The sequence below is a fragment of the Pseudomonas sp. PSB11 genome, assembly GCF_014596605.1.
Classification (GTDB): domain Bacteria; phylum Pseudomonadota; class Gammaproteobacteria; order Pseudomonadales; family Pseudomonadaceae; genus Aquipseudomonas; species Aquipseudomonas umsongensis.
Map to the genome: position 1 here is coordinate 57672 of NZ_NOIO01000010.1, position 57671 is coordinate 115342.

Annotated in this window: 50 protein-coding genes, 1 other RNA gene and 3 pseudogenes (2 of these 54 cut by a window edge); 14 read left to right on the forward strand and 40 right to left on the reverse strand. The window is 55.1% G+C overall.

Going from position 1 to position 57671, the window contains the following annotated elements; genetic code table 11:
* The 3 genes from hemN to CGA21_RS14220 all read left to right on the forward strand — a co-directional run.
* A protein-coding gene (gene hemN, locus CGA21_RS14210) for an oxygen-independent coproporphyrinogen III oxidase (RefSeq protein WP_188264477.1) crosses the window boundary here: on the forward strand, positions 1 to 47 show its end. 1336 nt of this gene lie to the left of the window's left edge; 47 of the gene's 1383 nt are visible here — the last part of the coding sequence; the start codon falls outside the window, past its left edge; its stop codon occupies positions 45 to 47.
* 92 nt (positions 48 to 139) lie between these two features.
* Positions 140 to 874, forward strand: a complete 735-nt coding sequence (gene fnr, locus CGA21_RS14215) for a fumarate/nitrate reduction transcriptional regulator Fnr (RefSeq protein WP_188264403.1) — start codon at positions 140 to 142, stop codon at positions 872 to 874.
* A 77-nt stretch (positions 875 to 951) separates the two neighbouring features.
* Complete coding sequence (locus CGA21_RS14220) at positions 952 to 1500, forward strand: adenine phosphoribosyltransferase (RefSeq protein ID WP_008057870.1); 549 nt, start codon at positions 952 to 954, stop codon at positions 1498 to 1500.
* Positions 1501 to 1620: 120 nt separating this feature from the next.
* Here CGA21_RS14220 and CGA21_RS14225 read toward each other — a convergent pair whose 3' ends face one another.
* The 5 genes from CGA21_RS14225 to dnaX form a co-directional block, all read right to left on the reverse strand.
* Complete coding sequence (locus CGA21_RS14225; RefSeq protein ID WP_188264404.1) at positions 1621 to 2769, reverse strand: acyl-CoA dehydrogenase family protein; 1149 nt, start codon at positions 2767 to 2769, stop codon at positions 1621 to 1623.
* A 182-nt stretch (positions 2770 to 2951) separates the two neighbouring features.
* A complete protein-coding gene (recR, locus tag CGA21_RS14230; protein ID WP_020800658.1) occupies positions 2952 to 3554 on the reverse strand; it encodes a recombination mediator RecR in 603 nt (200 codons plus the stop codon).
* Between the two features lie 75 nt (positions 3555 to 3629).
* Positions 3630 to 4667, reverse strand: coding sequence for an NADP-dependent oxidoreductase (locus CGA21_RS14235; RefSeq protein WP_188264405.1), 1038 nt, complete (start codon positions 4665 to 4667; stop codon positions 3630 to 3632).
* Positions 4668 to 4942: 275 nt separating this feature from the next.
* Complete coding sequence (locus CGA21_RS14240) at positions 4943 to 5281, reverse strand: YbaB/EbfC family nucleoid-associated protein (protein WP_007933349.1); 339 nt, start codon at positions 5279 to 5281, stop codon at positions 4943 to 4945.
* Positions 5282 to 5347: 66 nt separating this feature from the next.
* Entirely contained in the window at positions 5348 to 7438 is a 2091-nt protein-coding gene (gene dnaX / locus CGA21_RS14245) for a DNA polymerase III subunit gamma/tau (protein WP_188264406.1), read from the reverse strand.
* A gap of 136 nt (positions 7439 to 7574) precedes the next feature.
* Here dnaX and CGA21_RS14250 point away from each other — a divergent pair, with 136 nt between their 5' ends.
* Positions 7575 to 8327 (forward strand): substrate-binding periplasmic protein, encoded by a 753-nt coding sequence (locus tag CGA21_RS14250; protein WP_188264407.1) that lies wholly within the window; start codon positions 7575 to 7577, stop codon positions 8325 to 8327.
* On the opposite strand, the gene CGA21_RS14255 is transcribed toward CGA21_RS14250, so the two are convergent.
* On the reverse strand, positions 8294 to 10030 hold the full coding sequence (locus CGA21_RS14255; RefSeq protein WP_188264408.1) for a putative bifunctional diguanylate cyclase/phosphodiesterase: 1737 nt from the start codon (positions 10028 to 10030) through the stop codon (positions 8294 to 8296). The two genes, CGA21_RS14250 and CGA21_RS14255, sit on opposite strands and share 34 nt — an antisense overlap.
* A 280-nt stretch (positions 10031 to 10310) precedes the next feature.
* Here CGA21_RS14255 and CGA21_RS14260 point away from each other — a divergent pair, with 280 nt between their 5' ends.
* The gene (locus tag CGA21_RS14260) at positions 10311 to 10625 is read left to right on the forward strand and encodes a helix-turn-helix domain-containing protein (RefSeq protein WP_020800653.1); all 315 of its coding nucleotides are present in this window, start codon (positions 10311 to 10313) and stop codon (positions 10623 to 10625) included.
* Positions 10626 to 10797: 172 nt separating this feature from the next.
* Here the strand turns inward: CGA21_RS14260 and ffs are convergent.
* From ffs to CGA21_RS14275, 3 genes are all read right to left on the reverse strand, one after another.
* Positions 10798 to 10894, reverse strand: an RNA gene (gene ffs, locus CGA21_RS14265) — signal recognition particle sRNA small type.
* A 348-nt stretch (positions 10895 to 11242) separates the two neighbouring features.
* A complete protein-coding gene (locus CGA21_RS14270) occupies positions 11243 to 12094 on the reverse strand; it encodes an urea carboxylase-associated family protein (RefSeq protein WP_151141130.1) in 852 nt (283 codons plus the stop codon).
* A gap of 15 nt (positions 12095 to 12109) precedes the next feature.
* Positions 12110 to 12763 carry a GntR family transcriptional regulator gene (locus tag CGA21_RS14275; RefSeq protein WP_188264409.1) on the reverse strand — a complete coding sequence of 218 codons (654 nt, stop codon included), beginning with the start codon at positions 12761 to 12763 and terminating at the stop codon, positions 12110 to 12112.
* Between the two features lie 174 nt (positions 12764 to 12937).
* Between CGA21_RS14275 and CGA21_RS14280 the strand changes: the two genes are divergently transcribed.
* Entirely contained in the window at positions 12938 to 13495 is a 558-nt protein-coding gene (locus CGA21_RS14280; protein ID WP_188264410.1) for a TetR/AcrR family transcriptional regulator, read from the forward strand.
* Here CGA21_RS14280 and fabF read toward each other — a convergent pair.
* The 5 genes and pseudogenes from fabF to CGA21_RS30245 all read right to left on the reverse strand — a co-directional run bounded on the left by fabF (position 13492) and on the right by CGA21_RS30245 (position 17550).
* A complete protein-coding gene (gene fabF / locus CGA21_RS14285) occupies positions 13492 to 14766 on the reverse strand; it encodes a beta-ketoacyl-ACP synthase II (protein ID WP_188264411.1) in 1275 nt (424 codons plus the stop codon). The genes CGA21_RS14280 and fabF overlap by 4 nt on opposite strands.
* A gap of 31 nt (positions 14767 to 14797) precedes the next feature.
* On the reverse strand, positions 14798 to 15592 hold the full coding sequence (locus CGA21_RS14290) for an SDR family NAD(P)-dependent oxidoreductase (RefSeq protein WP_188264412.1): 795 nt from the start codon (positions 15590 to 15592) through the stop codon (positions 14798 to 14800).
* Between the two features lie 210 nt (positions 15593 to 15802).
* The gene (locus CGA21_RS14295; RefSeq protein WP_188264413.1) at positions 15803 to 16138 is read right to left on the reverse strand and encodes a ComEA family DNA-binding protein; all 336 of its coding nucleotides are present in this window, start codon (positions 16136 to 16138) and stop codon (positions 15803 to 15805) included.
* A gap of 140 nt (positions 16139 to 16278) precedes the next feature.
* Positions 16279 to 16701: pseudogene (locus CGA21_RS14300) on the reverse strand (IS66 family transposase); the annotation flags it as partial.
* Between the two features lie 30 nt (positions 16702 to 16731).
* Complete coding sequence (locus CGA21_RS30245; RefSeq protein ID WP_188264414.1) at positions 16732 to 17550, reverse strand: 2OG-Fe(II) oxygenase; 819 nt, start codon at positions 17548 to 17550, stop codon at positions 16732 to 16734.
* 299 nt (positions 17551 to 17849) lie between these two features.
* On the opposite strand from CGA21_RS30245, the gene CGA21_RS30135 reads away from it, so the two are divergent.
* From CGA21_RS30135 to tnpC, 6 genes and pseudogenes are all read left to right on the forward strand, one after another.
* A complete protein-coding gene (locus CGA21_RS30135) occupies positions 17850 to 18116 on the forward strand; it encodes a transposase (RefSeq protein WP_262927131.1) in 267 nt (88 codons plus the stop codon).
* A 237-nt stretch (positions 18117 to 18353) separates the two neighbouring features.
* The gene (locus tag CGA21_RS30140) at positions 18354 to 18662 is read left to right on the forward strand and encodes a transposase (RefSeq protein ID WP_262927132.1); all 309 of its coding nucleotides are present in this window, start codon (positions 18354 to 18356) and stop codon (positions 18660 to 18662) included.
* A gap of 43 nt (positions 18663 to 18705) precedes the next feature.
* Positions 18706 to 19068: an IS66 family insertion sequence element accessory protein TnpB gene (tnpB, locus tag CGA21_RS14315; protein WP_188264415.1), complete on the forward strand. Its 363-nt coding sequence runs from the start codon at positions 18706 to 18708 to the stop codon at positions 19066 to 19068.
* A gap of 18 nt (positions 19069 to 19086) precedes the next feature.
* A pseudogene (locus CGA21_RS14320) lies at positions 19087 to 19298 on the forward strand (IS66 family transposase); the annotation flags it as partial.
* A 95-nt stretch (positions 19299 to 19393) separates the two neighbouring features.
* A complete protein-coding gene (gene tnpB, locus CGA21_RS14325; RefSeq protein ID WP_223194134.1) occupies positions 19394 to 19753 on the forward strand; it encodes an IS66 family insertion sequence element accessory protein TnpB in 360 nt (119 codons plus the stop codon).
* Between the two features lie 18 nt (positions 19754 to 19771).
* Positions 19772 to 21299: pseudogene (gene tnpC, locus CGA21_RS14330) on the forward strand (IS66 family transposase).
* A gap of 596 nt (positions 21300 to 21895) precedes the next feature.
* On the opposite strand, the gene CGA21_RS14335 reads toward tnpC, so the two are convergent.
* From CGA21_RS14335 to mtnA, 26 genes are all read right to left on the reverse strand, one after another.
* Positions 21896 to 23890, reverse strand: a complete 1995-nt coding sequence (locus CGA21_RS14335; protein WP_188264416.1) for a polysaccharide biosynthesis protein — start codon at positions 23888 to 23890, stop codon at positions 21896 to 21898.
* A 103-nt stretch (positions 23891 to 23993) separates the two neighbouring features.
* Positions 23994 to 25019 carry an MraY family glycosyltransferase gene (locus tag CGA21_RS14340; protein WP_188264417.1) on the reverse strand — a complete coding sequence of 342 codons (1026 nt, stop codon included), beginning with the start codon at positions 25017 to 25019 and terminating at the stop codon, positions 23994 to 23996.
* A 64-nt stretch (positions 25020 to 25083) separates the two neighbouring features.
* Entirely contained in the window at positions 25084 to 26046 is a 963-nt protein-coding gene (locus tag CGA21_RS14345) for a UDP-glucose 4-epimerase family protein (RefSeq protein ID WP_188264418.1), read from the reverse strand.
* A gap of 20 nt (positions 26047 to 26066) precedes the next feature.
* The gene (gene wecB / locus CGA21_RS14350) at positions 26067 to 27194 is read right to left on the reverse strand and encodes a non-hydrolyzing UDP-N-acetylglucosamine 2-epimerase (RefSeq protein WP_111281840.1); all 1128 of its coding nucleotides are present in this window, start codon (positions 27192 to 27194) and stop codon (positions 26067 to 26069) included.
* Entirely contained in the window at positions 27187 to 28197 is a 1011-nt protein-coding gene (locus tag CGA21_RS14355) for a polysaccharide biosynthesis protein (protein WP_188264419.1), read from the reverse strand. Before CGA21_RS14355 ends, wecB begins: the two co-directional genes overlap by 8 nt.
* A gap of 32 nt (positions 28198 to 28229) precedes the next feature.
* Positions 28230 to 29087: a dTDP-4-dehydrorhamnose reductase family protein gene (locus CGA21_RS14360; protein WP_188264420.1), complete on the reverse strand. Its 858-nt coding sequence runs from the start codon at positions 29085 to 29087 to the stop codon at positions 28230 to 28232.
* A gap of 1 nt (position 29088) precedes the next feature.
* A complete protein-coding gene (locus CGA21_RS14365) occupies positions 29089 to 30330 on the reverse strand; it encodes a glycosyltransferase family 4 protein (protein WP_188264421.1) in 1242 nt (413 codons plus the stop codon).
* Between the two features lie 3 nt (positions 30331 to 30333).
* Positions 30334 to 31470 carry a glycosyltransferase family 4 protein gene (locus CGA21_RS14370; protein WP_188264422.1) on the reverse strand — a complete coding sequence of 379 codons (1137 nt, stop codon included), beginning with the start codon at positions 31468 to 31470 and terminating at the stop codon, positions 30334 to 30336.
* 10 nt (positions 31471 to 31480) lie between these two features.
* Positions 31481 to 33421, reverse strand: a complete 1941-nt coding sequence (gene asnB / locus CGA21_RS14375) for an asparagine synthase (glutamine-hydrolyzing) (RefSeq protein WP_188264423.1) — start codon at positions 33419 to 33421, stop codon at positions 31481 to 31483.
* Positions 33422 to 33643: 222 nt separating this feature from the next.
* Positions 33644 to 34726, reverse strand: a complete 1083-nt coding sequence (locus CGA21_RS14380; RefSeq protein ID WP_188264424.1) for a hypothetical protein — start codon at positions 34724 to 34726, stop codon at positions 33644 to 33646.
* Positions 34727 to 34917: 191 nt separating this feature from the next.
* Positions 34918 to 36189: a glycosyltransferase gene (locus CGA21_RS14385; RefSeq protein WP_188264425.1), complete on the reverse strand. Its 1272-nt coding sequence runs from the start codon at positions 36187 to 36189 to the stop codon at positions 34918 to 34920.
* Entirely contained in the window at positions 36170 to 37378 is a 1209-nt protein-coding gene (locus tag CGA21_RS14390; RefSeq protein ID WP_188264426.1) for a hypothetical protein, read from the reverse strand. Before CGA21_RS14390 ends, CGA21_RS14385 begins: the two co-directional genes overlap by 20 nt.
* Positions 37375 to 38436 carry an NAD-dependent epimerase/dehydratase family protein gene (locus tag CGA21_RS14395; protein WP_188264427.1) on the reverse strand — a complete coding sequence of 354 codons (1062 nt, stop codon included), beginning with the start codon at positions 38434 to 38436 and terminating at the stop codon, positions 37375 to 37377. The genes CGA21_RS14390 and CGA21_RS14395 overlap by 4 nt, the downstream gene beginning before the upstream one ends.
* An 80-nt stretch (positions 38437 to 38516) precedes the next feature.
* Positions 38517 to 39794, reverse strand: coding sequence for a Vi polysaccharide biosynthesis UDP-N-acetylglucosamine C-6 dehydrogenase TviB (tviB, locus tag CGA21_RS14400; RefSeq protein WP_188264428.1), 1278 nt, complete (start codon positions 39792 to 39794; stop codon positions 38517 to 38519).
* A 986-nt stretch (positions 39795 to 40780) separates the two neighbouring features.
* A complete protein-coding gene (locus CGA21_RS14405) occupies positions 40781 to 41851 on the reverse strand; it encodes an LPS O-antigen chain length determinant protein WzzB (protein WP_188264429.1) in 1071 nt (356 codons plus the stop codon).
* A 158-nt stretch (positions 41852 to 42009) separates the two neighbouring features.
* Entirely contained in the window at positions 42010 to 42264 is a 255-nt protein-coding gene (locus CGA21_RS14410; RefSeq protein ID WP_188264430.1) for a lipopolysaccharide assembly protein LapA domain-containing protein, read from the reverse strand.
* 23 nt (positions 42265 to 42287) lie between these two features.
* Positions 42288 to 42587 carry an integration host factor subunit beta gene (ihfB, locus tag CGA21_RS14415; protein WP_188264431.1) on the reverse strand — a complete coding sequence of 100 codons (300 nt, stop codon included), beginning with the start codon at positions 42585 to 42587 and terminating at the stop codon, positions 42288 to 42290.
* A 129-nt stretch (positions 42588 to 42716) separates the two neighbouring features.
* Positions 42717 to 42998 (reverse strand): hypothetical protein, encoded by a 282-nt coding sequence (locus CGA21_RS29965; RefSeq protein WP_223194135.1) that lies wholly within the window; start codon positions 42996 to 42998, stop codon positions 42717 to 42719.
* Between the two features lie 215 nt (positions 42999 to 43213).
* The gene (gene rpsA / locus CGA21_RS14420) at positions 43214 to 44908 is read right to left on the reverse strand and encodes a 30S ribosomal protein S1 (RefSeq protein ID WP_020800122.1); all 1695 of its coding nucleotides are present in this window, start codon (positions 44906 to 44908) and stop codon (positions 43214 to 43216) included.
* Positions 44909 to 45027: 119 nt separating this feature from the next.
* Positions 45028 to 45717, reverse strand: coding sequence for a (d)CMP kinase (cmk, locus tag CGA21_RS14425; protein WP_020800123.1), 690 nt, complete (start codon positions 45715 to 45717; stop codon positions 45028 to 45030).
* Positions 45714 to 47921: a bifunctional prephenate dehydrogenase/3-phosphoshikimate 1-carboxyvinyltransferase gene (locus CGA21_RS14430; protein ID WP_223194141.1), complete on the reverse strand. Its 2208-nt coding sequence runs from the start codon at positions 47919 to 47921 to the stop codon at positions 45714 to 45716. The genes cmk and CGA21_RS14430 overlap by 4 nt, the downstream gene beginning before the upstream one ends.
* A 28-nt stretch (positions 47922 to 47949) precedes the next feature.
* The gene (hisC, locus tag CGA21_RS14435) at positions 47950 to 49062 is read right to left on the reverse strand and encodes a histidinol-phosphate transaminase (protein ID WP_020800125.1); all 1113 of its coding nucleotides are present in this window, start codon (positions 49060 to 49062) and stop codon (positions 47950 to 47952) included.
* A 13-nt stretch (positions 49063 to 49075) separates the two neighbouring features.
* Entirely contained in the window at positions 49076 to 50170 is a 1095-nt protein-coding gene (pheA, locus tag CGA21_RS14440) for a prephenate dehydratase (protein WP_007939916.1), read from the reverse strand.
* Positions 50170 to 51255: a 3-phosphoserine/phosphohydroxythreonine transaminase gene (gene serC, locus CGA21_RS14445; protein WP_083348475.1), complete on the reverse strand. Its 1086-nt coding sequence runs from the start codon at positions 51253 to 51255 to the stop codon at positions 50170 to 50172. The genes pheA and serC overlap by 1 nt, the downstream gene beginning before the upstream one ends.
* Positions 51256 to 51505: 250 nt before the next feature.
* Complete coding sequence (gene gyrA, locus CGA21_RS14450; RefSeq protein WP_110746389.1) at positions 51506 to 54160, reverse strand: DNA gyrase subunit A; 2655 nt, start codon at positions 54158 to 54160, stop codon at positions 51506 to 51508.
* A gap of 426 nt (positions 54161 to 54586) precedes the next feature.
* Positions 54587 to 55663, reverse strand: a complete 1077-nt coding sequence (gene mtnA / locus CGA21_RS14455; protein WP_110746388.1) for an S-methyl-5-thioribose-1-phosphate isomerase — start codon at positions 55661 to 55663, stop codon at positions 54587 to 54589.
* A 108-nt stretch (positions 55664 to 55771) separates the two neighbouring features.
* Here mtnA and CGA21_RS14460 point away from each other — a divergent pair, with 108 nt between their 5' ends.
* Entirely contained in the window at positions 55772 to 57106 is a 1335-nt protein-coding gene (locus CGA21_RS14460; RefSeq protein ID WP_188264433.1) for a TRZ/ATZ family hydrolase, read from the forward strand.
* Positions 57107 to 57165: 59 nt separating this feature from the next.
* Positions 57166 to 57671: the 5' portion of a bifunctional 2-polyprenyl-6-hydroxyphenol methylase/3-demethylubiquinol 3-O-methyltransferase UbiG gene (gene ubiG / locus CGA21_RS14465; RefSeq protein WP_008065228.1), read on the forward strand. The gene runs 193 nt beyond the window's last position; only the first 506 of its 699 coding nucleotides appear in the window; the start codon lies at positions 57166 to 57168; the stop codon falls past the right edge of the window.

A 57671-nucleotide genomic window follows, 5' to 3' on the forward strand; every position in this document is an offset into this window, starting at 1 on the left:
CCTACCTGGAACAACACAATCGCCAACGGTTCTCCCGAGTGATCTAGACCCTGCGACAAATCCGCCGTGCGCTGGCTTCAATGTCCTGCAGTGGGTTACCCTTACGTCTTATGTGTGTTTTCCCACAAGGATTGAAGAAATGTCCGAGCCAGTAAAACTGCGCGCTCACACTCAGGCCCACTGCAAGGATTGCAGCCTGGCCCCGCTGTGTTTGCCACTTTCTCTGAATCTGGAAGATATGGATGCGCTGGACAAAATCGTCAAACGAGGCCGCCCGCTGAAAAAGGGTGAGTTTCTGTTCCGCCAGGGCGACCAGTTCGACTCGGTTTACGCCGTGCGCTCCGGCGCCCTGAAAACCTTCAACCTGAGCGATGCCGGCGAAGAACAGCTCACTGGCTTCCATTTGCCGAGCGAACTGGTCGGGCTGTCGGGCATGGACACCGAAAAACACCCTGTGTCGGCGCAAGCGCTGGAAACCACCTCGGTGTGTGAAATCCCTTTCGAACGTCTCGACGAACTGGCCCTGCAACTGCCGCAGTTGCGCCGCCAGCTGATGCGCGTGATGAGCCGCGAGATCCGTGACGACCAGCAAATGATGTTGCTGCTGTCGAAAAAGACCGCCGACGAGCGCATCGCCACCTTCCTCGTCAATCTGTCGGCACGCTTCCGTGCCCGCGGCTTCTCGGCCAATCAGTTCCGCTTGAGCATGTCGCGCAACGAAATCGGCAATTACCTGGGCCTGGCGGTGGAAACCGTGTCGCGGGTGTTCACGCGCTTCCAACAGAACGAACTGATCGCCGCCGAGGGCAAGGAAATCCGCATCCTCGACCCGATCCAGCTGTGCGCCCTGGCCGGTGGCTCCCTCGAAGGCTGATTCGGTGGATCGCGGCTTAGCGAAACGGTTCAGCCGCCTTTATACTGTGTCGTTTGCAGCCTGCCAGGACACCTTCGATGGTCTTCGACTCCTTCGACATCAAATCCCTCATCCGCCCCGTGATCGACTTTCCGAAGCCCGGTGTGATCTTTCGCGACATCACCCCGCTCTTCCAGTCGCCCACGGCCCTGCGCCTGGTGATGGACAGCTTCGCCCACCGTTATGTCGAGGCGGACTTCACCCACATTGGCGCCATGGATGCCCGGGGTTTCCTGATCGGCTCAGTGCTGGCTTATCAGTTGAACAAGCCGCTGGTGCTGTTTCGCAAGCAAGGCAAGTTGCCGGCCGACGTCCTGGCAGAAGGCTATGCGACCGAGTACGGCGAAGCGTTTCTTGAAGTGCACGCCGACAGCCTGTGCGAAGGCGATTCGGTGGTGATGTTCGATGACCTGATCGCTACCGGCGGTACCCTGATTGCGGCGGCAAACCTGATTCGCCGCATGGGCGCGCGGGTGCATGAAGCGGCGGCGATTATCGACTTGCCCGAGCTGGGTGGGTCGCAGCGTTTGGAAGACATGGGGATTCCGACGTTTTGCCTGACGCAGTTTGCCCTTTCCGATAAATAATTATCGCCTGCCAGGGCCTCTTCGCGAGCAAGCCCGCTCCCACATTGAATCTGCGGCGTGCACAAAACCAATGTGGGAGCGGGCTTGCTCGCGAAGGCGTCGGATGCGGCACAGCAAAACTCAAAGCCCCATCTGCTTGCTGATGATCTCGTTCATCACTTCCCGCGTCCCGCCGCCAATCGACAGAATCCGGTTATCCCGGTACAGCCGCTCCACCAGGCTCTCACGCATGTAACCCTGGCCGCCGAGTATCTGCACGGCATCGTGGGTAATCCGGTCCGCCGTGTCCGTGGCAAAGTTCTTGGCCATGGAAATTTCCTTGATCACGCTCTTGCCCGCCGCCATTTTCGCCGCCTGCCGGTAGGTGAACTCCCGTGAGACTTCGAGGGCTGTGGCCATCTCCGCCAGGCGATGCTTGATCACCTGGAACTTGCCGATCGGCTTGCCAAAGGCTTCACGCTCACGCGCCCACTCAAGGCTCTCCTCCAGGGCAAGCTGCGCGGTCATGTTGGCCATCAAGGCCAGCGCCAGGCGTTCGTTCTGGAAATTGCCCATGATGCAGGCGAAACCCATGTTTTCGCCGCCGATCAGATTACCTACAGGCACTGGGCAATTGTCGAAGAACAATTCGGCCGTGTCCGACGCCCACCAGCCCATTTTCTTCAATTGCCGACTCACGGTGAAACCCGGGGTGCCCTTCTCGATCAACAACAGGCTGATGCCGGCGAAGCCCGGTTCACCGGTGCGCACCGCGACGGTGTAGTAGTCCGCCCGTACGCCGCTGGTGATGAAGGTTTTACTGCCGTTGACCCGGTAGACGTCGCCCTCACGCACGGCGCGGGTTTGCAGGTTGGCGACGTCGGAACCGCCGCCGGGCTCGGTGACGGCCAGGGCGCTGATTTTCTCGCCGGACAACACCTGCGGCACCACCCGATCACGCACGCAAGGCCTGGCCCACTTGACTATCGGCGGCAGGCCGATGTCCAGGGAGCCCAGCCCCGCCACCAGGCCACCCGAGCCACAGCGCATCAGCTCTTCGGTGGCGGCGATCTTGGCGAATACATCCCCTTCGTGACTGCCGCCCAGGCTTTGCGGGTAACCAATGCCGAGAATCCCCGCCGCACCGGCCTTCAGATAAAGCTCGCGGGGAAAGCTTTCGGCTTCTTCCCATTGGTCAATGTCCGGAAGAATCTCGCGCTGGACGAAGCGCCTGACGCTGTCGCGGACCATTTGGTGGCTGGGGTCGAAGTATTCCTCAAAGGCAGGCATGGGCGAGCTCCACTGAAGGGTTCAGCGAAGTTAACCGAGCGCTTGCTTGGTTTTCAACAGGAATGAGTGAATCAGTTCGACCAAGTCGCCTGGATCGCCAGCAAGCCGGCTCCTACAGGCTCAGCGCAGCCCCTGTGGGAGCGAGCCTGCTCGCGAAGGCGTCAGTAAAACCACCACACAACTTAGAGGGAAATCGGCTTACGCCCCGCAAACGAATGCGCCAGCGTCCCGCCATCCACCAACTCCAGCTCGCCGCCCAGCGGCACGCCATGGGCGATGCGCGAAGCGATCAGGCCTTTGCTGCTGAGCAATTGGGCGATGTAGTGCGCAGTCGCCTCGCCTTCCACGGTCGGGTTGGTGGCGAGGATGACTTCGGTAAAGGTGCCCGCCTCCTCGATCCGCGCCATCAATTGCGGGATGCCGATGGCCTCCGGCCCCAGCCCGTCAAGCGGCGAAAGATGCCCCTTGAGCACGAAGTAGCGGCCACGGTAACCGGTCTGCTCAACGGCATAGACATCCATCGGCCCTTCCACAACGCACAGCAAGGTGTCGTCACGGCGGGTATCGGCGCATTGTGGGCAAAGGTCGTCTTCGGTCAGTGTGCGGCACTGACGGCAGTGACCGACCCCATCCATGGCCTGGTTCAGGGCCAGTGCCAGGCGCGAGCCGCCACTGCGATCACGCTCGAGCAACTGCAGCGCCATGCGCTGGGCGGTTTTCTGACCCACACCTGGCAAAACTCGCAGGGCGTCGATCAGTTGGCGAATCAAAGGGCTGAAGCTCATGGGGAAAAGTCCGACGAAAACAACGAGACGCGGTTTATACCCGCGCCTCTGTTGAGCGTCAATTCACAGCATCATTTACTCGTTGGGCGCGACCCGCACCACCAGCTTGCCAAAGTTGCGCCCCTCCAGCAGCCCGATGAACGCCTCGGGCGCCTGCTCCAGGCCATCGACTACGTCTTCGCGAAACTTCACCTTGCCATCACGTACCCACGGCGCCATCGCGCTGATGAACTCCGGCTGACGGTCACCGTAGTCGTCGAACACGATAAAGCCCTGGATTCGCACACGCTTGGTCAACAGCGTGCGCTGCAATAGCGGCAGGCGATCCGGGCCGCTCGGTGCTTCGCTCGCGTTGTAGGAAGCAATCAGGCCACAGAGCGGAATCCGCGCCTTGGGGTTGAGCAACGGCAACACGGCGTCGAACACCTTGCCACCGACATTCTCATAGTAGATGTCGATACCTTTGGGGCACGCCTGGGCAAGCTCGTCGACGAAATCCGGGCTCTTGTGGTCGATGCAGGCATCAAAGCCCAATTCCTCGATGACATAACGACATTTTTCCGCCCCGCCCGCCACGCCGACCACGCGCAGGCCCTTGATCTTCGCCACCTGGCCCACCACCGAACCGACGGCGCCAGAGGCCGCCGCGACCACCAGGGTCTCGCCTTCCTTGGGCTGGCCGATGTCCATCAAGCCCATGTAGGCGGTCATGCCCGGCATGCCCAGCACGCCCAGGGCCATGGAGGGGCTGGGCAGGCCCGAGGGCACTGGAATGATGCTGCGACCGTCATTGATGCTGTGGCTTTGCCATCCCGTGGCACCGACCACCAGGTCGCCTTCGTGGAACTTGGGATGCAGAGAACGCTCAACCCGGCTGACAGCACCACCGGTCATCACTTCGCCGATTTCCACCGGCGCGGCATAAGACGGCGCGTCACTCATGCGCCCGCGCATGTAGGGGTCCAGCGACAAATAGAGGGTCTTGAGCAGCACCTGGCCCTCGGCCAGGTCGGGCAGCGCGACCCGCTCCATCCGGAAGTTCTCCGGCGTCGGTGCGCCGACAGGGCGCGAGGCCAGGACGATACGTTGGTTGAGGGTCGTGGGGTCGGACATGTCAGCGTCTCCTGTGATCGATGAATTCGGGGGTATAGGGAGCAGACCGTTGTGAGGGTTTGGCGTTCGATGTTTCTGTCCCGCCCTGATCGTTCCCACGCGCACCAAAGGAATGCAGCCCGGGACGCTCCGCGTCCCTTTCTGAAGCTGGAACGCGGAGCATCCCTTTAGGCATTCCTTTGCGGCGCGTGGGAACGATCATTGTGGGGCGGAAACAAAAATGCCAGGCGCGATGCCTGGCATTTTTTGTAGCTCATCCAACGCGCAAAGGCGAATCAGAATGGCAGTTTCATGCCCGGTGGCAGTTGCATGCCAGCGGTCATGCTGCCCATTTTGTCCTGGCTGTTGGCTTCGATCTTGCGCACGGCGTCGTTGACGGCCGCGGCGAACACCGCTTCGAGCATTTCCTTGTCATCTTCGCTCAGGCCTTCGACCAGGCTTGGGTCGATGGTCACGCGCTTGACGTCGTGACGACCGGTCATCACCACGGTGACCATGTCGCCACCGGCTTTACCGGTGACTTCGGCGTTGGCCAGCTCTTCCTGCATCTTGGCCATTTTTTCCTGCATCTGCTGCGCCTGCTTCATCAGGCCGGCCATGCCACCTTTCATCATGGGAATCACCTCAAAAGTACTTGGATTAAACGACGCCCAACCCGTGCGGGCGAGCGCCTTCAGTTATTAGCCCTGACTGGCCAGGGCCTCGACAGGTTCAATAGTATCGTTACGGATCACCGCACCGAACTGCTGCATCATTTGCTGGATGAACGGATCACCGTGGATCGACTCCTCGGCCTCGCGCTGACGGTCGGCACGCCGACGGGACGCCGCCTGGGCCGGGGTTTCCTGCTCGGGCTTGATCAGCTCCATGGTCAGGGTCAGGGTCCGCCCGTGGTACTGGTTCAACGCTTCGTTGAGACGACGTTGTTGAGTGGCGTTGAACAAGGCGCTGTGGGCCGGGTCCAGGTGCAACAACCAATTGTCGCCATCGACCGCGACCAGCGTGCAGTTGGCGGCGATGCTGCCAGTCATGCCGGAAATCGGCAGGTTCGGGAACAGCTCCAGCCATTGCAGGGCCAGGCCCGTGGCCGGCGCTGCGGCGGGCTCAGGCTCTGGCTCCGCGGCAGGCTCGGCGGTGTGTTCGCTGGCCAGTTCGTCGAGGTAGCTGTAGGCCGAGTCCATGTCTGGCTCGATATAGTCTTCGTCCAGCGGCGGCTCGTCATCCAGGTCCATGCCCGGGGTAGCGGCATCGACTTGCGCCACCGTCGGTTCCGGAATGGGCGCGGCGGCCCACTCCGGCGCGTCCGGTACCACGCTGTCCGGGGTCGGCAACGGCATGGGCGGCAACTCAGGCTGCTCGCTGGCGGTTTCCAGCACCGGCTCGACAGCTGGCTGTTGAACGGCTTCTGGCTCGACCGGGTCGTTCCATGGCAGGTCGACCACTTCCTCGACCACGACCGCCTCGACCACCGGCTGAGGCTGAGGCTGAGGCTGAGGCTGAGGCTGAGGCTGAGGCTCAGGTACGGCAACGACCGGCGCAGGAGTCGCAGGCACCGCCGCGACAGGTGCAACGGGTGCAGCGACGACCTTTGCTACGACCGGCGTGGCAGCCACTGATTTGGCGGAATCAACCGTGGCCTGGCTGATCCCCACTGGCTTTAGCGGTTGCCTCGGCGCGTCCGTGGTGTCGGCGGGCCGGAATGCCAGCATGCGCAACAGCACCATTTCAAAGCCGCCGCGGGGATCCGGCGCCAGCGGCAGGTCGCGGCGGCCGATCAGGCCCATCTGGTAATAGAACTGCACGTCTTCGGCCGGCAACGCATGGGCCAGGGCCAGCACCCGGTCTCGGTCGCCATGACCGTTGTCGACGCCTTCCGGCAAGGCCTGGGCAATGGCAACCCGGTGCAGCACATTGAGGATTTCCGAGAGCACGCCGTTCCAGTCCGGGCCTTGTTCAGCCAGGTGGCGGACCGCTTCGAGCAGGGCCTTGGCGTCGCCCTCGATCAGCGCATGCAGGACGTCATACACCTGGCCGTGATCAAGGGTGCCGAGCATCGCCCGAACGTCCGCGGCCATGACCTTGCCTTCACCGAAGGCAATCGCCTGGTCGGTGAGGCTCATGGCATCGCGCATCGAACCGTCGGCGGCGCGACCGAGCAACCACAGTGCGTCGTCTTCGAACGGCACGTTCTCGACACTCAGCACGTGGCTCAAATGCTCGACGACCCGTTCCGGGGTCATGTTCTTCAAGGAGAACTGCAGGCAACGCGAAAGAATCGTTGCAGGAAGTTTCTGCGGATCAGTGGTGGCCAGGATGAACTTGACGTAGGGTGGCGGCTCTTCGAGGGTTTTCAGCAGCGCATTGAAAGAATGGCTGGAGAGCATGTGCACTTCGTCGATCAGGTAGACCTTGAAACGCCCGCGGCTGGGGGCGTACTGCACGTTGTCGAGCAACTCGCGGGTGTCTTCGACCTTGGTGCGGCTGGCGGCGTCGATCTCGATCAGGTCGACGAAGCGGCCTTCATCGATCTCGCGGCATACCGAACACTCGCCACAGGGCGTTGAAGTGATACCCGTTTCACAGTTCAGGCATTTGGCTATGATCCGCGCGATAGTGGTCTTGCCGACCCCTCGCGTACCGGTAAACAGGTAGGCGTGGTGCAGCCGCTGGCTGTCCAAGGCATTGATCAGAGCCTTGAGCACATGGGTCTGGCCGACCATTTCGCGGAACGAGCGCGGACGCCATTTACGTGCAAGAACCTGATAACTCATCGAAAACCGTCGCAGCGAAGGAAGCAGAAGCGGCTAATGCTAGCGGAGCAAGGCACAAATTGCATCCGGTGCGCTCGTCTAATCTGGCTAAGCTGCATTTTGCGGGCTTTTTGCGTCAAAAGTTAGCGGAGCGTTTATGCGGTTAGCCTGGGGGGCACTGCTGTTGTTAAGCCTGGACGGGGCGGCCGCTGATGCGCCGTTGCGCTTCGTGGTGCCTGACAGCTGGGCGATGCCGATGGTGCAACTTGAACGTGGCCGGCCGACCCCGGGCATCCTGTATGACGTGATGCTCAGCCTCGCGACCCAGGTCGGCGTGCCGGCGCAGTTCCACGTATTGCCCCGCGGCCGGGTGCAAAACGCCATGGAAACGGGCGAGGTCGACATACGCTGCTACGCCGCGCAGTCCTGGACGCCAAACCAGTCCGGCGACTATATCTGGAGCATTCCGCTCTGGACTCAACCCGACTTGCTGGTCAGCCGTCCCGATGCGATCACCTCCGTCACGCCGACACACTTGCCCCATCAATCGATCGGGACGGTCCTGGGCTACAGCTACCCAACCCTGCAACCCCTGTTCGACGCCAACCGGCTGTATCGCGACGATGCCCGCAACCAGGAACAGGTGCTGGAGAAGCTGCATGCCGGGCGCAACCGCTATGCGGTCAGCAACCAATGGACCCTTGACTGGTTCAACCAGCGTCTGTTGCCGCAGCAGCAACTGCAAAGCGTGGCGCTCCTGCAGGAGCAACGCGTCGGCTGCTACGTGCGCAACGACCCCAAGGTGCCGGTGCAGCGCATTCTACGCACCCTGCTGCGCATGAAGATGTCTGGCGAGATCGATGACATCATTGCCCTTTATGTCGGAGGCAAGACTGAACCCAGGCCATGACCTTGTGCGGTGGGATCTGCCGCCTGCCATTGCGCCGGTGCGACAAAACCCGCGACCCAGCCCGGCACGTCGTCGGCAGGCATCGGCTGCGCAATGAAATCGCCCTGGGCCACCTCGCACCCCAGGCGCAACAGCAACTCACCGTGCTCGATACTTTCCAGCCCCTCGGCGATCACCTGGCGGCCAAATGCCCGGGCCAGGCCGATCACGGCCGTGGTCAATGCCAGGTCATCGCCATCATGAAGAATGTCGCGCACAAAGGACTTGTCGATCTTGATGGTCTGGGTGCGCAGACGTTTGAGGTGACTCAGGGATGAGTAGCCGGTGCCGAAATCCCCCAGCGAAAACTGCACCCCCAACGCCTGGCAAGCCCGTAAACAGGCACTGACATGCTGGATGTTCTCGACCGCGACCGACTCGACGATTTCCAGGTCAAGCCGCTGCGGGGCGACTCGCTCGTGCCGCGCCAACAGGTTTTTGAGGCGCTCGACGAAATCCGCCCGCTGAAAATGCCGCGCCGCGATATTGATGCTCACCGGCCAGTCATGCCCGGCCTGGCGCCATTGATCCAGCTGCGCCAACACCCGGTCCAGCACCCACTCACCGATATCGATGATCAGGTCCGTCTCCTCCACCTGAGGCAAAAAATCCCGGGCAGGCACCAAGCCGATTTGCGGGTGCTCCCAGCGTAACACTGCCGCGAAGCCAACGACTTGGCCACGGCGCATGTTGACCTTGGGCTGGAACTGCAGGCGCAGCTCCCCGGCATCCAGCGCCTGACGCACCCGCTCGACCGTCTCGTGAGTGGCCTTGACTTCGCGGTCGCGGCTCACGTCGAATAAATGAAAGCGCTTGCGACCGCTCTGCTTGGCCACGTACATGGCCTGATCGGCATGACGCAGCAAGGTCCCGGCATCTTCGTTATCGTAAGGGAACAGCGTGACGCCAATGCTGGCAAACACATTGATGTCCTTGCCGTGCAGTGAGTACGGTGCCGATATCGCCCCCAGTATCCGGTTCAGCGCGGCCCGCAATTTCGGCAAGTCATGGACGTAGCGCAACACCAGGACGAACTCGTCGCCGGCCAGCCGCGCGACCACATCCTCGCCACGCACGACGTTGCGCAGGCGCTTGGCCACCTCCACCAGCAACAGATCGCCGGTGGCGTGCCCGTAGCCGTCATTGATCGCCTTGAAGCCGTCGAGATCGAGCATGCACACCGCCAACGGAATGCTCTCCTGCCGGGAGAACTCCAACGCCTGATCGAGCAGATCCGAGAGAAATGCACGATTGGGCAGCCCGGTCAGCACGTCATGACCGACCCGCCATTGCAGGGAATGCAGGAGCTGGCGTTTTTCGCTGATGTCAAAGCGAATCGACAGATACCGCTCTACCCGCCCGGTGGCAGTCTCGATCACCGGCACCATGGTGCTTTCGACCCAATACAGGCTGCCATCCTTGGCACGATTGCAGATCTCGCCCTTCCAGATTTGACCCCGGGAGATGGTGCGCCACATGTCGACGAAGAAGTCAGTGGCGTGCATGCCAGAGTTGAGCATGCGATGATTTTGCCCAAGCAACTCTTCGCGGCTGTAGCCGGACACTGCGCAAAACTGATCATTGACGTGGGTGATCCGGCCGCCCAGGTCGGTCTCGGAAAAAATCGCGGCGGCATCCACCGCCCTGCGGTATTTCTCATCCATGAGTCAGGCTCGTTGTCGCCGGCGGTGGAACCCGTTCAAGGCAGCAACACCGATGCTGGTAATATTCGGCAAGGCTTCAAATGGCTCTCGGCGCCTTGCGTGAACGCGCAATAGTGGCTTTTTCACATCGTTCCATAATCTGAAACAAGCTCACTCAATACCGCTTTTGGGCGGCGATTCTACGAAATGCATCACATTTTGCAAAGCAAGGTGATGGATCATGCAGTTGTCTAATGCAAAATCTATCGTTAAGTTCTTGATTCTAAATGGGAATTGAGCGATGCACATTTCAAGTTTGGGTCCAGCCATCCGGCGGTACCGCAAGGTCGCGGGGCTTACTCAGGCTGAACTTGGCGAAAGAACCGGTTTTGACCCCAAAACCATCAGCCGCTTCGAAACCGGTACCTATACCCCCAGCGTGGACGCACTGTTCATGTTTGCCAATGTGCTGGGGGTGAAGCTGAAAGCCTTTTTCGCCGACCCTGGTGACGAGGACGAACAACGGGCGTACCTGTTCGATGTCATACATAAAGCCCCCCCAAAGGATCTGGGAAAGCTGATTGCAGCGGTTGACCAGGCCTTGTCCAAGCCTTAGAGCCAGCAAGAACGGTGATCGACGTGTCGCGCCCGACAGGTCGAGCTCCTTTTCCATGTCGCCACCAAATCGCAGACGACAAAAATACGCAATGGACAGGCGCCATGGCAGTACAGGAAACAGGTTTGATTGATTACGCGAGAGAGGGTCTCGCGGTTCGTTAAGGTGGTAACCCCACCAGCCACACCCCGGCACACAATGTCACCGCTGCGGCTGCTCCCTTCCAGGCCTGACCGGGTTCACGGCTGATCGTTGCGGGGGGACCGATGGGGTCACCATAACGACGCTCACCTGACGGCGAGCCGCGCCATTGTACCTATCTGGGACGAAGTTACAACCGTTCGAGTGGATTAAAAAAAATGAGCTGGGTCAAGGACATGCAAGGGGCTTGAAAAGCTTGACGGCGTACATATCCATTCCTGCGGTAACAGCCACATAGGGTTTCGCTTTTACAGCGAGACACCGAAAGAGCCTGTAGGAGCGAGCATGCTCGCGATGGAGGTCAACGATGACGCGGGGAGTCTGGCACCCCGCGGTGCTCTCAGGTTTTTCGTCGGAATGCCGCCCGGAGCATGCTCGCTCCTACAGGGCGCGGTACTCTTGCGTGATTCGCCTATCTACAATTCCCAATCGGCCTTGGCAATCTGCAACCCATGCAACCCCTGGTACGCCGCACGCTCCGGCTGACTCCAACCCTCAAGCAACGCATCATCCAGTCGATACACCTCCACCCCTAACGGCCGGCACACGCTGAGCGGGTCCTGCGCATCCGGTCCCCACATGGCCAGCGACAAATCACCTCCGGGGCAGGTCGACAGCGCGCAGAGCAGATCGATTTCGGCAAAGAACTCCAGGTAATCGCCCTTCTGCGCCGGACAGGCCTTCATGAAATACATATCGTCGTGGTTCAGCCCCGTGCACTGGAAAATATTCAGCACGTCATGCACGTCGAATTCGGTCAGGCCGTGAGGCAGTACCGCACGGGTCAGGTTGGAATGACAGTGATGGTGAAAGTCCTCGCCGGTGAGCATCTTGTTCACGTACGGATCGCAGCGGGTACCCAGCAAGTCGTGCAGGCGCCCGCCGTGTTCGTCGATACCGTACGCGGCGAGGCTGTCATCGGTGATGGTCACCAGCGGCCGCAGGAATGGCAGGTTCGACCAGAGCCTGTCGTGGGTGCTGACGTGCGCGCCCTGCAACTGCCGGGTCCGCGCCGCCCATAAGCGCTCGCGTGGATCGTTGGCGTTCCAGACATTGAAATCCCCCACCTGCGGCCCGACCGGCGTGGTCACGCGAAACACGTGCCCGGCCGGCACCGTCCAGGCACGGCCGGTGCGGATCGGCACTTCGAATGACTCAATCAGGGTACGTCCGTCCTTCGCGTCGCGAACCCGCTCGTAGAAAGCCTTGTCCACCTGTAAGGCCGAACCTTTGCTGACTTGATAAGCCGCCGGATAGTCTTTGTACATGGCACACACCCTCGATCATTGATGGGAAGCAGTGGCAAACAATTGCGACAGCAGATGTTCGGAATCATCGAGATACAGGCACATGGCGTCTTCGGCGCCACGCTTGTCGCCCTCGGCGAGCAACTCATGGATTTGCCGATCGCGAGCCAGCCAGGGCGCCTGGAAACGTGCTTCATCGGGGGCGCTGCAGAACACCAGGCGCAATTGCGCGACGACGTTGGTGAAGAACGCGTCAAACAAAGGACTGCGCATCAACCCGACAATGTGTTGGTGAAAGGCCAGGCCATGGGTGCCGACGGCGCGCCAATCCTCGCGCTCCCGGGCCAACTCGGCGGCTTCCAGGGCCTCGAGCATGCGGTCGGACTCATACTCGCGCAGGGGCCGGCTGGCACTGATGGCCTGCAACTCGAGCGTGCGGCGAACCCGGAACAGGTCCCGCACATCCTCAATCCCCAGCCGGCGCACCATGACTCCCTTGTTGCGCACATAGCGGGTCAAGCCCTCCTGCCCCAAGCGGTGCAAGGCTTCCCGAATGGTGTTGCGTGAAGCGTTATAGGCGCACACCAGGTCGCTTTCCACCAGGGACATGCCCGGTAGCAATCGCCCACCAATGATGTCGCCGCGTAACTCCAGTGTGATCTGATCGGCCAATGACAGCCCGCTGTTCATCCTCACTACCCCCGGATTGTTCAACAATCGTTGGTGAATGAGTAATCACTATTCGTGCCATATTTCATTGGGGTTCGATCAAGTTCGACGCATCTGCATGCTTTTTAGAAATAGAAGTACAGTCACCATCCAATTTTCATTGGTTAATATGGCGCATTGATGTGGAGAGATCAGATGCGTTATTCGCAGGACCATAAAGCCCAGACACACCAACGCATCATCAAGGAAGCTTCCGTGCGCTTTCGCCGTGACGGCATCGGCGCGACCGGCCTGCAACCACTGATGAAGGCGCTGGGCTTGACCCACGGGGGCTTTTATTCACACTTCAAGTCCAAGGACGAACTGGTGGAAAAAGCGCTGCAGGCCGCCGGGGAGCAAGTGGACGTCATCTGCGCCGAGCTGTTTTCCCAGGACCGCCCGCTGGAGGCATTCATCAACGCCTACCTGTCTGAATGGCACCAGACCTCGCCCCACGAAGGCTGCCCACTGCCAACCATATCCTCGGAACTCGGCATGCGCGGCCAGCCAAGCCCTACATCAGACGCGGTGCTTCATGCGCGACTTCGCCAGATCCAGGGCACCCTCGAGGGCGAAAACATTGAGCGACGCAGCATTGTCATCATGTCCACTCTGATCGGCGCGCTGCTGCTATCGCGCAGCGTCGAGAACCCCGAGCTGGCTGCCGAGATCCTCGAGGTGACACGCACCCACCTTATTCAGCCTGACAACTAGCCAACCCAGCGCTTGAATAGCACGCTGGCATTCACCCCGCCAAACCCGAACCCGTTGGACAGCGCGTACTCGATCGCCATGGGTCGCGCCTGGCCGCGGACAATGTCCACGCCCTCGCTGGCCGGGTCCGGATTGTCGAGATTAAGGGTCGCCGGCACGATCTGGTCCCGGATCGCCAGCAAAGTGAAAATGGCTTCGATCCCGCCAGCAGCACCGAGCAAGTGCCCGGTGGCCGATTTGGTCGAGGTCACTGCAATGCCGTTTTGCGAACCGAACAGCGCCTTGATGGCTGCCAACTCCCCCAGGTCGCCCACGGGTGTCGAAGTGGCGTGCGCATTCAGATGCTGGACCTGCTCCGGTAAAACCCCGGCCTGAGCCAATGCCAATGACATGGCCCGGCGTGCGCCGCTGCCATCCTCAGGTCCCGCGGTCAGGTGATAGGCGTCGGCAGTCGTGCCATAACCGACCACCTCTGCCAGGGGTTGAGCACCACGGGCCAAGGCATGCTCCAGGGATTCGACCACCAGCAGGCCGGCCCCTTCCCCCATGACAAAGCCGTCGCGGTCGCGATCGAACGGACGCGAAGCGCGCTCCGGGGTGTCGTTGAAAGCGCTGGACAAGGCACGCGCCGCCGCAAAGCCGGCAAGACTGACCCGATCGATCGCCGCCTCCGCACCTCCACACACTGCAATATCCGCCTCGCCGCTACGAATCAATCGCACCGCATCGCCAATCGCCTGGACGCCGGCCGCACAGGCCGTGACCGGCGCGCCCAGCGGGCCCTTGAAGCCATGCTCGATCGACACATGCCCCGCCGCCAGATTGACCAGGAACGAAGGAATGGTGAACGGCGACAAACGTCGCGGCCCACGGCTGTCCGTGGTACGCACCGCATCGGCAATCGCCCCGAAACCACCCACGCCGGACCCAATGATGGTTGCCGTACGCTCCTGGGCCTGCGCTGTTTGTGCCTGCCACCCCGCCTGCTCGATCGCCTGACGCGCCGCCTCCATGGCAAACAGGATGAACCGATCCATCTTCTTCTGTTCTTTGGGCGCCGTTGCCCGATCCGGATCAAAACCCGCCTCCGGGTCCTGCGCAACGGTTTGCACCGCCCCGCCGACCTTGGCCGGCAGATCCGCCACCACCTCATCCGGCAAATTGCGCAACCCGGAACGTCCAGCCAACAAGCGCGCCCAGACCGCCTCCACGCCGCTACCCAGCGGAGACACCAGCCCCATGCCTGTCACTACCACTCGACGATCACTCATACCGCCACCACCTCACACCGGTTCGCCCGCGTCATTTGTAACGCGCAGCCGCCTTGCTTTTGGAAAGATTAGGCGCCATGACCAGACGCGCCGCCACAAATGCATCCCAGTCGCCAGCATCCGGCAACGAAGGAATGGTCACCAACTCACCCTGATCCAGCCCCGCCAGCGCCGCATCGACCATCTCCCCCGCCTCCATCACCATATCCTCCGGAATCTGCGAAGCATCGATACCCGAACGCTCCCAGATCTCCGTGCGAGTAACCCCTGGCAACACAGCCTGGACCTTGACACCGGTGCCGTCGAGTTCGGCGTTCAACGACTGGGTCAAACTCAACACATAAGCCTTGCTCGCGCTGTACGTCGCATTAAACCGCTCGGGAAACAACGCCACCACCGATGCAATATTGATAATCGTGCCCCGACCCGACTTGGCAAAACTCGCCGCCGCTGCCGACGCCAAACGCGTGACCGCCGTGATATTCAACTGAATCATGCGCTCCAGCTGGTCCAGATCGGCATTGGCCAACAACCCATCCGCCGCTATCCCCGCATTGTTCAGCAACAGACTGATACTCGAATCACTGCGCAGACGCTGCTCAAGCTTTAGCACGTCATCCTTCTGCGTCAAATCCGCCTTCAACACCTCAACCTGAACACCATGGGCATCACGCAACGCACTCGCCGCCGCTTCAAGCCGACCTTGATCACGGGCGACCAACAACAAATCAAAACCACGCGCAGCCAAACGCTGCGCGTAGACCGCACCGATGCCGGAGGAAGCGCCGGTGACGAGGGCTGTGCCTTGGGACTGGATGGAAGTCATGATGAATGCTCCTGGGAGATGCCAGAGGAAAAGATACGCGCCAAGGTTGTCAGCGCGCCGACATGGAAATCGTATTTATTATAGCCATAATTTAAGCATCATATGATAGTCGTAATTTTTTGCTCGGCGACGAAAGGCAAAACCGCTCACCCTCCGCCAGATGGCAAAAAGGCCGGTCAATGACCGGCCTTCAAACGCAGATTTACAAGCTTAGTTCACCTGAAGCTTCTCGCGATTCTTATCCAGGAGCGCCTTGCCGAACCCCTTCACCTCGAGCAACTCCTCGGTGGAGGCAAACGGCCCATTAGCTTCACGATACGCAACAATCGCCTTGGCCTTGGCCTCCCCCACACCGGACAACTCACGCTGCAAGGTCGGCGCATCAGCCTTATTGAGATTCACCTTGCCTGATTGCACACCCGCCGAAGCCTCCATAGCCACCGGAGCCTTGGATGCCTCCGGCTTGCCCGCAGGCGCTGCATTGGCGGTGATAGAAGCACTGGTGAGCAGGGCAAAAACCAGGGAGTAGAAATAGCCTGTACGCATAAGTGACGCTCCATGACATCGGTTGGGGAAGCAGCTTTTCCGCAGCTGCTTCCTCAAGTTAGGCGATGTGGGGAGGGTGTCAAAAATGTGTCTGTTGCGGGATGTTAAACAATTGTATGCGGATCAATGAACCCCATATTTTAAAAGTGGGCGTATAGCTGTCTTGGTATTCGCGGTGTGCAGTTCCACGACAGCAAGGCTTCGAAGTCTTCTATTGCGGCGGTTTGTGGCAACGGTTCAAGTGCGTGGCGCAGCCACGCATAGGGCTCTTGGCCGTTGGCTTTAGCCGTCTAGACCAAACTGTAAAGTTGAGCGCTGGCCGTCGCACCTTCGGGCGTGTCGCTGAACAGCCAGTTCTTGCGCCCGATCACGAAGTGCCTGATCGCAAGCTCTGCCGCATTGTTGTCGATCGGCAAAAAGCCAGCTTCGGTGTAGCGCACAAGTTTGTCCCAGTTGCTGGCCAGATAACTGATGGCTTTTCCCAGCGCGTTTTGCGCCGTCACTTGAGGCTGCGTTTTCTCCAACCAGGCGTGTAACTGCGCCAGCAGAGGCAGACTGTTTTGACATGTACATCGTAGCAGCGAAAGCGGCGATCAATCTTTCTCATTCCCATCTAGGGCTTTGCCGCGGCGGACTTGCAGCACCTTCGATATGGTGTTGCGAAAGTGATTATCGACTACTCCCAATAGCCGTTTGCCTGGCTCCTCAGGCCTGCCACTGAATGACGTCACATGGAAGTAGTCGTCATCGTCCGGAGAAATCTTCGAGAAGTAGTAGTTAGATACGCAGCAGCGCGGAGTTTCGACAACAACTTTGCTCACGGAATGCCACGAATCGCGGTTGGTTTCCATTACCACCAAACGGTTGAATTTTGAGACGATGGTTTTCTGCTTTTTTACCTTGCTGTCCCACAGCTCAAAGTTACCTCCATTCTCCAGTTTCCAGTCCGGGGTGACGTAATAAAGAAGGTTCAGCCGCCGGTATAGGCCGCGACCGCCGTCGTGGCTGTTATCGATATGCGGGTTTAGGAAGTTCTCCTTGAACATCATCGATAGACCGCCGGCATAGAGAGACGGATCCGGAACGATGCTAGCCACGCCTAACAGTTCAGCCACTTTGCCAACAACCTCGGTGCTCTGCATGGCGTAAGTAATTTCACGTAGGATTTGCGGGCGGTCTGCTAAATTCGCTAGAGTTTTCTTCTTCTCGCGGAACGACTGCTGATCCAGGAAGCCGTCGGCGTTTCGCGGGTAGGCGGCATAGATGGCTCGGGCTATTTCTTCAGGCAGAAGACCGTCGATAACGAAATGACGAGTATGGGTTCCTTGTGGGTTGTTCCATTGGTCCAAGATATCTTCCCGATAGTCCTCAAGGCGATCGACAATGAGGGCTGTTATTTCTTTGACGTTCACTTCGACTCCTAACTGACGGACTTGTTATCAGCCTGGCCAGTATTTGGGATGTGTGTAGGGCCTACTATTCGCGATGAATGATGGCAATCCTCATCAAAAATTGTCAAATATAAATAGCGAGAAGCTTCGTTTTAGCAACGGGGCGTGTACTTTTGCGTGGCTTTTGCTCATTAATCGCGCTCAAACGTGCTCAACGTGGTCCTGTCGCGAGCGGATGTCTGCCCTTGGGAGCTCTGAGAAAACTCCCTGATTTTGGCAAAATACCCAGACTCCACCCGCCGGGTTTTCCGATGACGCAAATGACTTACGCCGATGCCGAGTACGCTGGCAAACGCAAGCAGACCCGTAAAGAGTTATTCCTGATCGAGATGGATCGGGCGGTGCCATGGAAGGGTTTGATTACTTTGATCGAGCGGCACTACCCAAAGGGTGATGGTGATCGTCCGGCGTATCCACTGATGGCTATGCTACGTGTCCATCTGATGCAAAACTGGTTCGGCTACAGCGATCCAATGAGGAAGAGGCACTGTACGAGACGACTATTCTGCGTCAGTTTACTGGGCTGAGCCTGGGCGCGTTCCCGACGAAACCACCATCCTCAACTTCCGTCGCCTGCTGAAAAAACACGAGTTGGCGGCGGGGGTTCTGGGCGTGATCAATGGTTATCTGGGTGATCGCGGCTTGTCGTTGCACCAGAATCGTAGATGCCACGCTGATTCATGCGCCGAGTTCGACCAAGAACCAGGACGGCAGCGCGCCCCGGAAATGCACCAGGCCTAGAAAGGCAATCAATGGTATTCGGCATGAAGGCCCCTATCGGTGTAGATGACGAGTCGGGGGTGGTGCATAGCGTGGTGGGCACAGCGGCCAATGTGGCCGATGTCACGCAGGTAGATAAGCTGTTGCACTGCGACGAAAACGTGGTTTGTGCCGACGCCGGCTATACCGGCGTGGAGAAGCGTCCCGAGCATGAAGGTCGCGAGGTCATCTGGCAGATCGCGGCACGGCGCAGCACCTACCAGAAACCGGGCAAGCGCAGCGTCCTGTACAAAGCCAAACGCAAGATCGAAAGTAACTGCTCCACAAACCCCACATTCAAAGCCGCAATTTGATGCCTGATGCTGTGCTCCCGATTTCTTTCAGAAGCCAGCGGCCATGATGCGCCCAGATACAAAAGTCGAAAAAATCTACCTCTACCCTAAACCCGTAGACTTTCGAAAATCCATCGACGGCCTAGCCGCCCACTGGTGGAGCTGGATATCAAAGTGGCGGTGTTCGGTCCGGTGCTTTTCGTCTTTTTCAACAAACCCCCGCAATGGAGTGATAATTTTGTATTGGGAACGCAACGGCTTTTGCCTTTGGCTCAAACGCCTTGAATCCGAACGCTTCAAAACATCGCCCGATCACACCGACGAAGCCATCGTGCTGACTGTCCAGGAGCTGAACTGGCAGCTCGATGGTTTTGATCTTTGGCGCAACCGTCCTCGTCAAGTTTTGACGCCGCGATTCGTAGCCTGATTCGGTATAATCCAGAGCATGAATTCCTTGCCCGAAAATCTTCCAGATGATCCCGTTCTGCTCAAGCAAATGCTTGGGCAGATGCTGGACGAGCGTCAGTTGGATAAGGAAAGATTGTTCGGCTAGAAGAACAGAATGCCCTCCTGCTTCAGCGTCTGTTCGGACGTAAGTCCGAGCAAACAGCTGATGCGGCAACGCAGCAACTGGCCCTCTTCAATGAAGTAGAAAGCGTCGTAGAGCCGTAAGCGTTCCATGAACCCCACATTCAAAGCGCTTAGCTGATGCCGGATGCTGTGCTCCCGATTACCTCAGGAGCCAGCTCGCCATGATGCGTCCCGACGCCAAAGTCGAAAAAGTCTATCTCTACCCCAAGCCCGTGGACTTCAGAAAGTCCATTGATGGCCTCGCTGCGCTGGTCGAGCTGGACATAAAAGTGGCGGTGTTCGATCCCGTGCTCTTCGTCTTTCTCAACAAGCCCCGCAACCGCGTGAAGATTTTGTATTGGGAGCGCAACGGCTTCTGCCTTTGGCTTAAGCGCTTGGAGTCCGAGCGATTCAAAACTTCGCCTGATCTCAGCGATGAAGTGATCGTTCTGACCGTCCAGGAATTGAATTGGCTGCTCGACGGTTTTGACCTGTGGCGCAACCGCCCTCACCAGGTTTTGACCCTGCGCTACGTAGCCTGATCCGGTATAATCCGGGCCATGATTTCCCTGCCCGATGATCTTCCTGATGACCCCGTTTTGCTCAAGCAGATGCTGCTTGAGGCACTCAATCGCCAGGAAGAAGTTGCCCAGGCTTATCAGGCTCACATCGTTGACCTGAAAGGACAGATCAAGCTGTTGCGCGACCGCTTGTTCGGGCGTAAGTCTGAGCAGACAGCGGAGCCCAATACGCCGCAACTTGCACTGTTCAATGAGCCCGAAAGCGAGCCGATGCCATTGATCGGCGACGCTGAAGAAGAAGTCGTTTCCCCGCTGCCGCGCCGAGGCAAGCGTAAGGCATTGTCGGCTGAGCTGCCGCGTGTCGAGGTCATCCACGAACTGCCCGAGCACGAACTGACCTGTGCCTGCGGTTGCCGCAAGCACGTGATCAGCGAACAGCTGGATATCGTGCCGATGCAGATCCGTGTCATCAAACATATCCGCAAGGTTTACGGTTGCCGTGGCTGCGAAACGGCACCGGTCACCGCCGACAAACCGGCTCAACTGATCGAAAAGAGCATGGCCAGCCCAAGCGTTCTGGCCATGTTGCTGACAGTACGTCGATGGCTTGCCGCTGCATCGTTTCGAGACGGTGTTAAGTCGACACGGTATCGATATACCAAGGCAAACACTGGCGCGCTGGGTGATGCAGTGCAGCGAACACTTTCAGCCACTGCTGAACTTAATGCGCGACCGATTACTGGAAAGCCCGGTGATCCACTGCGATGAAACCCGTGTTCAAGTATTGAAAGAGCCAGGTCGAGACCCGACCAGCCAATCCTGGATGTGGGTACAAGCCAGCGGCCCGCCAGATCGCAAAGTCGTGTTGTTCGAGTACACGTCCAGCCGTGCGCAGGAGGTTCCGTTGCGTCTGCTGGAAAGTTATCGCGGCTATGTGATGACCGATGATTACGCGGGCTATAACGCCTTGGCGTTGCAACCGGGGGTTGAACGGCTGGCCTGCATGGCCCATGCGCGCCGCAAGTTTGTCGAGGCTCAGAAAGTGCAGCCGAAGGGCAAGACGGGACGTGCCGATATCGCCCTAACAATGATCAACAAGCTGTATGGCATCGAGCGCGAGCTCAAGGACGGCGATGATGAACAGCGTTTAATCGGCCGTCAGCAAAAGAGCGTACCGATCCTGGCTCAGTTGAAAAGCTGGTTGGAGAAAACGCAGCCCCAAGTCACGCCACAAAGTGTGCTGGGTAAGGCCATTAATTATCTGGCCAGCAACTGGAGCCGGCTGGAGCGTTATGTAGAAGCCGGTTTTTTACCTATCGACAACAATGCGGCCGAAAGGGCGATAAAACCGTTCGTTATCGGTCGTAAGGCGTGGCTGTTTAGCGACACGCCCAAAGGCGCTACCGCCAGTGCTCAGATCTACAGCTTGGTGGAGACCGCCAAGGTCAACGGCCAAGAGCCTTATACGTGGCTACGCCACGTACTGGAGCAGTTACCACATGCGCAGTCGGTGGCGGACTATGAAGCACTGCTGCCGTGGAACTGTTCGCCAGAGATACGACGTTAAGCCTGACCCTATCGTGGGTGGTTGGATCGTACGCTATCGAGACCTTTCGATATCCTTTGCTGTACCGCCAAATCCACCCAACACGTAATAGATTCGGGACGTTTTTTGGGCGTCCAAAGCCCTGTAAAAACAGAAAATCCTACCCCCGGTACAAAAATAGTCCTACCCCCGGTACAGGTCCAAAATGGCTCACATGAGCACAGAAAGGGCGTACTTCTGCATTTCCGTGGCATTTGTAGGGCATTTAAATACCACAGAAATAGGGCCCATCTTTTGTGCCACCTGAAATACCTGGCCTTGGCATTTTTGTGCCACTGAAATAACCAAACTTTGGCATTTTTGTGCCACTAAAATAGCTAAACATTGGCATTATTATGCCAGCAAAATGTTGGGTGAGCTATTTATGTGCCACAGGTAGAGAAATATGGGACACCGCGTCTGGGATCAGGTGGTGACTTTGAATGTGGGGTTCATGGAGCGCTTACAGTGAAGCTCCATGCCGTCGTTTGAGAAAGCAGCTTTTCCGACGCTGCTCTCCAAACTTAGGCTATGGAATCGGACTGTCAAAAACGCGTACGTTACCGGATATGAAACAATCAGGGTTCAAGGCGGCGCTGCTGGTAAATCCAGTCGACAATCTCACCGTCGGGGGTATAGCCGCTGACAGTGTCGCGCAACAACTGACGGACGCGGACATAGTCGTCCTGATCCACAGCGGCCAGCAACTCGGCCAGCTTGACCTTCAGTACATCCCAGGATAGATGATCCTCGTTGGCCGTCATGATCATCGGATGCTGAGTGGCCGCCACGTTGTCACCAATCAGCAGCTCTTCGTAAAGCTTCTCACCCGGACGCAGCCCGGTGAACTCGATAGCTATGTCTCCATGCAAGTTCTTTTCCGAGCGCACGCTCAGGCCGGACAAATGGATCATCTTCTCGGCCAGTTCGACTATCCTCACGGGTTCGCCCATGTCAAGAACGAAAACATCACCACCCTGCCCCAAGGAGCCCGCCTGAATTACCAACTGCGCCGCTTCGGGGATGGTCATGAAGTATCGAGTGATCTTCGGGTGCGTAACGGTCAGCGGCCCCCCCGACTTGATCTGTTTGTGAAACAAAGGAATCACCGAACCCGACGATCCCAGGACGTTACCAAAACGCACCATCGTGAAACGCGTTTTGTTCACACGCGAAACATTGCTCGTATCGCCGAACAATACCGGAGCCAACTCACGACTCAGCGCTTGCAACGTCAGCTCGGCAAGGCGCTTGGTGCTACCCATGACATTGGTAGGTCGCACGGCCTTGTCCGTCGAAATCAAGACGAAGTTGGCCGCTCCAGCCTGAAGTGCGGCCTGGGCCGTATTAAGCGTGCCTATCACATTATTGAGCACACCTTCGGCAATGTTGTGTTCGACCATAGGGACATGCTTGTAGGCGGCGGCGTGATACACCGTGTCTACTCGCCAGCTTTTCATGACATCCAGCAACTTGTCCGGGTTACGAACCGACCCAAGAATCGGCAAAAGACGGATGGATAGCGACTCTCGAGCGACCCGCTGCTCCAATTCGGACAAGATGGAGTAAAGATTGAACTCACTGTGCTCGAACAGTAGAAGCGTTGTCGGGCGTAGCGCGAGAATTTGCCGACAAAGCTCGGAGCCAATGGAGCCCCCCGCGCCTGTGACCAACACCGATTGCCCCGTGATGCAATGTTCGAGCAAATCAGCCTGGGCCGGGACCGCGTCACGGCCGAGCAGGTCGGCAATATCTACTTCCTGGATATCGTCGACCTTGACCCGGCCACTGGCCAGGTCCATGAAACCGGGGACGCTTCGAACGTGCAACGGAAAGCCTTCGAGAAACCCGAGAATCTCGCGACGTCGTCCACGGTTGGACGACGGAATGGCAAGGAGAATTTCCTGAGCACCCGTGTTGTCGATCATCTGATGGATGTCCTTGGGCTTGTACACCTGCAATCCGGAGATCACCCGGTCGGCGATGCCGCAGTCGTCATCGATAAAGGCCACTGGCCGCATGACACGCCCCATCCGCAAGGCGGCAACGAGTTGATTGCCCGCCGCCCCCGCGCCGTAAATAGCCACTTTCGGCAGGCCGTCATCCCGACTGGTGAACGGGACGTGCTGGGCAGCGCTGAACCAGTCCCCCATAAAGTACTGACGCATGGCCAGGCGCAGCCCGCCGATCATGATCAGGCTCAACCACCAATAGTTGAAAATGATCGAACGAGGAACGACGTTTTGATGATTGCTGGACCAGTACACCACAATGCCGAGTATCAAGGACGACAGTGTCACCGCCTTGATAATGGCAATGAGCGCGTCATTTCCAAAGTAGCGCATGACCGCACGGTACATGCCAAAGCGGACGAAAAGAGGAATGGCGATGACAGGTGTACTGACAAAAAGCCAGAAATGCTGAGTGAACGGGTTGACTAACTCGTCCAGCCCAAGTCGCACCACAAACGCCATCCACAGGGCAAACCAGACTAACGAAATATCAGTCAGGACCTGCAGAATGCGTTTATGTCGCCTTGGCAGACTTAACAACTTTGCCCGAATCTTATCCATAACCCCTCTTAATACCTCTCGAAGCTTCTAGCATTGATACAGCAACTACAGCTTTCGGTAACTCACTTACCGACAAAGCAATACTCAAAAACCAATGCACCCATCACGCCTTGCCTGCGATTTCCAACTCGCCTGCGTGAAACTTGAAGGCCAGCAACACCAGAGGTACATAGGCCAGGACTAATCCTGCCACGCCATCGAGATATTGCATGACGACCAATATAGCCACTGGTACTAACCACAACAAATTGATCGCAGCTACTGCCAGCGTGACCGCCCGATGGCTGCCATATTTTCGTGAAGCATACTGGTATCCGTGGCTGCGATGGGCCTCATAAACCTTATCCCCTCTCAACAGCCGACGAATGAGGGTAAAGGTGGCATCAACAATAAAGACGCCCAACAAGACGAGCCAAGCCCAGAGAAACAGTGGATTCGACCATGCGGCATGAAGCGACATCACTGCCAACACTATGCCCAGGAAACCACTGCCCGCATCGCCCATGAAAATCTTCGCTGGCGGGAAATTCCAGACAAGGAAACCCGATACGGCCATCGCTAGCACAAGCGGAGCAATGGCAAGGCTGGTCTTGCCTGCAATCCAGTAGACCAGGCAAGCACCGGCACAGGCGCAAATCGCCTCGACGCTGGCCAAGCCATCAATACCATCCATGAAGTTGTAGAGGTTGAGCATCCAGACCAGATAGAACGCTCCGATGACATAACCGAACCAGCCGAGACTGAACTCGTGACCGAACAGATTGATCGGCGCCATCCCCCCAATCCAGATCAATGCCCAGATGGCACCACCGAAATGCGCTAGCAGGCGCCAACGCGCGGCAATGTGCCCATGGTCGTCGAGAAAACCTATGATCGCGATCCAGCCGCCGGCTCCCAGCAGAGCCAGCGCCATCGGCCAGACGACAGCATCTGTCCAGGCCAGTACAGGCAGTGTAATCAGAAAGTTCAGGACAATGGCCACACCACCGCCCCGAGGGGTCGGGACCGAGTGTGAACTACGCGCATTAGGAATATCTATCAAGCTGCGTGCCAACGCGTATTTGCGCAATGCACCTGTGCCCAAGAATGAAACACCCACCACCAACGCCAACAACCATATTGTGTTCAAAGGTCAACTTCCTGAAACAGCCAAAATCAATTCTGCAATTGAACCGGCACTGTCATTAGCCAGCTTATCGCTGCCTTTCCTTGTAGTAGTTGGCAGCCGACACAAGCGCCTCATCGACGCTGACCGGCGGAGTCCAGCCTAGCAATTCCCGAGTTTTGCTTATATCGACTTGCAACGAGCCGCACAGTCGTTGCGACAAAGCCTGCTTGCCCAGAAGCTGCGCACCCCGCTCAAGCAACACGCTCGGCACAGGCAACAAGCGCGCAGGTTTACCCAATGCCTTTGCCATCCGCGTCAACAATTGTGTCGTGGACAAATCCTCCCCATCACTGACAAGGAAGGTCTGATTGGCGGCGGCCGGATGACGGATGCAGGTCACGATCAAATCAGAAAGATTTTCGAGCGCGACCAGGCTGCGCCGGTTATGGATAGCCCCGAATGGCAAGGGTATTCCCTTGTCCAGCCAACGCATCATGTTCAGAAAGTTGGCTCCCACGCCCGGGCCGTAAACCAACACCGGACGGATGATCACCACTTCCATCCCGGAGACGCTAGCAATTTCGCGCAGCCCCTGCTCGGCCTCCATTTTCGAAATGCCATACGGATCGCCAGGCGCGGGTGTCGCGTCGGCAAAGTAAGGCTGATTGAGCGGCGTACCTTCGCCATTCACCTTGATCGAACTGATGAACACGAAGCGACGAACACCCGACGCGGCTGCTTGCCGAGCGAGGCTTAGCGTACCCTCGACGTTTACCTTGCGAAACGCCTCCAGCGGATCGGACTCAGTGTCATTCATGACGTGAACGCGAGCCGCGCCATGAATGACAACCTCCACTTGATCCAGCGCCTGCGACCAATCGGTATCAGCATTGAGCCCGGCGGTTCGAACGGTAGTAACGCGCGACGGACAGTCAGACAAGGCGTGTCCACGAATGGCAGCCACCGGTTCCAGGTCTTCAGAGGCCGCCAAACGACCCAATACTGCACGACCAATGAAACCAGTAGCACCTGTCAATAAAACACGCATTTTTCAAACCTCGACGACGCTCAGGATTTCGACCAGACAGTACGATTGATGTAGTCGGTGTAACTCAAGACGACCCGAACTACCTGCTTCGACACAGGACCTGCCTGGTAATCCCTTACGACCGGGATAACACGCTGCGCACGATCATGCTGGCTGGTTACCACACGTACGGCATCCAGTACGCCCTCCACTTTCAGGCCGCTCATGATGAGGGTGCCCTCATCCATCCCTTCCGGACGTTCGTGGGCATTACGAATAGTAATGGCAGGCAGGTTCAGCAGAGAGGCTTCCTCAGTGATGGTGCCGCTGTCGGACAGCACGCAAAACGCCGACATTTGCAACTTGATGTAGTCGAGCAGCCCGAATGGCTTCGAGAAACGAATCAGAGGGTGATCCAGCGACTCACCAATCGCTTCCAGACGTTTGCGGGTACGTGGATGCGTGGAAACGATAATGGGGTACTGGTACTTGTCGGCCAGGGCTCGCAGCGTTTTAAGCAAGTCGCGAAGGTTCTCCGGCGTATCGACGTTTTCCTCACGGTGCGCGCTGATGATGAAGAACTTGTCCTGCTCCAGGCCTTCTCGCGCCAGTACGTCGGAAGTGAGGATTTTCGGCATGTAATAGTCGAGTACCTCCTCCATGTGCGATCCGGTCTTGATGATGGTTTCAGGACGAATCCCTTCAGCGATCAGGTAACGCCGTGCATGCTCGGTCAGGACCATATTGATATCACTGAGGTGGTCGAGCACCTTGCGATTCAATTCTTCAGGGACGCGTTGATCAAAACAGCGGTTGCCGGCTTCCATGTGGAACACCGGAATCTTGCGGCGCTTGGCGGCAATGACGGCCAGACAGGTATTGGTATCGCCGTAAAGCAGAAGCGCGTCGGGCTTTTCAGCCTCAAATACTTCATCCGCCTTTGAGATGACCTCTGCGATGGTTTTCGCGGCGGTATCGCCAGCGGCACCCAGGAAGTAATCAGGTTTACGAATTTCCAGGTCATCAAAAAAGACCTGATTCAATTCGAAGTCATAGTTTTGGCCCGAGTGAACCAACACATGATTAACCTGCTTATCAAGCTCGGCAATGACGCGGCTCATCTTGATAAGTTCTGGTCGCGTACCAACCAGTGTCATGACCTTAAGCATCAAGTTGCTCCTGAATGTAATCCAGATTCAAAAGAACTTTCTTCACGCCTTCCACATCAAGGCGCTCTGTATTGTGGGAGGTGTAGTCGTCGAGATCGGAAATTTCTTGTTCGCCTTCAACAAAAAACTTCTTGTAGTTAAGGTCGCGATTGTCCGAAGGAATACGGTAGTAGCGCCCCATGTCTTCGGCCTTGGCCATTTCTTCACGGGAGATGAGCGACTCGTAAAGTTTTTCGCCGTGGCGAGTACCAATGACCTTGACGGCATTGTCGCGAGCAAACAGCTCCTTGAGCGCTTGCGCCAGATCCGCCACTGTCGAGGCAGGTGCTTTCTGGACGAAAATATCACCTTGCTCGGCATGCTCGAACGCGTGTAGAACCAGGTCAACAGAATCCTCGAGCGACATCAGGAACCGTGTCATGTGTGGGTCGGTGACAGTCAGCGCTTCGCCGCTCTGCAACTGATTGATGAACAACGGGATCACCGAACCGCGCGACGCCATGACGTTTCCGTAGCGGGTTGCGCAGATCACCGGGCCTTTCGCCGGAATCATCCGCGACTTGGCAACCATCAGCTTCTCAGCCATGGCTTTGGAAATACCCATCGCATTGATCGGATAAACAGCCTTGTCGGTACTGAGCACAACAACCCGTTGCACACCCGAAGCGATGGCCGCATTGAGTACGTTTTCGGTACCCATGACGTTGGTACGCACGGCTTCCATCGGGTAAAACTCGCAGGAAGGCACCTGCTTCAGGGCTGCGGCGTGGAAAATATAATCCACCCCTACCATAGCCTGATCAAGGCTGTCGCGATCACGTACGTCGCCGATATAGAACTTTACTTTGTCGTTCGACAAGGCAATGCGCATATCTTCCTGTTTTTTCTCGTCACGGCTGAATACGCGAATTTCTTTTACATCGGTATCCAGGAAACGCTTCAATACAGTGTGGCCGAACGAGCCAGTCCCACCGGTAATCATCAAAATTTTATTATCAAACATAGCTACCTCCCGAACCTTACTAAATTTAGCAATCAGCGCTGCGCATGCATTGACTTGATTAATTCCAACCACGACGGCGGGACATAGCCCGTCGCCGCCTGAAATTTTGAAGAGTCCAGTGAACGATCTATAGAAAGATTGTCATCTGCAATGATTTCTATCTCCTTATTATAAACCTTGGCTACCAATTGAAGCAGCGACAGCTTATCAATTGGATCGACTGAAACATGGTATAATCCTTTAAGCTCTGAGTTTGGAATTACAAAATCGCGAATAACGCGTGCAAGTTCCACAGTTGGGAGCCCGGAAAAAATAGCCTTCTCATAACCCTTGACTGTACCGGTCTGCGAAAGAAACCAATCAACAAGTGAATATTGGCTACCCAGTTCATGGCCAATAATTGAAGTTCGGAGAGTTACCGCGTTGGCAGCGGAATGCAGCTCGCCAATATATTTCGACTTTCCGTAAAGATCTTCGGCATCGGAGATATCATTTTCCGTATACAAGCCTTTGCGGCCGGAAAAAACACAATCTGTACTAATGTGGATCATTCGAGCGCCAGATAGCGCGCATAACTTCGCAATGCGATGTGGCAACATCGCGTTGATTGGAAGGGCAGAAAGCGGGTCTTTTGCATCGGCCAATTGCTTGATCAACCCAACGCAGTTAATCACAACATCCGGTTTCACTTGCGTCAGAACAGCGACAAGCGAATCCTGGTCAAGTACATCCACGTTACTGATTAACGAACCTTTGGCGCCTTCAGAAAAGTGCTTTGCACCTCCCGGATTGCGTAAGGTGCCCCACACCTCGTGGTTTGGATCACCGTTGAACAGCCGAAATACTGCGCTGCCCAGCATTCCGGTAACCCCTAGAACGAGAACTTTCATTTCAAATACCCTTCAATTCGTTGATCCTTTTCCCGAGAATTTCGACCAGACGCTGGCTCTGCCGGCCCATTTCGAAATGCTCAAGGTAGTATTCCCGCCCTGATCGTCCCATGCGTTCGCGCTCATGCAAACCCATATGGAAGAGTTGTTCTATACGATTAGCCAAACCTTCAGAGTCCTGCGCGGGGCTGGTAAAACCGGCCTTGGCCTCCTCGATGATTCTGGCACCCTCGCCATCCAGGGCAGCTATGATCGGCCGCCCCGCCGCCAGGTAAGCCTGGACTTTACTGGGAATGGTATAGGAGAACGCCTCATCGTGCTTCAGCGTCACCAATAAACCTTCAGCGCGACTGAAAAAATGTGGCATTTCGCTAGCTGGAAAACGACCAGCCAGGACAAGATTGTCCAATTTTTTCGATTGCTTTTGACTTTCGATCCAGCCGTACATACTACCACTACCTACCAACACGATCCTCAGTCCTTCGAGATGCCTTAGTTTATCCGCCACCTCAACGATTGTTTCGACTGACTGGGCCACCCCTAAATTTCCTGCAAAGACGAGGCAAAAGTGCTCATCAAGTTCAGCAAGCAATTCCTGAGGGACCCGAGTTTCCTGTAGATCGGAGGATAGCTCCTGATATGAGTTCGGATAATAGATAATCTTTTCTGAACTAGCGTACTTTCCTACAGGAGCCCGAAACGCCTGCGACTGAACGAGCAGAGTGTCGACAAAGGAATAAATGCCTTTGACCATATACCCAACAAGTCGCAACGCAAACTTATTTTTGACAAACCCAGTGGCGCTTAAACTTTCAGGCCACAGGTCTTGTACCCAAACAGCCAAATGACTCTTAAGCCTCCACTTCAGATATATCGCAGGAATGACCGTTGTTATGGGTGATGGCGCAAATACAAAGATCGCATCAAAACACTTTCCTTTCACCGCCCGAGGGTAAAACTTAAGGCCATTACAAACAAAAGATAAATAGTTTAGGAACAAATTTTTTGCCCCTGAACCCCCGCGAGCGCGAAGCGGCGCACGGCATACCGTCACATTAGAAGACGCAAAGCGCTGCTCAACATACCCAGCAGCGCAATAACCATCAAAAATCACGCCCTCAGGATAATTGGGTTTGCCAGTTAAAACTTGAACAGCGTGCCCCTGAGCAGCCAAATTTTCAACTAAGTCGTTGATAATAAAAGATTCTGGCCAAAAATACTGAGAGACCACGAGTATTTTCATCTATTACTTACCCTCTCCGGAGCGTGGCTTTAGAGATAATAATTCACGCCAAGTCTTTTTGCAGGTGTCTGCCCAGTCAAATTTTTCGCTTTGCTTAATCGCCGCAACCGACAAATCACTCAGAATATCAGGGCTACATAGCGCCTTGGACATAACACTAGAGATATTCTCCGGATCAAATGGAGAGAAATAAAGAGCTGCTTCTGCACCAAATTCCGGCATAGGCATAACGTCCGAACATATCATCGGCCGACCTGAAGCAAGTGCCTCTAAAAGAATGTTCGGACAATTCTCGCAAGATGAGGCAAACAGATTAAGATAAGCGTGATGGTACAATGAAGGCAGGCCCTGGTAAGGAATGGCTCCCAATAGAATTACTTGCCCATCTAGGCCAAGATCTTTAATCAGCGTTTTCACACGCTCCGTTTCGGGCAGATTAGTCTCGCCAACAAGAATTAACGAAAAACGATCGCGTAACTCTTTCGAAAGCTTCCCATATGCACTAACAACCTCAAAATGATGCTTGTACACATCAAACCTTGAGACATACAAAATATATTCATTTGTAGAAATGTAATCAGGACGAGGAACCGCCTTACCATGAGTTCTAAACACCGAGCCAATTCCGTGAGGAATTGTAACCGCATTTTTTACTTTAGTAAGAGACTCGATTACACCCCTGGCATAATCAGAAATGAAAATCGTCAAATCAGCATTAGACATGCTCTTCAACATAGCTCTATTGAGGAGCCATACACGGAGTCTCTGAGCCCCCCATGGAATACTCTGTTGCACACGGGAGTCAAAAGGAATCATGTTCCTAAACATCGTAGCTACTTTGCACCCCTTCGGAGGAACAGTAGACACTACGCCACCAGGGCAGAATAGAACATCCGCTTTTTCCGATTTTAATACCCCAGGAAGTATCAGTTTTTCCCAAAACATTCGAAAAATAGGATTGTCGGTGGGCCAGGCAGTTTCTATACGCCGAATGCTTGGATGAGCAGGAAGATCAAGGTCCTTTGGTGCAAATACCAAAACTTCTAGCCCAGCACAATCTGGCATGTGCGCGAAAAGATTAAGCAGGTAAGTCCGCCCCCCACCCAAACGAGCAGAGAATGCATTAACAATAATTTTCATATCTATTTATTTACCCAACATGTGCTGAAGACTGTTTTTCAAGCCAGGCCTGAAACATCAGAATATTCCACAAATGAAGACTCCTATCATAAGTCTGTTCCAGATGCTGGGACCAAATTAGACGTATCTTCTTACTGTCAAAATACCCCTGAGTTTCAAGTTTACGCTCATCCAACAACTCTTCAGCCCATTCCCTTAACTCACCCCGTAGCCATTCTGCTAACGGAACGGAAAAACCCGCCTTAGGCCTCTCAAAGAATGAAGAAGGAACATACTGTTTAAGTACTTCCCTAAGTGGCCACTTGCCGACTCCATTTTTAATCAAGTGATGTGTGGGTAGAGCAAAGGCTAACTCTACTACTCGATGATCAAGAAGCGGTGCACGGGTTTCCAAACTAGCGCTCATGGCTGCCCGGTCAACTTTTACAAGTAAATCATCAGGCAAATATTGACCAAAATCCCAACGTCTCATCTCTTCTATGGAGTCGGCGCCCTCCGCCCATGGAGACATGTCTTCCATAGAGCAATCAACTCCCAGAACCAGGTTATCCACACGCTGCCACTGAGACATTAAGCCAGTATACATATCGGCTAACCGCTCAGAAGTCAACAGCTCAGACATTCTGTAAATACGCCGGCCATTAACTTTCTTACGAACTTCGGCTGGAAAAAAAGAACACACACCATCCCAGCTCTTTGAGGAAAGCGCCCTCAGTGAGTGAGCAGCCAGTCGGCGCAATGGCAAGGGCATCAACTCCATACGACGCCACAATTCAGACGTAACCTTATATCTTGGATATCCCGCAAAAAGTTCGTCACCACCATCACCGGACAATGCCACAGTGACGTGCTCTTTGGTTAACCTAGAAACAAGTACCGTCGGGATCTGTGACGAATCGGCAAACGGCTCATCATAGATCGCCGGCAAATCAGGAATTACTTTAAGTGCATCTTTTGCGCCTACATATAACTCAGTGTGATCCGTTCCAAGGTGATTTGAGATAGCCCTTGCATAAGGGGCTTCGTCGAAACTCTTTTCCTCAAATCCGATGGTATACGTCTTTATTTTATTAATGCTTTGAGCCTGCATCAATGAGACGACCAAACTGGAGTCGACCCCCCCCGAAAGAAAAGCTCCAATAGGTACATCAGACACCATTTGGCACTTAATTGCCCCCAACAATGTCTCGTTGGTAAGTTTTACAACGCTCTCTTCGGATGCTGTAGTTAACTGGCGAGCAAGCTGCTGCTCCGCACTATCAATCTTCCAATATGAGCGAGGAGTTGCCATCTCGGAAGAGGATTGAACTGATATATAATATCCAGGCTTAAGCTTACTAATACCAGCATAGATAGATTTTGGAGCAGGCACATATCCAAACCTGACAAACTGAGAAAGTGCAGACCGATCAATTTCCAATTCATCTTTAAACACAGAATGAATTGCCTTTAGCTCGGAAGCAAATACAAACTTATCGCCAACGCATCCATAATATAATGGTTTTTCACCAACTCGATCTCGCGCCAAAACTATAGATTGCTGATCGTTATCCCATAAGGCAAAGGCGAACATACCAACCAAGCGCTGCAGCGTTAACTCCAGCCCCCAGCACTCGACAGCTGCTAACAATACTTCAGTATCTGAGCCACCCTTCCACGCAACAGAAAAACCTGACTCAACAAGCTCTGCTTTAATTTCTAAAAAATTGTATATCTCACCATTGTAAGAAATGGTATATCTCCCACTAGGAGAGACCATCGGTTGATGACCGAGTGGAGAGAGATCCAAAATAGCTAGACGTCGATGTCCGAACGCGACACCATGACGACTATCTTCCCACACTCCAAAGTCGTCTGGCCCGCGGTGAAAAATTGGAGAGATCATTTTTTCAGCTATTTTACTAACACTGCATCCTGAAACCCAAGTTGCAATACCGGCAATCCCACACATAAGAAGCACCAATCCGTAAAGTCCAGTTCAACCTTAAGTTAAACAATCCAAGACGTTTATAATACTACATCAAATAGGGAAGCATCCATTCAAAGCCAAAAGACTGGCATTTTGGTCGATCAGCAGTCATCTATAGCGCAGAATCAGGCTTGGTCCGGATGCTCCCCACCCTGGAACGCATGATCGTACCAAAGTCAGAAATCACAAACTGTTCTCAGCCCGCTAGGGAGCCAACGAGGGGGTGCCAATCTGAGGAGTCTTTCTCATCACAAAAAACAGCATCAATATAGGTGAGATATTTATAAGGTATCTATAATCTACAATCGGAGAAATTGAATAAATCAGAAAGAACGAACAAATAACAACGGAAGCAAAAAACTGTTCACCCTTTTTCAAAAATGTCCAAGGCAAATAAACCGCGCTACAAAATCGATAGCCCAACACGACAATCACGAACACCAAATACAACCTCGAAAGATAGACACCCCATCCTAATAGCGAGTCATCCAGATTCGCACTACGATACAAATCATAAACATATTGAATTGGCTTTAGAACATTTAGCAAAAAAGAACCAATATAATACTGATTATTTAGCAGCGAAATCCAGGAGGCAACCCCTCCTTCGGAATAATAACTATGTGAGAGAAGCGCCTCGCTACTTTCTAGATACAGAGCAACGACCGAGCATATGAAATACAAAAAGAAGACCTTGAGACCTATTTTTGACTTACTCTTGTGTGCATTCAAAGCACCCACCAAAAACAAAGAAAAAGCCAACACCAAAAAAAACTGCATTCGAATTGGACAAAGTAGCAACAACAGAAACAAATCCGATTTCTTTCTAAGCACCAAAAAAGACAAAAGAACTACGTAAAACAGCACACCAAAACTATCTTTATTGATCAGTATTGAAAACTGCAGTATCGCAAGTAACCCCAACCAATAAAAAACCGGTAAAAACCTTTTGGTCACATCAAAACAAAGCAATTCAGTTCGCCAATAAGCGTACGTGAGGATAGAAATATTAAGAAAAAAGGAAGCTGATACTAAGTCAGACACCCCTAGATTAAAAAAAACCGAATAAATAAAACTTACAATATAATTATTTAACGACGAAACATCCGGCACCAAATCGAACCCCGTTACAACACCTGCATAAAACATATGATCAGGTATATTTAAATAAGAACTATCGGGAGTAAAATAATAATAAAAATCAAAATAGAATACAGCTTGAAAAAAAGCCAAAATGCAAAAAAAAATAAATACCCTGGCCAAAAAAAACAGCGAATTATTATTCATATACCCAGATAACTCTCGACTGCCCCATCATTGAAATTTCACTGGCATAACAGACGCCAATATAGCCAAAAACATTCACTCAGTTACAAACTACAAACATCTAATACAACCCAAATTTTTAATAAAAATACAACCCACAACCGTCATTTTCGAACCTGTATAAAAAACACATCCAACAATGTGCCCCGCAATCACCGGGGCGCGCCCTCAATGTTTTCAAGGTATCTTCTAGAAACGTCCTCGATACCAAAGTCACTCAAAATTGAGTTAATCGTATCAATTGAAATTTTTCCATTACCCTTGTATCTTTCAATAAATCTTTTAAGATCCACAAACTCATTTGAAAAATTTTCATCAATAATAATCGCGCCTCCTTCAGCTGCATAAAGATTGAGCAACCTGGAAACGTCTTTGTTCTTTTGAGCAATGTCTATAATAGGCTTGCCAGTCGCTATATATTCAACAATTTTACTCGGAATCATTGAGCAGTTCGTATTTTCTATATTTACTAGAAAATCGGCACCCCCAATTACTTCATTAACACGCTCACGATCTAATGGACCGTGCCAGTTTATAATGGGACTACAAATTGACGCGACATCTACGCCATTGCTTGCTCCGTAAATATCAAAGACAATAGGCTGATCGTTTTTCAGGTGTAAAAAACCTGCTAGCCTCTCTATAACATCCGAAGCCCAGAAAGGTTCTCTGATGCCCACATGAAAATTACCGATAAACACCAACCTGATTACTGCAGGATCACTTATCTCGCTAATCTCATCATAAATTTTTTCCACATTAGCCATGTGCGGAATTAAATGGGCATTATCCATCGCCCCAAAAACTGAGAAATAATCATCAACAGTGCTCTGACTTGTGAAGCAAACCTTGCTTGCCCGACTAAGCACTAACGACTCCGCCCACCTGTTCAGCGCCCCATACAATGAAATATTATTATTTGGCATTGAAATAGACGTCGAAAATGGATCGCCATAATCAGCTATCCAATACGAGCTGCTCGTGACCATCTTTTTAAATAACATTACCGCTAGATGAGCAGTAAACGTAGGAGAATAACTTACAATCAAATCGTACTTAGTTGCCCTTCGCTTAAACAACTCTGCGGACACAGAAAAGAACCAGTGCCAAAGACCATCCGGCCAATAAAACTTCCTATAAACCAATCTTAAATTTTGTTTTAATGTAGCAACCATTTCTTTACGAGAGCTTACATTTTCCGAGCCAATGCTTTTCTTGGCCTGCATTTTTATTGCACGAAAAAAACCGACCCTTGTAACTTGTATATTCTTGCCGCACTCCGAGTCTTCAACATTGCCTACCTTTGAGCAAATCACATCAACCTGGAACCCTTTTTCAGCCCAATGCTCTGAAAGCTGAGTCCAACGATAGGCGTGCGCGTCGACCATAGGATGGTAATAATAGTTAACCAGCAGTACTTTCAAGCGTTTTCTCCTTGCTCGCATTCCATATCATCAACAACGCAATGACCAGATAGCCCGCGGCCATACTTAGTAGCGGCCCCAACTCCACGCTGACCCAGTTGAACATGGGAGTAAATGCAATCATTACCATAAAACCTACAAATACGCCTTTTAGCATTACCCTATAGCTATTAAAGGCAAGTAACTGATTTACTGCAACCGTGGAAATCAGGGAAATAGCAGAGCACATAGAGAGAATAACGAATGCCGTTTGCAAACCAGGATATTTTCCACCATCAATATACGGTATAGCCCACCAAATAAAACCGATTGCAACAAACAAGCACAGTAGAGCCAAAGGCAATACTTTGTAAAATGAATCAATCTGAGCCTTGATCACATCCTTTCTATTGCAAAACCTGGCTATTACTACTGTATTTACCGCCATTATCGCCATTGAAAAGATAGCTTGATACCTCATGGCAGCACCATATGTCGATATCAAATATTCGTTACGCATCACTGTTGCAATAATAAAAGGATAATATGGAATTGCACCTCCAATAATAGAGTACAGCACTACATCGCCTCTAGTGAGGAAATATTTAGCAGAAGAGACAAACTGCGCACCATAAAACCTTATTGAACTTGCCTTTATTGTAGCTTCACCGGAAATGAAATACAGAAGTGCATTTGCAAAAATCGCCAATAGTGCGTATGTAGCCAGCGCGAAAAACTCGTTTGTTATGTAAGGGACAGATTCAAACACAGAAAACTTCAAATACAGCAATACAAGCCAAGTAGCGTTTCTCAACATATCAACGAAGGAGTATATAAAAAAACGTTCCTCCTTTTGCTGTCTAACCCGCTGAATCTGATATTTAGTGCATAAGTAAGTCAGAACAAGCGTGAATACAGCAGCGCGCATGTCCGCGTGTAAATAAATATAACCAGACACAGCAACACCAAACACTACTATCAAGAAAAAGCTCCCCCCCCCCCCTTGCTTTTGATAATTAGAGTGGTCAGATATGTATAGTCTTTCTACAATTCCACCAATGATCTGATAAGTCATCATGCTCGCTGTGAACACTACACTAAACTGCGCGAACTCACTTATTGACAAATACTTGATCAGAACTAACGAAGCGAACGCAAGGAAAGCTTTCGAAATTCCATCAATAACAAAAAGAACCAACATTGGATTCATAAAGCTTTAGAACTCTGGTTGATATACCATGGCATTGTTCGCGCTATACCATCTTTAATACTGAACTTTGGAAAATATCCAAGCGCTTGGTTAGCCTTTGAAATATCAGCCAATGAATGCCGAACATCTCCACCACGAAAATCCTGATAAACGGGGGATAGATTGTAAGTACGCCCTTGCTCTAACAACGATTGAGTCAAGTAAACAAACAGTTGATTAAGCGTCGTACGCTCACCAAACGCAACATTGTAAATGTTGTTTTTCGCGGTTTCATCGGCTGTTGCTGCAAGTAAGTTTGCTTGGACAGCGTTCTCAACAAAACAGAAATCACGACTCGTTTCACCGTCACCATTGATCGATATATTACCTCCGGCAATCATCGATGCGGACCACTTCGGAATCACAGCAGCATATGCACCATTTGGATCCTGGCGTTTACCAAAGACGTTAAAGTAGCGCAACCCTATCGCATTAAAGCCATAGGTTCTTGAAAACACCTCAGCATATAGTTCGTTAACATACTTTGTAACCGCATACGGCGAGAGAGGCTTGCCGATAACGTCCTCAACCTTGGGAAGACCCGGGTGATCACCGTAAGTAGAACTCGACGCTGCATAAGTAAAGCTCTTAACTTCTGCATCTCTCGCCGCAACTAACATATTAAGAAACCCATCAATGTTAGTACTATTGGTTGCGATTGGGTCATTTATAGAGCGCGGCACAGATCCCAAAGCCGCTTGATGTAGCACATAATCAATAGGTACCGAATCACCTTCGCCTGGAGAACAGAACGTCATGGCTTTTTTGCAATCAGCCAAGCTCCGAATGTCTCCTTCGATAAAAACAAATCTTTCCCATTGATCATTATTAACTGCTGCTCTTACTTCATCGAGATTGCGCTGATGACCTGTGGCGAAATTATCAAGCCCTACCACTCGCTGATTGAGAAGAAGAAGTGTTTCTAGTAAGTTTGAGCCAATAAAACCGGCAACGCCAGTAACTAGCCAAGTTTTCGGAGTTTGACGTAGCTCAATTAACAGTCGATCGTAGCGGCTCATCTATTTTCTCTTCTCAAAATATCAAAAATTCTTGTAGCTGCTTAGCCTTTGAAGAGGCGCCACAGCTACACTTTTTATCATCAAAGGCGCAAGTCAGATTGCTCTGGTGCTAGAAGATATTTAAGATCATACAAAATGTGTTCTATTTTTCCAAAGCGGCGAATACTTTCTGGGCCTAACGCTGCGAACTCCTTATGGGCAACAGCTAGAATAATTCCATCGTAGGCTCCAATGGACGGCTCGGTTACTGGAGTAATGTTATATTCATGCTGCGCCTCCGAAGCATTAACCCAAGGGTCAAAAACATCTACGCTTATATTGTATTCCGCCAACTCTTTGACAATATCAATTATTTTAGTATTTCGAAGGTCCGGGCAATTTTCTTTAAAAGTCAAGCCCATCACCAGAACACGAGCACCATCGACATGTATACGGCGCTTTACCATGGCTTTTACTAGCTGAGAAACTACGTAAGCTCCCATGCTATCGTTCAGGCGTCGTCCAGCCAAAATAATCTCGGGATGATAACCCAACGACTGGGCCTTATGAGTTAAATAGTAGGGATCAACACCGATACAGTGCCCCCCCACTAATCCTGGGCGGAAAGGCAAAAAGTTCCACTTTGTACCAGCCGCTTCCAAAACAGCTTGCGTGTCGATTCCCATCTTATTAAATATAAGTGCCAGCTCATTTATAAGAGCGATATTAAGATCACGCTGGGTATTTTCTATTACCTTAGCTGCCTCGGCAACTTTTATGCTGCTGGCTTTATGTGTACCCGCGACAATAATCTGATTATAAAGTTCATCAACAAGATCAGCAACTTCAGAAGTCGATCCTGAAGTAACCTTCTTTATAGTAGTTACCCGATGTTCTTTGTCACCCGGATTGATTCGTTCAGGACTATATCCAGCGTAAAAATCGACATTAAACTGCAATCCCGACACGCGCTCCAGCACCGGAACACAATCCTCTTCTGTCGCACCGGGGTACACCGTAGACTCATAGATTACGATGTCTCCCTTCTTAAGAACTTTCCCGATGGTTTCTGATGCCTTGATCAGAGGTGTAAGATCCGGCTGATTATATTTATCAATCGGAGTTGGCACAGTAACGATGTAGGTATTGCAGGAGTTCAGCTCATCTAAACTACAAGTATATTCCAACTGTGTTGCTTGCAATAACTCAATGTCACTCACTTCAAGTGTAGAGTCATGGCCCGACCGGAGAGCACTAATGCGCGATTGATTTATGTCAAATCCAACTACAGATCGATGCTTACCAAACTCTACAGCGAGAGGCAGACCTACATAACCGAGGCCAATGATAGCTAGTTTAATGTCTTCAAGTTGGCGCATATTAAAAGCCTAATTTATCGAATAAATTATGTCTTGTTGAAACCGAAAGTCACCACCCTTAGGGCAGCCCACGGATGACATTCGGAGCACTTAATAAAGTATCGAGATTCAGAGTCCCGCTAACGATTTTACGTTGATTACATTTTTCTCGTGCAGGCAGAATCAGAAATTGAATACCCTCCAGTTTTCGGAAAAGAGGATTTCCTTTAGCCACCGTTCCCTGAAGACGCTTACCAGTCTTTAAGTACGCGTCAGCTTGTCCGTTGAAGACTGACTTGACAACGCTATAGATGACTCCAAGATCTATTATTTTCATTCCTGACTGCGCCCGGAAATTAATTTTCTCTCGATACGGTCACGATCGGAAAAGCTCCTCCATTCGCTTCCTTCGGACCAGTAAAAGAAGATGAGAGGAACTGTCCGTAGTCTTGAGCAATCAGCAGGCGTGTGTGCTTCCGAAATATGGGGCTGATGCACTATATTAGCCATTCCAACCTACATCGCATATCCCCCCCCCTACGTCAAACAATATCTCCGTGTGATCACCGGTTCCAGACAGATGAAGCCTGCCGCCAACCAATAGAGCCCTCAGCGACCAATTATACGACTATTCGAGAAAGCTCCGTTACTCCAAATCATGTCCGAGAGCCATCATTTTTGCTTGGGGCTGCGCCATAGCCTGGGATGTTAAGAGCTACCACTGACCATTGACAGTCGACGCGATGCTACGCCCCTCAAGCAAAAAACGAAGCACATTGGGGTCACACCCAATATTGGCAAAAAAAAACTGAGGCGCCTCGAATGAAAACACAAAATGAAAGACTTACATCTCATTAAAAAATCTAACATGAATGTATATTTTATCTTGTGATTCAACATCAAATATTCAGCTCATCTATCATCACCTTGATGAAATAACAGAGATAGAAGAAAAAATCAGAAGCCCAATTGGCAGCACGACAAAATCCGATATCAGGCAAGCTTACCTAGTTTGCTTGATCAATTTCACGATGCCCTGATTTGTTTCTTAAGATAAATACTCTTACAAATGCACAGATCAACCCGACGGCCACGCCAAGTAAAATACCCAGGACATAGATAATAATTTTCTTAGGCTTTATCGGAGAGTCAGGTTGTTTGATTTCCCCATCCTCTCGATACACGGCGACGTCCTCGGCGCGAATGTTCAAATTTTTAAGTAAAGTTGAGTTTGATTCGTACTTACGTAAACTAACAATAAAAGGATCTTCTGTTTTACGTGTTTCCAGATTTTCGATTTCAGCTTTCAGCGCTTTAGTGCCACGCATATAAACTAATTGCCCCTCCATACTTCCCGACATTTCAGCAGACAGGTTTCCGGAAATTATCAACGGCTTTTCTAAATTTATCGCTTCAGCAATTCTCAATGCCTCTCGCAGCTGAATAATCGCATCTTCACGAGATTTACGCGCCCGATCTCGATACATTGCTATTTTTTGATCGAGGTTACGGGCAATGCCTTCAGCTTGTCGCTGGGCATTTTGGATAACCTCCTGTTTGGCGTTGTCTCCAGCTTCCTTTACATACTTACCAGTCCAGTCTGCTGCCTGCTTTGGATCACTTGCCTGAAAAGCTACAGAGTACCGATCAGCCAATTCCTTTCCAGGAGGTACAATTATGAGCCGAGAGGAAAAATTTGCGTACAGTACGTCTTGAGGTGCGCGCCTTTCGTTTTCACTTAAAGATGGCAAATAAACATCGAAGAAAAAATTTCGCCGAAGCGACTCTGACTGTAAATTCCGCAAAAACACATCATAAATTTCTTTAACACTATAGGGCGCCAAATCATTACTCTTAGTACGACCTATATTAAAATTAACTATTTGGCTTTGCGTTGGGGGTAAAATATAAACCTTAGCTTCGTACACTGGCACGCTAAAATAAGCGTATACTATCGCAACCAATGAAAAAACACCCACGACACCAAGAATCAGCCATCCTTGAGAAAAAATTTGTTGGAGGGTTTCAAAAACATTAATCTCATCGTTGCGGGCATATTGTCTTTGGTTAGCTAGCATAATACCTCAGTACCTTTTTTATATGTTTGCCCAACAAAATCAGCACCACTGACATATTGGTATAACAAATTAACGATCGTATCTTGCACAACTTCTCATTGTAGAGTTTTCGCATGAAACAACTCATTACTTACAAAATCATTACTCCTTATTAACCTTTAAGCACCTGTTAATTTATGCCGACGAGCCAACTTTAGTCGTTGACGCGCCTTAAGAACGGCACCCACAACAGGCCCAATAATCATGCCAAGCAGTAGTGCAAGCACTACAACTAACGACACAGGAAGCTCCGGAGAACGCCACCCAAGCATCATCAAAGTAAGCGGGTGCTGATTCTCAAGTACAAAACCAACGACAGCCAGAGCGCCAAGCAAGAGAATTAAAGTAAAAATTACACGATTAACCTGGCGCATACCCACCCCTTTAGCTTAAACATTCAAACACTATCCAGCTCTTCATCCTCATTCACCCGATCCCTCAACTCCTTGCCGGGCTTGAAATGGGGAACAAACTTGCCGTCGAGACTGACTGACTGGCCAGTTTTCGGGTTGCGGCCGACCCGCGGTGCACGATAGTGCAGAGAGAAGCTACCAAACCCACGGATCTCGATGCGATCGCCGGTGGCCAGGCATTGGGACATTTGCTCAAGCATGGTCTTGATGGCCAGCTCCACATCCTTTGATGAGAGCAGCCCTTGATGGGTGACAATTCGTTCGATCAACTCCGACTTCGTCATAATTTTCCCTTCTTTTTCAAGCAGCTAGATCAGCGCTTCAAAGGTTTTAGCATGCCCTGACAATTTTGAACAGCCCCATCCTGCACCCTGCTTTTTCTCCCCCGAGACTCTGATGCCCTACCCGCCCACTCACCTGCAGATAACCAACATCGTCCGAGTGCTAAAGCCCGCGGCGTTGAAACCGAAGAGAAATTCTTGCTCATCCTTGGCGTCGTCGGACCTGGCCACGACCTTGTAGCCCGCGCCTTTGCATTCTTTACCTGCACGCTTCTGACACCTATCCCATCCCGACCCCAGCCCTGAGCAATTGATCTCGATACCACTGACCCCACGCACGGCATGCGTTCTTGCATTAGTTGTACAACCCACCACCAATGCCAGCACTGCCATCACGACAACGAGCCTCTTCATTTGATTCCTTATGCCAGGCAGAGCGCCTGGCTGTCGCCTACCCCACGCTAAGACTAGCTGCAAATAAGCGATTGATCCTGCTAAGGAAAGAGACAGTTTTGGCGAGGGAATGTTTCGTGGTTAGCGCGCAGAAGATTGCCTCCACGACGGACAGCCGAATTCCAGGCACAAAAAAAGGCGACCGAAGTCGCCCTTTTTTTACAGAAAGTCAGAACTTAGTTCTGTTTTTCCGCTTGTGCAGCACGCAGCAGGTCACCCAGGGTGGTGGCTACTGGAGCGTCACCAGCTACTGGCTTGTCGCGCAGGCTCTGGATAGCTTCTTTCTCGTCTTCAACGTCTTTCGACTTGATCGAGAGCTGGATTACGCGGCTCTTGCGATCAACGCTGATGATCTTGGCTTCTACTTCTTCGCCTTCTTTCAGAACGTTGCGCGCGTCTTCAACGCGGTCACGGCTGATTTCGGAGGCTTTCAGAGTCGCTTCGATATCGTCGGCCAGGGTGATGATGGCGCCTTTAGCGTCAACTTCTTTCACGATGCCCTTAACGATTGCGCCTTTGTCGTTCTCTTGAACGTACTCGGAGAACGGATCGCTTTCCAGTTGCTTGATACCCAGGGAGATGCGCTCGCGCTCTGGGTCAACCGACAGGATAACGGTGTCCAGCTCGTCGCCCTTCTTGAAGCGACGAACAGCTTCTTCGCCCACTTCGTTCCAGGAGATGTCGGACAGGTGAACCAGGCCGTCGATGCCGCCGTCCAGACCAATGAAGATACCGAAATCGGTGATCGACTTGATGGTGCCGGAGATTTTATCGCCCTTGTTGAACTGGCCAGAGAAATCTTCCCATGGGTTAGATTTGCACTGCTTGATGCCCAGGGAGATACGACGACGCTCTTCGTCGATGTCCAGAACCATAACTTCCACTTCGTCGCCGACTTGTACGACTTTCGAAGGGTGGATGTTCTTGTTGGTCCAGTCCATTTCGGAAACGTGTACCAGGCCTTCAACGCCTTCTTCCAGCTCAGCGAAGCAGCCGTAGTCGGTCAGGTTGGTTACACGAGCGGTAACGCGAGTGCCTTCTGGGTAACGGGCTTTGATAGCAACCCATGGATCTTCGCCCAGTTGCTTCAGGCCCAGGGAAACACGGTTGCGTTCGCGATCGTATTTCAGAACCTTAACGTCGATTTCGTCACCAACGTTGACGATTTCGGAAGGATGCTTGATGCGCTTCCAGGCCATGTCGGTGATGTGCAGCAGGCCGTCCACGCCACCCAGATCGACGAATGCGCCGTAATCGGTGAGGTTCTTGACGATACCTTTGACTTGCTGGCCTTCCTGCAGGGATTCCAGCAGAGCTTCGCGCTCGGCGGAGTTCTCGGCTTCCAGGACGCTACGACGGGAAACGACAACGTTGTTGCGCTTCTGGTCCAGCTTGATGACCTTGAATTCCAGCTCTTTGCCTTCCAGGTGCGTGGTGTCGCGCACTGGACGGACGTCAACCAGAGAACCTGGCAGGAACGCACGGATGCCGTTAACGTCGACAGTGAAGCCGCCTTTAACCTTACCGTTGATAACGCCCTTGACCACTTCTTCGGCTGCGAAGGCTGCTTCCAGAACAATCCAGCATTCAGCGCGCTTGGCTTTTTCACGGGACAGCTTGGTTTCGCCAAAGCCGTCTTCAACCGAGTCCAGCGCAACGTGAACTTCGTCACCGACGTTGATAGTCAGGTCGCCAGCGTCGTTGTAGAACTGCTCAAGCGGGATGAGTGCTTCAGACTTCAGGCCAGCGTGAACGGTTACCCAGCGAGCTTGGTAATCGATATCAACGATAACACCGGTGATGATGGAGCCTGCCTGAAGGTTCAGGGTTTTTAGGCTTTCTTCAAAGAGTTCCGCAAAGCTTTCGCTCATTTTAATTCCTGTGAATGAGGGCGAAGGATACGCCCATCTCCACACCCCAGACGGTGTGGGTTAGTTTCATTTAAAAGAAGCGCCCCAGGACTATGACTGGTCCCCTGCGGCCTTCTTGGTCACCCGGCGATATCGCGAATGGCGATCTCGCTCATGATGCGTTCCAGCACCTGGTCGATGGACAACTCCGTGGAATCCAGCTGTATGGCGTCAGCCGCCGGTTTAAGCGGGGCTACCGCTCGCTGGGTGTCACGCTCATCGCGTGCACGGATCTCATCTAGCAGACTCGACAGACTAACATCGTCGCCCTTGCCCTTCAACTGCAAATATCGACGACGCGCCCTTTCCTCGGCACTGGCGGTCAGGAAAATCTTCAGCGGCGCATCCGGAAACACCACCGTGCCCATGTCGCGACCATCGGCCACCAGGCCCGGCGCTTCCTGGAAGGCGCGCTGGCGTTGCAGCAGCGCCTCGCGCACCGCGGGCAATGCCGCCACCTGGGAGGCACCCGAGCCGACGCTTTCGGTACGGATCACATCGCTGACCTCGTCACCTTCCAGGATGATGCGCTGCAGCTGACCTTCGGTCGCCGCGATAAATTGCACATCCAGATGAGCGGCGAGTTTCTTCAGCAGCTCTTCATTGGTCAGGTCGACGCCGTGGTTGTGCGCAGCGAAGGCCAGCAGGCGGTACAGCGCACCGGAATCCAGCAGGTTCCAGCCCAGGCGCCGAGCCAGGATTCCGGCGATGGTGCCTTTGCCCGAGCCGCTTGGCCCATCAATGGTGATGACCGGTGCAATGCGCTTCACGACTGAGCCTCTTGGGCAACGCGGATACCGACCTGCGCGCACAGCGCGAGGAAGTTGGGGAACGAGGTCGCGACGTTGGCGCAGTCATGGATGCGGATCGGTGCAGTGGCGCGCAGCGAGGCGACGCTGAAGGCCATGGCAATCCGGTGGTCGCCGTGGCCGTGCACTTCGCCGCCGCCGATCTGGCCGCCGTCGATAATGATGCCGTCCGGCGTCGGCTGGCATTTGACACCCAGTGCCAGCAGGCCATCGGCCATGACCTGGATACGGTCCGACTCCTTGACCCGCAGTTCTTCGGCGCCGGTCAGCACGGTGCGCCCTTCGGCACAGGCGGCAGCCACGAACAGCACCGGGAATTCGTCGATGGCCAGCGGAACCAGCGCTTCGGGAATCTCGATACCTTTGAGTTTAGCTGCCCGCACGCGCAGGTCAGCCACTGGCTCGCCACCTACTTCACGCTGGTTGTCCAGGGTGATGTCAGCGCCCATCAGGCGCAGGATGTCGATGACGCCGGTGCGGGTCGGGTTGATGCCAACATGCTCGAGCACCAGCTCCGAACCTTCGGCGATCGATGCGGCCACCAGGAAGAACGCCGACGACGAGATGTCGCCCGGCACTTCGATATGGGTCGCGGTCAGCTTGCCGCCCGACTCGACCGAGGCCGTTGCACCGTCAACGCTCACCGGGTATCCGAAGCCACGCAGCATGCGCTCGGTGTGGTCACGGGTTGGCGCAGGTTCGGTGACAGTGGTCTTGCCTTCAGCGTACAGACCCGCCAGCAGCAGGCAGGATTTAACCTGGGCACTGGCCATCGGCATGGTGTAGGTCAGGCCCTTGAGCTTGTGGCCGCCACGGATGGTCATCGGCGGACGACCTTCGGCTGCGGTTTCAATGACGGCGCCCATCTCGCGCAGCGGGTTGGCCACGCGATTCATCGGCCGCTTGGACAGCGAAGCGTCGCCGGTCAGGGTGCTGTCGAAGTCTTGCGCGGCCAGCAGGCCGGACAACAGGCGCATCGAGGTGCCGGAGTTACCCAGGTAGATCGGGCCCGGTGCTGGCTTGAGGCCATGCAGGCCGACGCCGTGGATGGTCACACGACCATGGTGCGGGCCTTCGATGACCACGCCCATGTCACGGAACGCCTGCAGGGTCGCCAGGGCGTCTTCGCCCTCGAGGAAACCTTCGACTTCGGTGACGCCTTCGGCCAGGGAGCCCAGCATGATCGAACGGTGGGAAATCGACTTGTCACCTGGTACGCGAATCCGACCGGACAGGCGGCCACCAGGTTGAGCCAGGAAAATCAGATCGTTGGAATTCATAGCGTCCACATAGGCCCGACGGGCCAGGATTTTACTGAAATGCTCGCGGGCAACCCGGGCGCGCGTGAAAACGCCCAACAATTGGTGCCCATCCCCTGCATCGACCGCGTCGCGCAAGGCGTCGAGGTCGCTGCGAAATGTATCGAGTGTGCGCAGGACAGCCTCGCGGTTAGCGAGGAAGATGTCATGCCACATGACCGGGTCGCTCCCGGCGATTCTTGTGAAATCGCGGAAACCGCCCGCAGCGTAACGGAAGATCTCAAGATTTTCATTGCGCTTGGCCAGCGAGTCGACCAGGCCGAATGCCAGCAAGTGCGGCAGATGACTGGTGGCCGCCAGCACTTCGTCGTGCCGTTCGACCTGCATGTGCTCGACATCGGCGCCCAGTTCGCGCCACAGGCGATCGACCACGGCCAAGGCTTGCGGATCGGTCTGATCCAGCGGCGTGAGAATCACTTTGTGGCGACGGAACAGGTCGGCATTGGAGGCTTCCACCCCGCTCTGCTCGGAACCGGCGATCGGATGGCCTGGCACGAAACGCGCCGGCATGCCGCCAAAGGCTTCGCTCGCTGCACGCACGACGTTGCCCTTGGCGCTGCCAACGTCAGTCAGGATCGCTGGCCCCAGGTCCATGCCGGCCAATCGGCCGAGCATTTTTTCCATGGCGAGGATCGGCACAGCCAGCTGGATCACGTCGGCACCCTGGCAAGCAACCGCCAGGTCTTCTTCGCAACGATCCACCACGCCCAATTCAACGGCCAGCTTGCGCGATTGTGGGTCGAGGTCGACCCCGACCACTTCGCGGCACAGGCCACTTTCGCGCAAACCCTTGGCAAACGAACCGCCGATCAACCCCAGGCCGACCACCACCAGGCGCCCGATCAACGGCTCAGCAGGTTGCGGCACAGTGACATCAACCACGGGCCATAACCTTGGCCAGCGCCTCAAGGAAGCGGCTGTTTTCCGCCGGCAGACCGATGGTGACGCGCAAGTGGTTCGGCATGCCGTAGTTGGCCACCGGGCGCACGATCACGCCTTCACGCAGCAAGCCCTGGAACACCGGGGCCGCTTCGCGATTTAGATCAACGCAGATGAAGTTGCCCTTGGAAGGAATCCAGCCCAGGCCCAACTCACGGAAACCCGCTTCCAGTTGCTGCATGCCCGACTCGTTCAAGCGACGACTTTCCGCCAGGTACTCGGCGTCTTGCAGTGCAGCGCACGCAGCGGCCAAGGCCAGGCTGTTGACGTTGAACGGTTGGCGCACGCGGTTCAGCACATCGGCGACCACGGCGGTGGACAAGCCATAACCGACTCGCAATGCCGCCAGGCCGTAGGCCTTGGAGAACGTGCGCGACACCAGCAGGTTCGGGTAAGCCGCCAGGAAGTCCAGGCCGTCCGGCAAGTCGCTGCCTTCGGCGTATTCGATGTAGGCCTCGTCCAGCACCACCAACACGTGCTCCGGCACGTCCTGGAGGAATTCGTCCAGCGCCTCGGTATCGAACCAGGTCCCGGTCGGGTTGTTCGGGTTGGCGATGAAGACTACGCGGGTATTGGCGTCGATGGCTGCCAGCATGGCCGGCAGGTCATGCCCCCAGTCCTTGGCCGGAATGACCTTGGCCTGGGCGCCGACGGCCTGGGTCACGATCGGGTAGACCGCAAACGCATGCTCGCTGAACACCGCATTCAGGCCCGGCGCCAGGTAGGCGCGCGCCACCAGCTCAAGGATGTCATTGGAGCCGTTGCCCAATGTCACCTGGTTCAGCTCGACGCGGCACTGTTCGGCCAGCAGGGTCTTGAGCGCAAAACCATTGCCGTCTGGATAACGGGTCAGTTCGACCAGGGCATCACGGATGGCAGCCAGGGCCTTGGGACTCGCGCCCAACGGGTTTTCGTTGCTGGCCAGCTTGACGATGCTGGCCGGATCGAGATCCAGCTCACGCGCCAGTTCGTCCACGGGTTTGCCCGGAACGTAAGGCGAAAGTTGTTGCACGCCCGGCTGTGCCAGAGCGAGGAAATTGCCACTCATTTGCTACCGCCCCTTAGAGAACTGCTTTCGGGTAGGAACCCAGCACTTTGAGTGCTACTGCTTCCTGACTGATCTTTTCCAGCACACCTTTTACTAGCGGGTCGCGGTGGTGGCCGACGAAGTCGATGAAGAACACGTAGGTCCATTTGCCGCTGCGCGACGGACGGGTCTCGATTCGCGTCAGGTCGATGCCGTTGTCGTGGAACGGCACCAGCAATTCGTGCAGCGCGCCCGGCTTGTTGCTCATCGAGACGATGATGGAGGTCTTGTCGTCGCCAGTCGGCGGCACTTCCTGGTTACCGATCATGAGGAAGCGCGTGGAGTTGTCCGGACGGTCCTCGATTTTCTCGGCCAATCGGGTCAGCCCGTAGAGGCCGGCCGCCATGTCGCCGGCAATCGCCGCCGAGTTCCACTCGCCCTTGACCCGCTTGGCCGCTTCGGCGTTGCTGGACACCGCCACGCGCTCGACATTCGGGTAGTGGGCGTCCAGCCACTTGCGGCACTGGGCCAGGGACTGGGCGTGGGAGTAGATACGGCTGATGCTGTCGGTCTTGGTGTTTTCACCGACCAACAGGTGGTGGTGAATGCGCAGCTCGACTTCACCACAGATCACCATGTCGTGCTCGAGGAAGCTGTCGAGGGTGTGGTTGACCGCGCCTTCGGTGGAGTTTTCCACCGGGACCACGCCGAAATTCACCGCACCGGCCGCCACTTCGCGGAACACTTCGTCGATGGCCGCCATCGGCTTGCTGATCACCGCGTGGCCGAAGTGTTTCATTGCAGCCGCCTGGGTGAAGGTGCCTTCAGGGCCCAGGTACGCGACTTTCAGCGGTTGCTCGAGGGCCAGGCACGAGGACATGATTTCGCGGAACAGCCGCGCCATCTCTTCGTTGCCCAGCGGCCCCTGGTTGCGCTCCATGACACGCTTGAGCACCTGAGCTTCGCGCTCGGGACGATAGAACACCGGCACTTCGCCTTCGGCCAGCGAAGCCATCTTTACTCGCGCAACTTCCTGGGCGCAGCGTGCGCGCTCACTGATCAGCTCCAGGACTTTTTCGTCCAGGGCATCGATGCGCAGGCGCAGTGCCTTGAGTTCTTGCTCAGACATTAGCCGTGTTCCTTCTCGAACTCTGCCATGTACGCCACCAGCGCGTTGATCGCGTTGATGTCGACGGCGTTATAGATGGAGGCGCGCATGCCGCCCACGGAGCGGTGGCCCTTGAGGTTCAGCAGGCCACGCTCGTCGGCGCCAGCCAGGAACGGCTTGTCCAGACGGTCATCGGCCAGGCGGAACGGTACGTTCATCCACGAGCGGTCCGACTTGTTGATCGGGTTGCTGTAGAGGCCGCTGGCGTCGATGAAGTCGTACAGCGTGCGCTGCTTGACGTCATTGAGCTTGCCGATGGCCTCGACACCGCCCTGCTCTTTCAGCCACTCGAACACCAGGCCGGACAGGTACCAGGCCAAGGTTGGCGGGGTGTTGTACATGGAGCCGTTGTCGGCCGCGACCTTGTAGTCGAGCATGGTCGGGCAAATTGAACGGGCGCGACCGAGCAGGTCTTCGCGAACGATGTTCACGACGATGCCGCTTGGGCCGATGTTCTTCTGGGCGCCGGCGTAGATCATGCCGAAGCGCGAGACATCGATCGGGCGCGAGAGGATGTCCGAGGACATGTCGGCCACCAATGGCACGTCACCGGTCTCGGGAACCCACTGGAATTCCAGGCCGCCGATGGTTTCGTTCGGCGCGTAGTGAACGTAGGCCGCGTCCTTGGACAGCTGCCATTCGTTCTGGCCGGGAATGGCGAAATAGTCGTAGGGCTTGGCGGTGGCGGCAACATTGACGTGGCCGAAGCGCGACGCTTCCTCGATGGCTTTCTGCGACCAGATACCGGTGTCGATATAGTCGGCGGTGCCGCTTTCAGGCAGCAGGTTCAGCGGAATCTGGGCAAATTGCTGGCTGGCGCCGCCTTGCAGGAACAGCACTTTGTAGTTCGAGGGGATATTCAGCAGATCACGCAGATCCTGCTCGGCCTTGGTGGCAATGGACACGAACTCATCGCTGCGATGGCTCATTTCCATGACCGACAGGCCCTTGCCGTGCCAGTCGAGGAGTTCACCCTGGGCGCGCTGCAGGACAGCTTCGGGAAGCGCCGCAGGACCGGCGCAGAAGTTATAGGCTCTCTTGCTCACATCCAATCTCGCTCTGATTTGGTGGTATCACGCAATAAATCACATTATCAATCGACACAGGGGCCCTGCTGAAGCAGGCACCTGTGGGAGCGAGCCTGCTTGCGAATGCATCACCGCGGTGTTTCAGAGATACCGCGGCGCCTGCTTCGCGAGCAGGCTCGCTCCCACAGGGGATATCCATGGGTGTCGACATTTTCCTCTCGGACAAACAACAAGGGGGCGAATTTTCATCCGCCCCCTGTTTACCCGCTTATTCCTGTGGTTCTTCGTCAGCGGCGGCGTCGAGTTGCTGGTCTTCGACGATGTCGTCGATCACCGCATTGCCTTCGAACACAGCACCTTCTTCACCTTCCAGCTCTTCACCCTCGACTTCCGACGGCTCCTGGACCCGCTCCAGGCCGACCAGCGTTTCATCGTTGGCCAGCTTGATCAGGGTCACGCCCTGGGTGTTACGACCCAGGCTGGACACTTCGTCGACACGGGTGCGCACCAGGGTGCCCTGGTCGGAAATCAGCATGATTTCCTCGCCGTCGAGCACCTGGACCGCACCGACCAGACGGCCGTTGCGCTCGTTGCTGACCATGGCGATCACGCCCTGGCCGCCACGCTTGTACTCAGGGAACTCGGTGATCGCCGTACGCTTGCCGTAACCACGCTCGGAAGCGGTGAGGATCTGGCTGCCTTCTTCCGGGATCAGCATGGAAATCAGCTTCTGCCCTTCTGGCAGGCGCATGCCGCGCACACCACGAGCGGTACGGCCCATGGCACGAACGTCGGATTCCTTGAAGCGCGTCACCTTGCCGCCGTCCGAGAACAGCATGACTTCGCGCTCGCCATCGGTAATGGCCGCGGAAATCAGCACGTCGCCCTCGTCCAGCTCCAGCGCGATCAGACCGACGCTGCGCTGACGGCTGAAGGATTCCAGCGGGGTCTTCTTCACGGTGCCGTTGGCGGTGGCCATGAAGATGAAGTGACCTTCGGTGTATTCCTCGACCGGCAGCATGGTGGTGATGTATTCACCGTCATCCAGCGGCAGCAGGTTGACCAGCGGACGACCACGAGCAGCGCGTGAGGCTTCAGGGATTTCGTAGGTTTTCAGCCAGTACACCTTGCCCTTGCTGGAGAACAGCAGCAACGTGGTGTGGCTGTTGGCAACCAGCAGGTGAGCGATGTAGTCCTCATCCTTGACCCCGGTCGCCGACTTGCCTTTGCCGCCACGACGCTGGGCCTGGTAAGCCGCCAGCGGCTGGGTCTTGGCATAGCCACCGTGGGAAATGGTCACCACGCGATCTTCTTCCGGGATCATGTCGCCCAGGGTCAGGTCGAGACGCGCATCGAGGATCTCGGTGCGGCGCACGTCGCCGTATTCGGCACGGATCACTTCCAGCTCTTCGCGGATCACTTCCATCAGGCGCGTGGCGCTGTTGAGGATGCGGATCAGCTCGCCGATCTGGTTGAGGATCTCTTGATACTCGGCCAGCAGCTTTTCGTGTTCCAGGCCGGTCAGGCGGTGCAGACGCAGTTCCAGGATGGCTTGCGCCTGCTCTGGCGACAGGAAGTACTTGCCGTCGCGCAGGCCGTATTGCGGGTCGAGGTTTTCCGGACGGCACGAATCGGCGCCGGCACGTTCCACCATCGCCACCACCGCCGAGGATTCCCAAGGGGTGCTGACCAGCGCTTCCTTGGCTTCCGACGGGGTCGGCGAGGCCTTGATCAGGGCGATGACCGGGTCGATGTTCGACAGGGCAACCGCTTGACCTTCGAGGATGTGGCCACGCTCGCGCGCCTTGCGCAGTTCGAACACGGTACGACGAGTGACGACTTCGCGACGGTGACGCACGAAGGCTTCCAGCAGGTCCTTGAGGTTCAGGATGCGAGGACGGCCGTCGATCAGCGCGACGATGTTGATGCCGAATACCGCTTGCAGCTGGGTCTGGGCGTAGAGGTTGTTGAGGATCACCTCAGGCACTTCGCCGCGACGCAGCTCGATCACGACGCGCATACCGTCCTTGTCGGACTCGTCGCGCAGCTCCGTGATGCCTTCGAGCTTCTTCTCCTTGACCAGCTCGGCGATCTTCTCGATCAGACGGGCCTTGTTCAACTGGTAAGGGAGTTCGGTGATGACGATCTGCTGGCGGCCACCGACCTTGTCGATGTCTTCGATGATCGAGCGGGCGCGCATGTAGATGCGCCCGCGACCGGTGCGGTAGGCCTCGATGATGCCGGCGCGACCGTTGATGATCGCGGCGGTCGGGAAGTCCGGACCGGGGATGTACTGCATCAGCTCGTCGACGGTCAGCTCGGGGTTGTCGATGAGCGCCAGGCAACCGTCGATGACTTCACCGAGGTTGTGCGGCGGGATGTTGGTCGCCATGCCCACGGCGATACCGCTGGAGCCGTTGACCAGCAGGTTGGGAATACGGGTCGGCATGACCGCCGGGATCATTTCGGTGCCGTCGTAGTTCGGCACCCAGTCCACGGTTTCCTTATGCAGGTCGGCCAGCAGCTCGTGCGCCAGCTTGGTCATGCGCACTTCGGTGTATCGCATGGCCGCGGCGTTGTCGCCGTCCACCGAACCGAAGTTGCCCTGGCCGTCTACCAGCAGGTAGCGCAGGGAGAATGGCTGGGCCATCCGAACGATGGTGTCGTACACCGCGGTATCACCGTGCGGGTGATACTTACCGATCACGTCACCGACAACACGGGCAGATTTCTTGTACGGCTTGTTGAAGTCGTTGCCCAGCTCGCTCATCGCGAACAGCACGCGCCGGTGCACGGGCTTCAAGCCATCGCGCGCATCCGGCAGTGCCCGCCCGACAATTACGCTCATCGCGTAGTCGAGATAGGACTGCTTCAGCTCGTCTTCGATATTGACCGGGAGGATTTCTTTGGCCAGTTCGCCCATGAGAAGCCTGATTCCTTTTTCTGGTGAAACTTCGTCTCATCCATATGGGACGAACGAAGCTCGCCGCTGCAGGCTGAGTGCCATGCACCGACTTACGACAAATCAACGAGTTATGCCATGGATCTGCGCAGTAAAGATCGCCCCGCGGGGCAACCTTGGAAACCGCCGGATGTTATCACAAGAGCCGCCACGCACCTATCCCCCTGATGCGCATGGAGCATAGTTAGTTGACCGATGACAGGCTTGAAGGGGATCAGAGGGGCTTAGAGCAGTGTTGAATAAAGAAATCGGGCCGGATTCAGGGCATTTCATTGACTTTTAGGGCCTCATCGCTGGCAAGCCAGCTCCTACAGTGTTTTGCGGCGCACACAAAGCCTGTGGGAGCGGGCTTGCCCGCGAAGGCGATTTATCAGACACCCAATACCTTTAATGCAGGCGCTTGCGGCACATCAACTGCGTCATCTTCGCCGTATCCGGGCGCTCGACGATGCCTTTTTCGGTGACGATCACGTCGATCAGGTCCGCCGGGGTCACGTCGAACACCGGGTTGAACGCGTCGATATCGGCCCCGAGCCGCTGGCCACCCACCTCCAGCAATTCGCGCTCATCGCGCTCCTCGAGCACGATATCGTCGCCGCTGGCCAGGTCCATGTCGATGGTCGAGCTCGGCGCCACCACCATGAAGCGCACCCCGTGGTGCATGGCATTGACGGCCAATTGGTAGGTGCCGATCTTGTTGGCCACGTCGCCATTGGCGGTGATGCGGTCTGCCCCGACGATGACCCAGGTGACGCCCTTGGTCTTCATGATGTGCGCAGCGGCGGAATCGGCACTGAGGGTCACCGGGATGCCTTCGTTGGCCAGCTCCCAGGCGGTCAGTCGCGAGCCTTGCAGCCACGGACGGGTTTCGCCGGCATACACGCGCTCGACCATGCCCTCGATGAAGGCGCCGCGAATCACCCCCAGCGCCGTGCCGAAGCCACCGGTGGCCAGCGCGCCGGTGTTGCAGTGGGTCAGGATCGCCTGGGCGTTGCCCTGGTGCTTGCGGATCAGGTCGACGCCCAGTTGCGCCATGGTCAGGTTGGCTTCGCGGTCGCTTTCATGGATGGCCAGGGCCTCGGCCTCCAGCACGGACAAGGGGTCGGCATGCTTTTTCAGTCGAGCCAGGCGCTCGCGCATGCGACCGAGTGCCCAGGAAAGGTTGACCGCGGTCGGACGGGTGGCGGCCAGCTGCGCGAAATCCTCTTCCAGCGCTTCCTGCCAATCGCCACCCTCGGCAAATCGGGCCCGCGCCGCCAGCACCACGCCATAGGCCGCACTGATGCCGATGGCTGGCGCGCCGCGCACCACCATCGAGCGAATGGCTTCGGCCACGCCCGTCGCACTGGTGCAGGCGATCCAGGTTTGCTCGAACGGCAAAACACGCTGATCCAGCAGGTACAGGGTGCCATCACGCCAATCGATGGCCTTAACCTTCTCAGCAGCCAACAGTCGATCGCGCATCCCACACCCCGCAGTCAGAAACAAAAGCCGCCGATTATAGCGATCCCCCGACGAAGACGCTCGGGTATACTTCGCCATCCTATACAAAAGCCCTGGAACCGATCCTCGATGCCGAACACTGCCATTGCGCTCGATCTGTTGTTGCTGCCAACCTGGCTGGTACCCGTCGAACCCGCTGGCGTCGTGTTCAAGGATCATGGCCTGGGCATCCGCGACGGGCGCATCGTTTTCATCGGTCCGCGCCGCAACGCCCTGCAGCTTAACGCAATCGAAGTGCGTGAACTGCCGGACATCCTGCTCAGCCCCGGCCTGATCAATGCCCACGGGCATGCGGCAATGACCCTGTTTCGCGGCCTGGCCGACGATCTGCCGCTGATGACCTGGCTGGAAAACCACATCTGGCCAGCCGAGGCCAAGTGGGTCGACGAGGATTTCGTCCGCGACGGCACGGACCTGGCCATCGCCGAGCAGCTCAAGGGCGGCATCACCTGCTTCTCTGACATGTATTTCTTCCCGAAGGTTGCCAGCGAGTGCGTGCACAACAGCGGCATTCGCGCGCAAATTGCGATTCCGATCCTCGATTTCCCGATCCCGGGCGCCAGCACGGCGGACGAGGCGATTCGCCAGGGTGTCGAAATGTTCGGCGATCTCAAGCATCACGAACGCATCAAAATCACCTTCGCGCCCCATGCTCCCTACACCGTGGGCGATGAAAACCTGGAAAAGATCCGGGTCATCGCCGAAGAGCTGGATGCGTCGATCCACATGCATGTGCATGAAACCGCCTTCGAGGTGCGGCAAGCCCTCGAACAGCAGGGTGAACGGCCGCTGGCCCGCCTGGCGCGCCTGGGCTTGCTGGGGCCGCGCTTCCAGGCGGTGCACATGACCCAGGTCAGCGACGAAGACCTGGCGCTGCTGGTAGAAAGCAACACCCATGTCATTCACTGCCCGGAGTCGAACCTGAAGCTGGCCAGCGGTTTCTGCCCGGTGGAGCGCTTGTGGCAGGCCGGGGTCAACGTGGCCCTCGGCACCGACGGCGCCGCCAGCAACAATGACCTGGACCTGCTGGGCGAAACCCGCACCGCCGCCCTGCTGGCCAAGGCCGTCGCAGGCTCGGCCACCGCACTGGACGCCCACAGCGCCCTGCGCATGGCCACCCTCAACGGCGCACGCGCACTGGGGATCGAAGCCGAGGTGGGCTCGCTGGAAATCGGCAAGGCCGCCGACATCGTGGCGTTCGACCTCTCGGGCCTGGCCCAGCAACCCGTCTATGACCCGGTATCGCAGCTTATATATGCGTCAGGCCGCGATTGCGTGAAACACCTTTGGGTCGCGGGCAAGCAACTGCTCGACCACCGCCGCCTGACACGCGTGGATGAACAACAACTCGTCGCCACCGCCAAGGCCTGGGGCCAGCGCATCAGCGGCCGCAAAGAATCGTAAGCCTCCCCGGATTCACCACCGGGGCTACAGGATTTTTCAAGTTTTAGAGGACTTAAACCATGAGCAACGTCGACTACGCCGAAATCGCCAAATTCGAAGCCCTGGCCCATCGCTGGTGGGACCGCGAGAGCGAATTCAAACCGCTTCATGACATCAATCCGCTGCGTGTGAACTGGATTGACGAACGCGTCAACCTGGCTGGCAAGAAAGTCCTCGACGTCGGTTGCGGCGGCGGCATCCTCAGTGAAGCCATGGCCCAGCGCGGCGCGACCGTGACCGGTATCGACATGGGCGAAGCGCCACTGGCGGTGGCACAGCTGCATCAGCTGGAATCGGGCGTGAACGTCGAATACCGGCAGATCACCGCCGAGGCCCTGGCCGAGGAAATGCCTGAACAGTTCGACGTGGTGACCTGCCTGGAAATGCTCGAGCACGTACCGGACCCGTCCTCGGTGATCCGCGCCTGTTTCCGCATGGTCAAGCCAGGCGGCCAGGTGTTCTTCTCCACCATCAACCGCAACCCGAAGGCGTACCTGTTCGCCATCGTCGGCGCCGAATACATCAT

Excerpts from the sequence above, each read along its gene's own strand:
- CGA21_RS14390 (WP_188264426.1), bottom strand. The coding sequence starts at position 37,378 with ATGAATCCAATGTTGGTTCTTTTTGTTATTGATGGAATTTCGAAAGCT.
- CGA21_RS14260 (WP_020800653.1), top strand. The coding sequence starts at position 10,311 with ATGCACATTTCAAGTTTGGGTCCAGCCATCCGGCGGTACCGCAAGGTC.
- pheA (WP_007939916.1), bottom strand. The coding sequence starts at position 50,170 with ATGTCTGAGCAAGAACTCAAGGCACTGCGCCTGCGCATCGATGCCCTG.
- fnr (WP_188264403.1), top strand. The coding sequence starts at position 140 with ATGTCCGAGCCAGTAAAACTGCGCGCTCACACTCAGGCCCACTGCAAG.
- CGA21_RS14225 (WP_188264404.1), bottom strand. The coding sequence starts at position 2,769 with ATGCCTGCCTTTGAGGAATACTTCGACCCCAGCCACCAAATGGTCCGC.
- CGA21_RS14360 (WP_188264420.1), bottom strand. The coding sequence starts at position 29,087 with ATGAAAGTTCTCGTTCTAGGGGTTACCGGAATGCTGGGCAGCGCAGTA.
- tnpB (WP_188264415.1), top strand. The coding sequence starts at position 18,706 with ATGATGCGCCCAGATACAAAAGTCGAAAAAATCTACCTCTACCCTAAA.
- CGA21_RS14380 (WP_188264424.1), bottom strand. The coding sequence starts at position 34,726 with ATGAATAATAATTCGCTGTTTTTTTTGGCCAGGGTATTTATTTTTTTT.
- dnaX (WP_188264406.1), bottom strand. The coding sequence starts at position 7,438 with ATGAGTTATCAGGTTCTTGCACGTAAATGGCGTCCGCGCTCGTTCCGC.
- CGA21_RS14365 (WP_188264421.1), bottom strand. The coding sequence starts at position 30,330 with ATGAAAATACTCGTGGTCTCTCAGTATTTTTGGCCAGAATCTTTTATT.
- CGA21_RS14220 (WP_008057870.1), top strand. The coding sequence starts at position 952 with ATGGTCTTCGACTCCTTCGACATCAAATCCCTCATCCGCCCCGTGATC.
- CGA21_RS14355 (WP_188264419.1), bottom strand. The coding sequence starts at position 28,197 with ATGTTTGATAATAAAATTTTGATGATTACCGGTGGGACTGGCTCGTTC.
- CGA21_RS14275 (WP_188264409.1), bottom strand. The coding sequence starts at position 12,763 with ATGAACAGCGGGCTGTCATTGGCCGATCAGATCACACTGGAGTTACGC.
- CGA21_RS14250 (WP_188264407.1), top strand. The coding sequence starts at position 7,575 with ATGCGGTTAGCCTGGGGGGCACTGCTGTTGTTAAGCCTGGACGGGGCG.
- fabF (WP_188264411.1), bottom strand. The coding sequence starts at position 14,766 with ATGAGTGATCGTCGAGTGGTAGTGACAGGCATGGGGCTGGTGTCTCCG.
- CGA21_RS14280 (WP_188264410.1), top strand. The coding sequence starts at position 12,938 with ATGCGTTATTCGCAGGACCATAAAGCCCAGACACACCAACGCATCATC.
- hisC (WP_020800125.1), bottom strand. The coding sequence starts at position 49,062 with ATGAGTGGCAATTTCCTCGCTCTGGCACAGCCGGGCGTGCAACAACTT.
- recR (WP_020800658.1), bottom strand. The coding sequence starts at position 3,554 with ATGAGCTTCAGCCCTTTGATTCGCCAACTGATCGACGCCCTGCGAGTT.
- mtnA (WP_110746388.1), bottom strand. The coding sequence starts at position 55,663 with ATGCGCGATCGACTGTTGGCTGCTGAGAAGGTTAAGGCCATCGATTGG.
- CGA21_RS29965 (WP_223194135.1), bottom strand. The coding sequence starts at position 42,998 with ATGAAGAGGCTCGTTGTCGTGATGGCAGTGCTGGCATTGGTGGTGGGT.
- gyrA (WP_110746389.1), bottom strand. The coding sequence starts at position 54,160 with ATGGGCGAACTGGCCAAAGAAATCCTCCCGGTCAATATCGAAGACGAG.
- CGA21_RS14290 (WP_188264412.1), bottom strand. The coding sequence starts at position 15,592 with ATGACTTCCATCCAGTCCCAAGGCACAGCCCTCGTCACCGGCGCTTCC.
- CGA21_RS14395 (WP_188264427.1), bottom strand. The coding sequence starts at position 38,436 with ATGAGCCGCTACGATCGACTGTTAATTGAGCTACGTCAAACTCCGAAA.
- CGA21_RS14335 (WP_188264416.1), bottom strand. The coding sequence starts at position 23,890 with ATGGATAAGATTCGGGCAAAGTTGTTAAGTCTGCCAAGGCGACATAAA.
- tnpB (WP_223194134.1), top strand. The coding sequence starts at position 19,394 with ATGATGCGTCCCGACGCCAAAGTCGAAAAAGTCTATCTCTACCCCAAG.
- CGA21_RS14460 (WP_188264433.1), top strand. The coding sequence starts at position 55,772 with ATGCCGAACACTGCCATTGCGCTCGATCTGTTGTTGCTGCCAACCTGG.
- CGA21_RS14270 (WP_151141130.1), bottom strand. The coding sequence starts at position 12,094 with ATGTACAAAGACTATCCGGCGGCTTATCAAGTCAGCAAAGGTTCGGCC.
- CGA21_RS14240 (WP_007933349.1), bottom strand. The coding sequence starts at position 5,281 with ATGATGAAAGGTGGCATGGCCGGCCTGATGAAGCAGGCGCAGCAGATG.
- tviB (WP_188264428.1), bottom strand. The coding sequence starts at position 39,794 with ATGCGCCAACTTGAAGACATTAAACTAGCTATCATTGGCCTCGGTTAT.
- CGA21_RS30135 (WP_262927131.1), top strand. The coding sequence starts at position 17,850 with ATGACTTACGCCGATGCCGAGTACGCTGGCAAACGCAAGCAGACCCGT.
- CGA21_RS14345 (WP_188264418.1), bottom strand. The coding sequence starts at position 26,046 with ATGCGTGTTTTATTGACAGGTGCTACTGGTTTCATTGGTCGTGCAGTA.
- CGA21_RS14295 (WP_188264413.1), bottom strand. The coding sequence starts at position 16,138 with ATGCGTACAGGCTATTTCTACTCCCTGGTTTTTGCCCTGCTCACCAGT.
- CGA21_RS14405 (WP_188264429.1), bottom strand. The coding sequence starts at position 41,851 with ATGCTAGCTAACCAAAGACAATATGCCCGCAACGATGAGATTAATGTT.
- CGA21_RS30140 (WP_262927132.1), top strand. The coding sequence starts at position 18,354 with ATGAAGGCCCCTATCGGTGTAGATGACGAGTCGGGGGTGGTGCATAGC.
- ihfB (WP_188264431.1), bottom strand. The coding sequence starts at position 42,587 with ATGACGAAGTCGGAGTTGATCGAACGAATTGTCACCCATCAAGGGCTG.
- CGA21_RS14235 (WP_188264405.1), bottom strand. The coding sequence starts at position 4,667 with ATGTCCGACCCCACGACCCTCAACCAACGTATCGTCCTGGCCTCGCGC.
- rpsA (WP_020800122.1), bottom strand. The coding sequence starts at position 44,908 with ATGAGCGAAAGCTTTGCGGAACTCTTTGAAGAAAGCCTAAAAACCCTG.
- asnB (WP_188264423.1), bottom strand. The coding sequence starts at position 33,421 with ATGTGTGGGATTGCCGGTATTGCAACTTGGGTTTCAGGATGCAGTGTT.
- CGA21_RS14370 (WP_188264422.1), bottom strand. The coding sequence starts at position 31,470 with ATGAAAATTATTGTTAATGCATTCTCTGCTCGTTTGGGTGGGGGGCGG.
- CGA21_RS14255 (WP_188264408.1), bottom strand. The coding sequence starts at position 10,030 with ATGGATGAGAAATACCGCAGGGCGGTGGATGCCGCCGCGATTTTTTCC.
- CGA21_RS14410 (WP_188264430.1), bottom strand. The coding sequence starts at position 42,264 with ATGCGCCAGGTTAATCGTGTAATTTTTACTTTAATTCTCTTGCTTGGC.
- wecB (WP_111281840.1), bottom strand. The coding sequence starts at position 27,194 with ATGCTTAAGGTCATGACACTGGTTGGTACGCGACCAGAACTTATCAAG.